We start from the raw sequence: 57,671 nt of genomic DNA on the forward strand, positions 1-57,671 counted from the left end.
CCGCCCCGGCGACGCGCGCCGCACGGTCGGGGCGGCGCTCCGCCCCCTCGCGCGGCACATCCGTTTTGCGCCCCAGGCGAGCCCCGCGCGCGGCAGGGCTCGCCTTCGGTCGGCCGCCAGGTCGGCCTCGCCGAACAGGACGGTGCAGCCGGAGGGCAGTTGGCTGATGATCCGGTTGAGCTCTCCGCCGGAGACAGTGCCGACGCGAGGGTCGTCAGATCGGCGCCGGCGTCCCACGGGGCGGTGCGCGGACGGCCTCCGGTGCGTTCGGCGACGCGGCGCCAGAACTCTTCGATACCGAAGCGCTCCGCCGGCCGTTCCTTGCTGCCGACAAGCGGTTCCCGCAGCCGCTGCGGGAGTTGCGCGGCAGGTCGGCCGCCTCGCCGGCGGTCAGTCGGGGTGGGTAGGACGTCCAGGACGCCGCGGCCAGGCCCGATCGTGGTCGCCGCGGACGCGGTCAAGGCGGGTCGGTCCCCAAGTGGTCACCGGAACTGGTCCCGAAAACGATCCAGGGGCCGTTTCAGATCGCTCTGAAACGGCCCCTGGATCTACGACTCTCTCGAGTCGGGACGACAGGATTTGAACCTGCGACCCCTTGACCCCCAGTCAAGTGCGCTACCAAGCTGCGCCACGTCCCGGTGCGCGGTTCCGCCGGATTCCCTGGCTGAGCGCGCAAGAGAACATTACCTCACTCTGCGGGGTCGTCGGACGCCCGGCCTGCGACGCGGTGGCATGTGGCCACACCGCCCGTCGCCGGTGGAGGCGTACGAGGGACAATTGCGGCATGGACAAGGCACGCAGAGACCGCGACGCCGAGGGCCGGGCGCGCAACGCCCGCCCCCGGGACGGGCTGGGGCGCCCCCTCCCCCATGGCGCGCCCGGCGTGGAACGCCAGCCGGAAGGTGTGCTGCGCACGCCCGCCGAGACGCTCTCCGAGGCGCAGCGGCTGCTCGACGCCGGGATGCCGTTCCATGCGCACGAGGTGTTCGAGGACGCCTGGAAGTCCGGCCCCGAGGACGAACGTGAGCTGTGGCGCGGCCTGGCCCAGCTCGCGGTGGGGCTCACCCACGCGGCGCGGGGCAACACCGCGGGCGGCGCCCGTCTGCTGCTGCGCGGCGCCGACCGGATCGCCGGCTTCCCCGCGCCGCATGCCATCGACGTGCCGGGGCTGACCGGCTGGGCCCGTGAGCTGGCGGGCCGGCTGACCGGTCCGGTGGACCCTGCCGCGGAGGCCCCTCGGCTACGCCTCTAGCAGGACCTTCTCGCCCTGCGATGCCGCAGCAGGCCGAGGCTGCCGGGAGTTTCACCTCGCCCGCCGAGTCGCTCCAGGAGCCGCACGGCCGGAATGCCCGGGGCGGGGAGCGACGCGTCGTCGAGGCCGGTGACCAAGGCCGCGGCACGCATGGCCCGAGGATGTGCCGGACACCCGCGGGCAGCTCCCGGGTGGGCACGTCGAAGCCGGCGATCGGGGCTCCTGCCCGTCCTTGGCCGGCCGGGACAGGGAGCGCCGACGGTTCGGCTCAGGCGCTTCGCACGGTCCGGGCGAGCCGGAGGCCGAGGTCGTCGATCGCGAACGTGGGGTGGCTGCGGCGTCGCACGGAGGCTCCGCAGCCGCGCGCCGACTCGGCCCAGCCGCCGCCTCGGAAGATGCGGTAGGAGCCGTAGACCTCCTCGTCGTAGAGGTCCCAGCACCACTCCCACACATTGCCCAGCATGTCGTGCAGGCCCCAGGGGTTGGGCTTCTTGCCGCCGACGTCGTGGGCCCGGCCGCCGGAGTTGTCCGCGTACCAGGCGATGTCGTCGATGTCGCCGTAGCGGTAACCGCTGGTGCCCGCCTTGCAGGCGTACTGCCACTCCGCCTCGGTCGGCAGTCGGTAGCCGTCCGACGCCCGGTCCCATGTCACCTCGCCGCTGCGCGCGTCGCGGGAGTAGGCCCGGCCGAACCCGGCCCGGGCCGACGCCTGGTTGCACAGTTCGATCGCGTCGAGCCAGCTGATGTTCGTCACGGGTGCCGCTCCGTTCGCGGCGGGGTCGGCGGTGAGGTGGGCGGCGGGATCCGGAGTGGGGTCGGCTCCTGTGACGGCACGGTGGAGGCCCGTGGTGACGGGATACGTGCCGAGCAGGAACGGGGCGAGCTCGGTGCGCCAGCTGGTGCCGCGCCGGTCGTCGCGGAGCTCCACGGCACCGCCGGGCACGGGAGTCATCCAGGGCGCCGCCGGATCGTCGGTGGGCAGGTGCACTCGGTGGGCCTTTCGTTCCGGGGCGGCTGCCGGACCGTCGCCGGAGCGCCACCGCGGTCCACGATACGGCTCCTGATCCAAGTTGCCGTCGGCTTCGGAGAGTTGAGCGGGTGTCAGAGCAGGCTCCGCAGCACGGCGGCGTGGCTGCGGTCCGGCTCCTTGGACGCTGTCAGCAGCGTGACCGGCCCTTCGGCGGCAAGAGTGCGCAGTTTCCGCAGCGCTTCCGCGGCGGCGGGTTCGGCGAGCTCGGCCTCGTAGCGTCGCCGGAACTCCTCGTACTCCCCGTCCGGTCCGTGGAACCAGCGCCGCAGCTCCGACGACGGTGTCAGCGCCTTGGGCCACTCGTCGACGTGCGCCGCGTCCTTGCTCAGACCGCGTGGCCACAGCCGGTCGACGAGGACCCGGAGGCCGTCGTCCGGACCGGGCTCTTCGTAGACCCTGCGGACCTTCGCACTGTCACTTCCTCGTCGCATGCCACCAGGGTCACAGGACCGGGCCGCCGGGGCGACCGATGGCATGCCGGGCCGGCGTCCCGGTCCGGCCGCGCCCGGGCCTCCGGTCCGGCCCTCGCCAGGGGCCGGAGTCACGATGCCGAGGAGCTTGGCGTGAAATCGATTGCAGAAAATGCTCGTGCAGCATACAAATATCCGTGAAGCCCCTGCTCCGCACGACATTGCCGGGCGCGAGGACACAGGGCGACGACAGAGGGGACCCCACGGAAACACCTGGGCTGACGATTTGCCTGGGGCCAGCAGAGAAATCCTTTTCAGGGGCGGGTAAAGTCAAGGAACCCACGGCGAACCGGCTGGTGCGGCACCACCCCGCGGCTACGCGCCGGCCCGGCGCGGCACGCCGGCAGCGGGATGCGTGGCGTGCGGCCGCGTGGCGGCTGCGCGGGTCTGCGCAGCGGACGAAAGGTGTGGACACGACAGTGGTGACGATTCAGGACGTGGCGCGTGCGGCCGGAGTGTCGCCGGCGACGGTGTCGCGGGTCTTCAACGGCGGCAACGTCACAGCCGCTCGTGCCGAGTCCGTACGGCAGGCCGCCGCCGAGCTCGGCTTCGCGCCCAACCGGCTCGCCCGGTCGCTGCGCAAACAGCAGTCGAGCGTGATCGGCCTCATCATCCCCGACATCGAGAACCCGTTCTTCACCTCGCTCGCCCGCGGCGTCGAGGACGCCGCGCAGCGCACCGGCATGTCGGTCGTCCTGTGCAACTCCGACGAGGACGTCGAGAAGGAACGCCGTTACATCGACATCGTCATGGGCGAACAGATGGCCGGAGTCATCGTCGCCGCCGCCTCACGCGACCGGACCGACCTCAGCCCGCTCATGGCCAGAGGAATGCCGGTGGTGGCCGTCGACCGCCGGCCCCACGACGCCGACGTCGACGCCGTCATGGTGGACAACCAGCACGGCGGCGAGGTCGCCACCCGCCACCTGCTCCGGGCCGGATACCAGCGGGTCGCCTGCATCACCGGCCCCGCGGGGGCCTCCACCTCCGAAGAGCGCCTCGCCGGCTACCGGTCCGCCCTCCGTGGCGAACTGGGCAACGACTCCGGCGACCCGGCGCGGGCCGCGTCCTACATCCGCCATGCCGACTTCCGCGTCGAGGGCGGCCGGGCAGCCATGCAGGAACTGCTCGCCCTCCCCGAGCCGCCGGACGCCGTCTTCGTGGCGAACAACCTGATGACCGTGGGCGCGCTCCAGGCCCTGCGCGAAGCGGGGCAGGCGCCGCCGGCGGTCGGCGTCCTGTCCTTCGGCGACGTGCCTTGGGCGTCACTGGTGCGGCCCTCGCTCACGACGGTCGAGCTGCCGTCCTACGACCTCGGGCGCACGGCGGCGGAACTGCTGCTCCAGCGGATGGCGGGCAGCGCGGCGCTCCTTCAGACGGTGGTGCTGCGTACGACGCTCAAGCCGCGCGAGAGCACGGCGGGGCCGAGCCAGGCGTGACGCGGGCCCGGCCGGGCGGCCGGCGGATCCGGGCGCCGGGCTGATCCGGTGGGTCCGGACGGCCGGACGGCCGGGCGGCCGGGCTGATCCGGTGGGTCCGGACGGCCGGGCGGGCCCGGGCGGCCGGCGGATCCGGGCGGCCGGGCGGGTCCGACGGGCGACGCTGTCGGCGTGGCCCGGTCTCGGCTGCATGTCGCCCCGGCGGGGCGTGGGCCGGCCGTGCCGCCGCTTCGGTGGGTGGCCCGCCGGCGTCGGGGTGCCCCGGGGGCGGACTTCTCGGGCGTGGCCCGGTGCGAGTGCGTGACGTCTCCGGGCCGGGCCCGGCCCGTGGGCGGGTGACCGGGGGACGGGGCCGCCCCGTACAGGCAGGGGGCCGCTCCATGCGGGACGGCGGTCCTGTCCTGGGGCGCGCGACAGCTCGGTCCGGCCGAGGCGTCCGGGCTGTGGCCGCTCCATGCGGCGGTCAGGCTTTTTCCCGCGTTTCCGCCGCCAAAAGGATTTCGCCCAGAGCACGAGTCCGATCATCGAAACGATGACAGCCCCGCCGACCACGGCAGCCCCCGCCCCCACGAGCGTCATCACCAGCAGAACCACGCCGAGCGACGGCTCTTCCCCCACGGTCCCCTCCCCCGGCGTCCGTTGAGGTTCAACAGCGTCGATCAGCCGACGTGGGCGGCGATCGCGCGCGCACACGCCAGGGATTCGGTGTGCGTCGTGTCGACCTCCACGTCGTAGGTCACCCCTTGGTGAACCGCGTCCGCCTGCGACGCGGCCATCCCCCGGGCACGGTCACCCCGTGCGATCTCGCGGCCCGCGGCGACCGCGCTCTCGCATCTGACGCCGACCCACAGCGCGGGCAGTCCGCCAAGTGCCTTCTGCCACCGCTGCTGTGACGCCGCGCCGCCGAGGAAGACGTCGTCGACGATGATTCGCGCGCCCGCACCGGCCATCGCCACGATGCCCTCGGTCCAGGCCGCCTCCAGTGCCCGGAAGTCCGCCCCGACGCTCACTCGGCCGTCCGGCGCGATCTCGAGCCCCGCGTCCGACGCCTGCATCTTCGCGGGCAGCGCGTCGACGAACGAGTCGACCCCGAACGCCAGCCAGGGATCCGGCAGTACGGCCTGGAGGCACCGCACGATCCCGGACTTCCCAGAGCTGGAACCACCGTTGAGAATGATCATCCGAGTTGTCACCGCGCCACAGTAGGGGCGTCTCCCCGGGACGCGAAACGGTTTTCTGCAGCGTCGGTCACGGCTGAGGACGGGGAGCGCCGGCGGCCTCGCGGTCCTGGGCGGCCATGACTTCGTCGCCGTGCTCGAATGCCCATGCGCCGAACGCCTCGATGGGGACCAGCAACGTCCGGCCCAGGGCGGTGAGCCGGTACTCGACCCGGGGCGGCGCCTCGGCAAACGCGTGGCGTTCCACCAGCCCGTTGAACTGAAGGCGCCGCAACGTCTCGGTGAGGACTTTGGAGCTGATGCCGCCTATTCGCTCGCGCAGTTCCCTCGGACGCCCGGGGCCGTCGCGCAGGGCCCAGAGCACCACGGCGCTCCAGGTGTTGGAGAGAAGATCGAAGGCGAGGCGGGCCCGGCAGTCGGCGAGGAAGGAGTCGGTCGTCACGTACCGAATGGTGCCTGACGGGCTCTCTAGCGTTGTCCCGAACGGTGCAGAGCAAGCACGGAGAGAGGGGCGTTCGATGCGGATCGGCGTGCTGGGAACGGGCAACATGGCGGACGCGCTCGCCACGCACTGGGTGCGGGCAGGGCATGAGGTGGCCGTCGGGGGAAGGGACGAGCCCGGAGCGCAGCGGCTCGCCGGGCGCCTGGGCGGCGGGACGCGGCACGGGAGTCTGCGCATGGCGGCCGAGTTCGGTGAAGCGGTGCTGGCCGCACTGCCTTACGGAGCGGGAGAGGACGTTGCGCGGGAGCTGCACGCGGCCCTGGACGGGAAGGTGCTGCTCGACTGCTCCAATCCGGTGGGGCCGGGTTTCCGTCTGCTGACGGACGGCGGCCCTTCGGCCGCGCGGCGGCTGGCCGCGGCGGCACCGGGCGCCCATGTGGTCAAGGCGTTCAACCTCTGCCACGAGGACGTGTGGCGGATGGATCCGCCCGCCTTCGACGGTCGGCCCTTGGCCGTTCCGGTCTGCGGGGACGACGGGGCGGCGCTCGCGCTCGTGAGCGAGTTGGTGCGGAATACGGGCTGTGAGCCTGTGGCCGGGGGCGGCCTGGAGCGGGCCGGGCTGCTGGAGGCGACCGCCGCGCTGTTCATCGGGTTGTGGGTCGGGGAGGGAGCGGACGCCCAGGCGATCGCACCGCCGCTCGCGTATGCCACCGGGCCTGGGAGGTGAATGCCTCTCCGGACATGCGCCGGCAACGGCACGCGCCCCGGCCGGGGGCCGGGGCGCGTGGCGTGACACGTGGAGCTACTTCATGCCGGACGTCTTGATCGATTCGACGATCTGCCGCTGGAAGGTGAAGAACAGCGCGAGCATCGGCAGTGCCGCGACCGTCGCCGCCGCCAGGATGTAGTTCCAGTTGGAGAGGTACTGCGTCTGGAACGAGGCGATCCCGAGCTGGACCACCGTCAGGCTCTGGTCGCTGGTGGCGACCTGCGGCCAGACGAACGCGTTCCAGTTGGCGAGGAAGAAGAACACCGCCAGTGCGGAGAGGATCGGCCGGGACATCGGCAGGACGATGTTCCAGTAGACGCGCCAGTGACCGCAGCCGTCGAGGACCGCCGCCTCCTCGAGTTCCTTGGGCAGCCCCAGGTAGAACTGGCGGAGCAGGAAGATGCCGAAGGCGTTGAAGATGGCCGGGATGATCAGTCCCGCGTAGCTGTCGAGCAGGCCCAGCTCCCGAGCGACGATGAAGAGCGGGATCAGCACCACGGGCGCGGTGACCAGGAGGGTCGAGAAGATCGCCATGAAGATCTTCTCCCGGCCGGGGAACCGCAGCCGTGCCAGCGCGTACGCGGCCATCGAGTGGAACAGCAGCGCGGCGATCGTGATGACGGCCGAGATGAAGAAGCTGTTCCAGAGGTAGCGGACGAACGGGACCTCGGTGAAGACGTAGACGAAGTTCTGGATCGTGAACTCCGTCGGGATCAGGTTCCCGTCGGTCACCGTCGAGCGGGTCTTGAAGGCCGCGGAGACCATCCACAACACCGGCAGGACGCTGATGACCGCCGCGAAGGCCGCCAGCGCGGTCAGTCCGACGCGTCCGGAGAACAGCCGCCGGCCGCCCACCGCATTCACTTCACTCGCCATCGTCGAACCTCCCGCCTCTCGTGAGCTTGAAGATCACCGCGGAGCAGACGACCATGATCAGCACCAGGAACGAGCCCATGGCCGACGCGTAGCCGTACTCCCCGAATCCGAACGCCTGCTGGTAGATGTAGAAGATCGCCAGCGAGGTGCCGTTGGCGGGGCCGCCGTTGGTGAGGACGAAGATCAGGTCGAGTCCGCCGGTGATGGCGGCGACCGTAGACATCAGCAGGACGAAGAAGCTGGTGGGGCGCAGCAGCGGCCAGGTGATGGTGCGGAACGTGGTCCACGGCCCGGCGCCGTCGATCTTCGCGGCCTCGTAGTACTCCTTGGGGATCTCCTGGAGCCCCGCAAGGAAGATGATCATGTAGTAGCCCATCATCACCCACACCATGACGGCGATGACGCAGCCCAGCGCGAGGGTGGGGTCGCCGAGCCAGGACTCCCCCTCGAGCCCGATCGCCCGCATGGCCCGGTTGACCGCGCCGACCTGCTCGTCGAGGAGGAACTTCCACAGCACGCCGACGACGACGAGGCTGACGACGTAGGGCAGGAAGAGCGCGGTGCGGTAGGCCCCCATGCCGGGGAGCTTCTGCTTGACGAGCAGCCCGAGGCCGAGGCTCACGCAGAACAGGACGGGGACGAGAATCACCACGTACAGGCCGGTGACCTTCATCGAGTCCCAGAACAGCGGGTCGTTCATCATGCGCTCGTAGTTGCCGAGCCCGATCCACTCGTAGCTGCCGAAGCCGCTGACCTGGAAGAAGCTCAGGAGGATCGAGAGCACCATCGGGATGGCGACGAAGAGCGTCAGGCCGATGGCGTCCGGCGCGAGGAAGAGACCGGCGGCGATCCACTCGCGCTGCTTGCGGCCGAGCCCGCGCCGGGGCGGTGGTGGCGCCGGGGCCGCGGGCGCGGCGGCGGGCCGGTGGTCCTGTGCGGCGACACTGCTCATATCAGGCTCGCCCCCTGGTAGCTCTTGGCGTAGGCCGCGATCGACTCGGCGGCTCTTTCTGTCTCACTCGCCACACTGCGGCCGGCGAGCATGGTGCCCTGGATGGCGTCGGAGATCGCCTTGTAGACGACCGGTGGGTAGCGCGGTTCCGCGCGGCCGCCGGGGAACACCTCGTCCTTGAACTTCTTCATCGCCTCGGAGTCGTAGCCGCCCTTGGCGGCGCCGCGTTCAAGGGCGGTGGCGCGGGGCGCCACGTCCGACTTGGCGCGGGTGCACCAGTCGACCATCCGGTCGATGGAGTCGTCGCTCATGGATCCGAGCGCCCAGGCGCAGAACTCGGCCGCGGCGTCCGGGTTGCGGCCCTGCGCGTTGGCGCAGAAGGACCAGCCGCCGAGTGCGGTGGTGTATTCGCCGCCCTCGGGCGCGGGGAGCTTGAAGACGCCGTACCGGTAGTCGGGGGCGTACGCCTTGAAGCTGGAGACCTGCCAGATGCCCTGCTGCCACATCGCGACGTTCCCGGCCTTGAAGCCGCTGATGACGTCTCCGGCGGCGGGCAGGGTCCGCGGCGTGATGCCGTGGCGTACGGAGTCCTGCCAGAACTGCAGGGCCTGGCGGGTGGCCGGCGAGTCGAAGGCGACGTTGCCCTGCTTGTCGAGGACGTCACCGCCGCCCTGCCACATCCACGGGTACCAGGTGAAGTTCTGGTAGTAGCCGGGGTTGGTCTCGAAGACGAGGCCGGCCCGGGTCTTCGTGCGCAGCTTGTCGCCGATGTCGAGCATCTGGTCCCACGTGGTGGGGATGTCGGCCTCGGACAGTCCGGCCTTCTCCCAGGCGTCGACGGCGTAGAACATCGACAGCGGTTCGACCTCCATGGGGAGGGCGTAGACCTTGCCGTCGACGGTGCGGCTGTCGAGCGCGGTGCCGAAGTCGGCGACGGCTTGCTTGTCCATGTGCGGGGTCAGGTCCGCGAGGACGCCGCCGTTGTAGTAGCGCAGGAAGTCGCCGGGGCTGAGCAGGAAGATGTCCGGGCCCTGGCCGGTGGCGAAGGCGGAGGGCAGCTTGAAACCGTTGAGGTAGGTCGGCTGCGGGAGGTAGACCAGTTCGATCTTGGTCTTGTGGGTGGCGTTCCACTTGTCGACCATGTCGACGAACCACTTGGACTGGGCGTTGACGGCCGGGTCGGGCGATCGTTGCGGTCCGTAGAAGTTCCAGAACTGCAGGGGGCCGTCCTTCGCCTGGGCCGTGCCGCAGCCGCTGAGCAGGCCGGACGCCGCGGTGGCGACGCCCGCGCCGGCAAGCGCGGTGAGGAAACGGCGGCGTGTCGGGGCCGGATGCCCGGCGTCGTTGCCGTGCTGGAGCATGCGCGCGCTCCTGTCGGAGGTGAGAGGGAGAGGGTGGGAGCGTGGGGGGGTCGTGTTCCTGGTGCGGGTCGTACGGGGGGTCGGGGGCGCGGTCGTCGGCCCCGGGGCTCACCGTGGCCGTCAGTCGACCTCGAGGGTGAGCAGATCAGGGGTCCGCGGCAGCGAGGCGCTGCTCGGCGCGTCCAGGTAGAACAGGGCGGTGCTGGCGATGTCGTCGCTCGTGTGGCGGTAGCGGTGCGGCAGGCCGTTGCCCTGACCGGGGCCGATGCCCAGGCTCTGCACCGTGATCCGCAGGTCCTCCGAGAAGTGGACGGGGTCGAGAATGTGCCAACGGTACATTCCGAACCGCTGCTGGCTGCTGTAGAGGCCGTCGGGGCGCAGGATCTGGTTCAGGCCGAGGTAGGGCGTGGTGTAGGCGGTGTAGCCCTGGCCGGGGACGTCGAAGTTCCAGGCGCCGCCGAAGTAGTCCTCGGTCCCGGTTCCGCAGATCGTGGGGAACTCCTCGTCACCGTCCATGAAGAACTTCAGCTCGCCCTCGCCCCACCAGCCGGGGCTGTTGACGCCCCAGGCGAGGTAGGTGCCGACGTAGCTGCCCGCGCCGGTGACGCCCTCGAGGAGGGTGTGCTCCTCGCCGAAGGGAACGGGGTGGCTGCGGCGCCACTGTGCGTGGAAGTACGTGGAGTCCTCGGGGACCTCGCCGAGCTCGTAGTCGACCTGGTAGTACAGCGTCACCGTCTCCGCGGACAGGTTCTCCAGGGTGATGCGGGCCGCGCGGCGGAACGGCATCGGCCAGTAGGCGTTGAACCCGCCGTTGGGGTTGGCCGCGACGGGGACCGACGACACCTGGCTGAACGTGTTCCAGCCGTTGCAGAAGAAGTCGCCGAGCGGCACCTCGACCGCCGGGGTCTCCTCGCCCTCCCAGTAGACGCGCAGCAGGGTGCTGCGCCAGGCGGCGTGCGGGGCGGTGGTGCACCACAGGTGGCGGATGGTGCCGGGGCCCTCGATGTCGGCGAGGGTCGCGGTCTCGCCGGCCGCGATGTCGATGCTGGGCGAGATCTTCCAGCCCGGTCCGAGCCGGGAGGCCGCGACCGCCCCCGTCCCCTCGGTGGCCCTGCCGCCGCCCGACTTGGCGCCGGTGAAGTTCTCGGCGCTGATGGAGCGGCTGACGGCACGCGCCTTACGGGAGAGGCCGTCGAGTCCAAAGGTCGTCATGGTTCTGTCTGCTCTCGCGGGGGTGAGGTTCTGGGATGTGCACCGCGCGCCACAACTGCCGGCGGGGAACGCGGGAAAGGACCGAGTACGTCGCTGCGACGCCTGAAATCCATTTCACGGCAAAGTAGGTACAGGCCCGGACCGTGTCAAGGCACCCAGGGCAAGATTCTTCGATTGTGCAGGGATCCGATACGGAGGGCTTGACGCTGAAATCGATTTCTGCCAGCGTGCACGCCATGCTTCGCAACGCAGTCATCGGTGTGGACATCGGCACGTCCAGCAGCAAGGGGGTCCTCGTCGGACTCGACGGCACGCTGCTGCGCTCCGCCGTCAGGGAGCACACCCCCGCACGCCCCGGTCCCGGGCGGTTCGAGATGGACGCCGCCGTCTGGTGGCGTGAGTTCACCGAGCTGACGCGGGAGCTGACCGCCCCTGCCGACGCCGCCGTGATCGCCGTGGGCGTCAGCGGCATGGGCCCGTGCGTCCTGCTCACCGACGAGCACGACGAGCCCCTGCGCCCGGCCGTGCTCTACGGGGTCGACACCCGCGCCGTCCGCCAGATCGAACGCCTCGACGAGCAACTGGGCCCCGACGAGATCCTCGCCCGCTGCGGCTCCGCCCTCACCACCCAGGCGGCCGGCCCGAAGATCGCGTGGATCGCCGAGGAGGAGCCCGAGCTGTACGCGCGGGCACGCCGCCTGTACATGCCGAGTTCCTGGCTGGTGCGCAAGCTCACCGGCGCCTACGTCCTCGACCACCACTCGGCCAGCCAGTGCACGCCGCTGTACGACACGACGGCCCAGGAGTGGTACACGCCCTGGGCACAGGCCGTGGCCCCCGGCATCGAACTGCCCGCCCTGGCCTGGTCCGGCGAGTCGGCCGGCGTGCTCACCGCAGAGGCGGCACGCGCGGCGAACCTGCCCGCCGGCATCCCCGTCACCACGGGCACCATCGACGCCTGGGCGGAAGCGCTGAGCGTCGGCGCCCAGCGGACCGGCGATCTGATGCTGATGTACGGCACGACGATGTTCCTGATCCACACGGTGCCGAAGCCGCTGACCAGCCCGTCCCTGTGGGGCACCGTGGGAGCGCTTCCCGGCACCCGCAACCTGGCCGGCGGCATGGCCACGTCCGGCGCCGTGACGAACTGGCTGCGCGACCTGGTGGGCGCCGCGGACCATCCCGAGCTGCTGAGCCTCGCGGAAGCGGCGGGCCCCGGCGCCAACGGCCTGCTGATGCTGCCGTACTTCTCCGGCGAACGGACCCCCGTCATGGACCCCGAGGCCCGCGGCGTCATCGCGGGGCTGACCCTGTCCCACACCCGCGGCGACCTCTACCGTGCCGCGCTCGAGGCCACCGGCTTCGGCGTCCGCCACAACATCGAGGTCCTCGAGGCCGCCGGCGGTGACATCCGCCGGGTGGTGGCCGTCGGCGGCGGCACCCAGGGCGCCCTGTGGACCCAGATCGTCTCCGACATCACCGGCAGACCGCAGGAGCTGCGTTCGACGTCCATCGGCGCGAGCTACGGCGGCGCGCTGCTCGCCGCGCAGCTGGTCACCGACGCGTCCGTCGACGAGTGGAACCCCGTCCGGCGGACCGTGACACCCAGGGCGGAGAACACCGCGCGGTACGACGAGCTGTACGCGCTCTACCGCCGGCTCTACCCGGACACCGCCGCTGTCGTCCACTCGCTCGCCGCACTTCAGGACCGCTGAACCCGGGAAACCCACCCGGCCCACCCCGTACCCCCGCAACACACTACGGAGACCGAGAGCGCATGACCTCCTACACCCTTCCCGAGCCGCACCGGGCACCCGCCGCGGAGCCGGGCACCGTCTACACCGTGGCCAGCGGCGACCTGCGCCCCAGCGCCAACACCACCTGCTGGCCGGCGCAGCAGAAGCTCGAGAGCGACCTGGCCGCGGCGCTCGCCGATCTCGGCCGGCAGGTCCGGCGCGGACACGAGGTCGACCCGGAGAAGGGCCACGGCTTCATCGACAGCCAGCGCGCCGGCATCGAGGTCTTCAAGAACATCCCCAGGGACGCCCCGCTGATCGTCGTCGAGGGCGTCTGGCAGTACAGCCACCACGTGATCGCCGGCCTGCGCAGCCACCGCGGGCCGATCCTGATCGTCGCCAACTGGAACGGCGAGTACCCGGGCCTGGTCGGCCTGCTGAACCTCGCGGGCAGCCTCACCAAGGCGGACATCGCCTACTCGGTCCTGTGGAGCGTCGACTTCACCGACGAGTGGGCGCGGCAGGGACTGCGCACCTGGCTGGAGACCGGCACCCTCGTCCACGACACCGGCCACGTCCGCGACCTGCCGGCCCTCCCCGAGGACCCGGAGACCGAGCTGGGTGTGGCGCTGGCCCGGCAGCTGCGCGAGGAGAAGGCGATCATCGGCGTCTTCGACGAGGGCTGCATGGGCATGTACAACGCCATCATCGACGACGAGCTGCTCAATCCCCTGGGCATCTACAAGGAGCGCCTGTCCCAGAGCGCCCTGGTGGCCGAGATGCGAAAGGTCTCCGACGAGGAGGCCCAGGCCGTGCGGGTGTGGCTCGACAAGGCGGGGATGACCTTCCACACCGGCACGGACGAGGCGACGGAGCTCACCGACGCCCAGCTGCTCAGCCAGTTCAAGATGTACATAGCCGCAATGCGGATCTCCGACGACTTCGGTCTCGACGCCGTCGGCATCCAGTACCAGCAGGGCCTCAAGGACATGGTCCCGGCGAGCGACCTGGCGGAGGGTCTGCTCAACAACGTCCAGCGGCCGCCGGTGCTCAGCCGCGACGGCGCGCGCGAGCTGTACGCGGGAGCGCCGCTGCCGCACTTCAACGAGGTCGACGAGGGCGTGGCCGTCGACTCCCTGGTCACCAACCGGATCTGGACGGCGATGGGTCTCGACCCCGCCACGACGCTGCACGACATCCGGTGGGGCGAGGAGTACGAGGGCCGGTTCGTATGGGTCTTCGAGATCTCGGGCTCCGTGCCCGCGTCCCACAACGGCGGATACGACAAGTCGTGGAGCATGCGCCAGCCGCCCATGTTCTTCCCGCTCGGCGGCGGCACGCTCAGCGGCGTCTCCAAGCCGGGTGAGGTCGTCTGGTCGCGGGTCTTCCTGATGGACGGAAAGCTCCACGTCGACATGGGCCGGGCGAGCGCGGTGGAACTGCCGGAGGAGGAGACGGAGCGCAGGCTCGAGGCGACGAACCGGCAGTGGCCGATCATGCACGCCGTACTGCACGGCGTCAGCCGCGACCAGTTCATGGCCCGCCACCGCGCAAACCACCTGAACGTGGCATACGCGCCGGACGCGGAGACCGCGGACAAGGCGCTGCGGGCCAAGGCCGCGCTCTTCGCCGAGCTCGGCCTCGAGGTTCACCTGTGCGGGGACGTCGCGCTCTAGCGACGGACCGCCGGGTGTTCACGCCAGGAGGGGGCTGTCCGGCGGCAGTCCCCTCCTCGGCGTTTCCCGGCCTCCGGCCCCCGCGACTCCCGGGCTCCACGGGGCCGAGGAGGCCCGCCCGGCGCATCATCTTCGTCCTCTGACTAGCTCCGACCCCGCGAACAACGGCAGCATGGGGAACAGCGCGGTACATGACCGCGTACGGAGGCGGTGCGCGTTGTCACGGGCGAGTTTTGCGTTCTGCGGGGCCGAGCTGGCCGCTGTCTACGTCCTCACCGAGGGTGGCGACGAGCTACGGCTGGCCGAGGTCGTGGGCGACCGCGGCGGGACGTACGGGTTGCCGGCCGTGCTCGGCCTCGGCAGCCGCTCCCCCGCCACGGACGCCTTCCGCGCCGCCCGGCCCCTGTGGCTGAGCCCCGCGGAGCTGTCCGCGTACACCTCCAGCGACCCGCGTGGAGTGACGCCCGTGGGCCCCGGGACGCTGCCGCCAAAGTTCTCGCTGGGCGCCCTGCCGCTGGGCCACGGGGCCGCCAAGCTGGGCTGTCTGGTGGTCGCGGGCGAGACGGCGGACGGGTTCGACGCCGACCGCCGGAGCCTGCTGGAGCTCTACGCCGATCAGGTGGCCGCCGGACTCGAGTCCGTGCCGGCCCGCGTCGTCGGACGGTCGGGGCCCAGGACGCATCCGGGGCCCACGCTGGTACCGCTCCACAGCGGCGCGTTCACCCTGACGCTGGACACCGGGCACATGGAGGCGGACGAGCGCGTGCTGGAGCTCCTCGGGATCGCCCCCGAGGACTTCGACTCGCGGGTGGAGACACTGCTGTCCTGCGCCGTCCCCGACGACATTCCGGCGCTGATGGCCGTGGTCGAGCCGGGCAGGCTGTCGTCGTCCGGGGAACAGCTGGCGTTCCGTATCCGCCGGCCGGGCGGTGAGCTGCGCTGGCTGGGTCTGCGCTGCCGGCTGAGGTTCGGCGCCGACGGCATGCCCGAACGGGTGCTCGGTGTGGTCGCGGACGCCGTCTATCTGCGTCCCACCGACGACGAGGTCGCCATCGTGCAGGGGCTGTCCGCCCGGCTGGCGGGGGCGAGCACCGTGCGGGACGTCAGCCGCATGGTCGTCGACGCACTGCGCCAGCCGCTGGACGCGAGCCGGATCGCCGTCGCGGAGCTGGACGCCGACCGGCTGCTGGTCACCATCCTCGACCCGCCGGAGCCGGACGCGTGGCCGGGCGTGTGGCAGACGGAGTGGCGGTCCGAGTGGCCGGACGCGTCGTGCCACTCGCTGCCCACGCTGCAGAACGCCCTGCGGGACGGCCATATGAGCCTGTGGCCGCCCGGCGCCGACCTGGAACCCGGTCTCCTCGGCATCGGCCCCGGCGGCCTGGCGGTCGTCCCGCTCCCGGCCGACGGACGCCTCATCGGCGTGTGCCTGGTGGGCTGGGACATCGAGCACGAGTTCGCCCCGGAGGAGCGGTCACTGCTGACGGCGGTCGCCGGACTGGTCGGCAACGCCCTCAGACGCGCCCACGCCCTCGACGCGGGGCACGAACTGGCGAGGATGCTCCAGCGCAGCCTGCTGCCCCGCAAGCTTCCGGTGCTGCCCGGCGGCGTGGCGGTCGCCCGCTATCTGCCCGCGACCGTGGGACTGGAGGTCGGCGGCGACTGGTACGACGTCATCCCGCTCTCCGACGGGCACGTGGCTCTCGTCATCGGCGACGTGCAGGGCCACAGCGCCGCGGCCGCCACCATCATGGGCCAGATGCGTACGGCGGTCCGCGCCTACGCGGTGGAGGGCCATCCCCCCGACGTGGTCGTCTCGCGCGCCAACCGGCTGCTCGTCGGCATGGAGACGGACCTCTTCGCCACCTGCCTGTACGTCGATCTGGACATGGAGGAGGGCATCGCCATCTTCGTCCGGGCGGGCCACCTGCCGCCGGTGCTGCGCCACCCGGACGGCAGGACCGAGGAGCTGGTGGTGGAGGGCGGGCCGCCGCTGGGCGTGCTCGCGGACGCCGAGTTCACCATGACCGAGGCGGGTCTGGTGCCCGGCACCCTGCTCATGCTGCTCACCGACGGCCTGGTGGAGTCGGCGCACCTCCCCCTGGAGGACGGCATGCGCCGCGTGGGCGAGGCCCTCGGTGCCGCGGACCCTTCCGACATCGGGAGGGTGGCCGACGAACTCCTCGGCACCGCCGACGGGCGCGACGACGACGTCGCGGTGCTGCTGTTGCGCTACGACGGGTCCAGAGTGCGTCCCCTGCGGACCCACTGGACGGTGTGGCGGCTGACGAACGCCGTGCTCCACGCCCGGCGTTTCGCCGCGCGCACGCTGCGCTCCTGGGGCGTGCGGGAGGAGGTGGACATCGCGCTGCTGGTGGTGTCCGAGCTCGTCACCAACGCCATCGCCCATACCCAGGGCGAAGTGGGACTGGACCTGACGCTGTCGTCGGACCGGCTGCGGATCGCCGTGAACGACACCTCCCCCCGCTCCCCGGTGATCCCGGCGGACCTCGACTGGGAGGCGACGGGCGGACGCGGTCTGCTCATCGTCGAGGCGACGACGGCGTCCTGGGGCTCGCTGCCGCTGAGCGGCGGCAAGCAGGTGTGGGCGGAGATCGAGGTGTCGGGCACCGGTACGTGACGCGGGTCGCACTACGCGCGGCGCCGCCCCTCACGTCCCCGACGGCCGCGGCTGCTCCGGCGGGACCGAGCTCTCGGCCACCGCCATCCACTGGTCCAGGTCGGCCTGGGTGAACTCCGTCCACGGTGGCATGTCGGGAAGCCGGCGGAGGTGGTCGTAGGCCTCGGGGATCTGCGGGCCGCGGAGGACCGGGGTATGGCAGCCGGCGACGACCTCGGCGTTCAGGTGCTGGAAGTCGGTGACGACCGACCCGAACTTCCGGGCGTCCGTCAGGGCGACCCAGGGGGAGACCAGCCGTCCGCCGAAGAGCTGGCCGTCGCGGAATTCGTCCGGGGACAGCGCCGCCGTCTCGGGCACGGGGGCCGGCACGTTCATGGCGAAGGTGTCGACGGCCCACAGGACGTCGGTCTTCGAATCGAAGAGCGCGCGGGTCGTGGGGTTGTCGTACAGCGGGGGCCGTTTGGCGACCAGGGTGCGGTCGCCCGCGTCGATCGTGTCGCCGTCGGTCATGAAGCGGCACCGGTTGATCGGGGTCTCCCACTCCTCGGCCATGCGGCCGATGGAGAACCATGTCGTCAGCAGGGTCGCGTTGGGGCACTGGGCGAGGACCGCCAGAAGGTTGCCGGCGTGGTCGCGGTCGTCGTGGGTGAGGAAGATCCACCGTACGTCGAGGGGATCCACGACGGACCAGGCTGCCTCCAGCCACTGGGAGCGCACCGCGGGCGCACCGGTGTCCACGATGACCGGTTCGGATCCCCGGATCACCATCGAGTTCATCGGGAAGTGGCCGACGGGCGGGGCCTCGAGGGCCCACGGGATGACGAACGTCTCCTCGGCGATCTTGTACGGCTGCAGAAGGTTGAACGTTTCCATGGTTGTCATCGCTGCTCTCCCTTGGCCGGAGTCGATGCAGCGTCGGTGATTCCAGTGCAGCCCCGGGCCGGGCCGTCGTCAAGCGCCGAAGCCGTGACGGCCGGCTGCGGTGAGCGACGACGGGTGCACGGCGGCAGGGCTCACCCCGGCCGGCGTACGGCGCAGGCGGCAGCGTGCCCGGCGGGGACCGGGACGTCGGTGAGTGACCAGCCGGGCACGGCCGCGGGGGCAGGGCCGGCTCCCACATACGTGACCGCCGGGTCCTCGCCGAGGCCGATGCCGACGCCTTTGAGGTACGCCTCCTTCCGGGTCCAGCAGCGGCCGACCGAGGCGGGGCGGGCCCGGTGCGGTACGGCGGCCACCTCGGCGCGCTCACGCGGGTGCAGCATGGCGCCGATCTCGGCCGCCGCCTCCAAGGACGGGTCGGCCTCCACGTCGATGCCGACGGGGGTGTCGGCGAAGGCGAGGAGGGCGAGGTCGCCGGAGTGCGCGAGGGAGAAGTGGAAGGGCGCGCCGGCCACGGCCGGGCGGCCGTGCGGCTCGCCGCAGCCGGGGCACGGTTCCCGCACGAGGCCGACGGCCGCCGGGTCCTCGTCCAGGTACGCGCCGAGCAGGCGCCGCAGCACCACGTGCGCGACGCGGTACCGGTCGCGGTCACGGTCCCGTACGAACGCCCGGACCCGGGCCCGTTCCTCGGCGTCGAGAAGCCACTCGTCCGCGGCGGCCCGTGCGGCGTACTCGCTCGCGCGCACGCGCCACAGGCGTGGCCCGGAACCGGCCTCCCAGCCTGCGGGCAGCCGTTCCGTGCCGGTGCCGATGAGGACCGGCACGCCGCTCCGCGGTGTGCCGCCGGCCGGGTCACGCGTGAGCACGCCGCGCACGGTCATTCCCCGGACGCCGCCGTGCGCCGCTCGCGGCCGTCGACGAACGTCGCCACGACCTCGATGTCACCGATGTGCGAGGTGCTGACGCGGCGCGGGTCGTCCCCGAGCACGACCAGGTCGGCGCGTTTGCCCGGGGCGAGGCTGCCCGCGCTGTCCTCCCAGTGGCAGGCGTAGGCGCCGTCGACGGTGTACGAGCGCAGCGCCTCTTCGACGGTGATGCCCTCGTCCGGGCCGATCAGCCGGCCGGACCGGGAGGCGCGCTCGACCATGAACTGGACGGCGCGCAGCGGTGATCCGTCGGTGACCGGGCGGTCGGAGCTGCCCACGAGGGTGATGCCGTGGTCGAGGAACGCCCTGCCGCGGTACAGCCACGGTGCCCTGCCCTCGCCCATGACCGTCGCGTAGTCGTCGCCGAAGTAGCGCAGGAAGTTGGGCTGGACGACGGCGCTCGCGCCGAGCCGTGCGAGGCGGGGAAGCTGGTCGGGCCGGATCAGGCCCGCGTGTTCGATGCGGTGACGGGCGCCGGGGCGCGGGCGGAGGCGCTGTGCCCGTTCCAGGGCGTCCAGCGCCAGGTCGGCGGCGCGGTCGCCGATCGCGTGGACGGCGAGCTGCCACCCGGCGAGATGACCGTCCACGATGGTGTCCGCGATGCGCTCCGGATCGTCCTGGAACTCCCCTGTGTGTTCCATGCCGTGGTACGGGGCGGTGAGCGCCGCGGTCCTGGCCATCATGCCGCCGTCGGTGTAGACCTTGAGGGCGCCCACGGACAGCCAGTCGTCGCCGAACCCGGTGCGCAGGCCTAGGTCGAGGGCGCGGGGTATGCCGTCCGAGCGGTGCGAGCCGACGGGGCGCAGCGTGTCCGCGGCCACCATGAGCTGGACGCGCAGGGGCAGTCGGCCCTGGTCCCGCAGGAGTTGGTACGCGCCGAGCTCGACAGGGCTGTGGCCGAGGAGGCCGCCCCCGATGCCGGCCTCCGCGCAGGCTGTGACGCCTTCGTCCAGGCAGGTGCGGGCGGCGCGCTCGATCGCGTCGGCGAGTTCCTCCTGCGCGTACGGCAGCCGCAGCCGCCGCGCCGCGGTCATGGCGCTTTCCGCGAGAAAGCCGTCCCGGTGCGGGACATCGGCCGGCAACAGGTCCAGGACGGCGCTGTTGACCACGCAGCCGTGTCCGGAGTCGTGCATGATGAACAGCTTGTGCCCGTCGCTGACCTGGTCCAGTTCGGCGGCGGTCAGATGGCGTCCCAGGGCGCGCTGGTCGTAGCCGCCGATGTCGACCCAGCCGCCGGACCCCTTGCGGGCGACGGCGTCCGCCACCACCGCGAGCACGTCGTCGACCCGCTCGCACGGGGCCACACTGGGTGTGCTCGCCTTCAGACCCGCCCAGGCGAGGTGCACATGGGCGTCGATGAATCCGGGGAGCACGGTGGCGCCTTGGAGGTCGATCACCTCGCGCGCGGGCAGTGCGGACACCGCGTCGTCCAGGCCGACGATCCGGCCGCGCCAGATGCCCAGTTCACGGGCGACGGGATGCCGCGGGTCCATGGTGACGATGTTCGCGTTCGTCAGCCTCGTGCAGAGCATGGGCGGTCCGTCCCTAGGATGTCCGGGCCATGGCACGGCGCTTGCGCGCAGTGGGCACCATGAGCGGGGTACCGGTCTCGGGGTCGTCGATGATCCGGCAGGGCAGGCCGAACACGTCCTCCACCAGCTCCGCGGTCATGATCGTCGCCGGGTCGCCCTCCGCGGCGATGACGCCGCCGGCTCTCATGACGACCAGGTGACTGGCGTAGCGGCACGCCTGGTTGAGGTCGTGCAGGACGGCGACGATCGTGTGACCCTTGCGTTCGTGCAGATCGGCGCAGAGGTCGAGGACCTCCACCTGGTGGGCGATGTCGAGGTAGGTGGTCGGTTCGTCGAGCAGCAGGACGGACGTCTCCTGGGCCAGCACCATGGAGAGCCAGACGCGTTGCCGCTGACCGCCGGAGAGGTCGTCGACGGGACGGTCGGCGAGTTCCAGCACCCCGGTCTGCCGCATGGCGGCGATCACGGCGTCCTCGTCCTGGGCCGTCCACTGCTTCAGCAGCCGCTGGTGCGGGTAGCGGCCCCGGGCCACGAGGTCCCCCACCGTGATGCCACCGGGCGCGGTCGACGACTGCGGCAGGAGGCCGAGCCTGCGGGCGACTTCACGGGAGCGGTACGACGAGATGGCGGCCCCGTCGAGGTACACCTGTCCTGCGGCCGGGCGCAGCATCCTGGCCAGCGCCTTGAGCAGGGTGGACTTGCCGCAGGCGTTCGGCCCGATGATCACGGTGAACGAGTGGTCGGGTATGACGATCCCGAGTGAGGTGGCCACGGTCCGCCGGTCGTAGGAGAGGGTGAGGTCCTCGGCCCGGAGCCGGGCCGTCGGGGCGGTCGTCGCTGTCATACGCGGCTCTTTCGTGACTCCGTGACCAGCAGCCAGATGAGATACAGCCCGCCGATGGTGCCGGTCGCCGTGCCCACCGGCAGGAGGGCGGGTGAGAAGAGGCGCTGGACCGCGAGATCGCTCCCGGCCAGCATCACGGCGCCCATCAGGGCGGCGGGGACCAGTCCGGGGCCGGGCGACCGGATCAGTTTCCTCGCCACTTGCGGGGCCGCCAGCGCGATGAACCAGATCGGTCCGGTCACGGCGGTGGCGAAGGCGGCGAGCGCGACGCTGACGAACAGCAGGGCGACCCGGCTGCGTGCCACGTCGACGCCGAGGGCCGTCGCCGTGTCGTCGCCCATCTCCACCATGGAGAGCCGGCCGGCGAGGACGAAGGCGAGGGGCAGCAGGACGGCGACGGCCACGCCGATCGCGACCGCGTGGTCCCAGCCGCGGTTGCCCAGGCTGCCGATCAGCCACGCCTGCGCCTCCAGCGCCTCCTGCCAGCTCGCCCGGGTGATCAGGTAGGAGTTGACGGCGAGCAGCAGGGCGCTCACCCCGATGCCCATGACGACGAGCCGGAAGCCCTGCGTCCCACCGCTGAACACCAGCAGGTAGACGACGGCGGCGGTGACCAGCCCGCCGATCAGCGCCCCGACGGCGATCTCGGTCATGCTGCCGTGGAACACGACGATGACGAGCAGCGCCCCGGTCGCCGAGCCGTTGGTGAAGCCGATGATGTCCGGGCTGCCGAGGGCGTTGCGGGTCAGGCTCTGCAGCACCGCACCGCTGACGGCCAGCGCCGCCCCGACGCACAGCGCGGTCACCAGCCGGGGCATGCGCAGGGTGTTGACGATGAAGTCCGCGCCGCCCGTTCCGTCGCCGGTGAGCGCCCGGAGCACCTCGCCGACGGACAGCTCGAAGTCCCCGGTGGTGAGGGAGACCCCCATGATCACCACAAGCGCGACGAGGAGCACCGACGTCACGGCCAGCGCACGGCCCTGGACGCGCAGGGAGACGCGTCCACCGCGGGTACGGACGACGCGTCCACTGATCACGCGGGGCTTCGACGTGCCGGCCCGCCCGCCGCTTCCGGTGGTTCCTGTCGCCGCGGTCCCGGCCTTCCTTACGGCGCTCACAGCATGGCCAACTTCCGTCGGCGGCACAGCGCGAGGAACAGCGGAGCACCGAGGAACGCGGTGACGATGCCGACCTGGACCTCGCCGGGAGCGCCGATCACCCGGCCCAGTGTGTCGGAGCCGACGACGAGGATCGGCGCGAGCAGCATCGAGTACGCCAGGAGCCACCGCTGGTCGGGGCCCACGAAGAAACGCGCCACGTGCGGCACCACGAGTCCGACGAACCCGATGGGGCCGGCGGCGGCGGTGGCGGCGCCGCACAGCAGCATCACCGCCAGCGCGCCGAGCATCCGGGTCCGGCCGACGTTCACCCCCAGGGCCCGTCCCAACTGGTCGCCCATGGCCAGCGCGTTCAGCGACGGGGCGAGCGCCAGGGCGATCACCACACCCACCACGACGAACGGCAGGACGACCTGCACGATGCCGAGGTCCCGGCCGGCGAGCGCGCCCACCGTCCAGAACCGGAATTTGTCGAACGCCCGTGGATCGAGCAGCAGCACCGCCGAGTTGAAGGCGTACAGCACGGCCGTCACCGCCGCTCCCGCGACGACGAGCCGGTCCGGGGTGGCCAGGGTACGGCCCGCGGAGCCGAGCAGATGGACGACGACGGAGGCGACCGCGGCGCCGACGAACGCGAACCACACGTACCCGAGGGCCGAGCCGACGCCCAGGAACGCGATGGCCACGACCACGCCGGTCGAGGCGCCGAGGCTCACGCCGAGCAGACCGGGATCAGCGAGCGGGTTGCGGGTCAGCGCCTGCATCAGCGCGCCCGACAGGCCCAGAGCCATGCCCACCAGCAGGCCGAGCAGGGTCCGTGGGATCCGGTAGTCGTGGATGATGACCGCCGCGTCCGACCCGTCGGGCTGCCACAGCACGCTCCACGTCGAGGTGAACGGGATGTCCCTGGTACCGATCCAGACGCTGAGCAAGGAGATCAGGACCAGCACCCCGAGCGCCACGAGGAGACCCAGACTCCGCAGCGCGGCCACCGCGGCCCGTCGGGTCGGGGGCGCGGCCGGTTCGTCGGCACCGCTTCCGGACGGCGCCTGCGCCTCGACCAACAAGCGATACCCCCTGGCGGCAAATCGCGTAGCACGCAGGCAATGTGACGACGTCACACGGTCACTTAGGTGAGGCTAACCGAACCGCGGCCGGAGGGTCAACGCCCCTGCGCTTTGCGCCATTTCACCCGACGGGGCCCGCCCTTGAGGCAACGGCCGGAACCGGCGCGTCCTGCGCGCGGGCCGAAGGAAACTCACGGCCGGGCCCGGCGAAGCGGGAGGCAAATCAGGGTAGCCTTACCTGACTTGCCTGCTTCTCCTCGGAGGTACCGCATGCTCGACGGAGGACCGACGGGGGGCCAGGTCCTCCGAAGGGCGATCGGCGGCCGGCGCCGCCACATCGCCGGGGCTTCGCTGCTCGGGATGACGCACCAGGCGTGCGAGGCGATGGTCCCCGTCGTCATCGGCGTCATCATCGACGAGGCGGTGGCGACCGGCTCCTCGGGCGCCCTCCTGGCCAGGCTCGGGCTGCTGGCCGCACTCTTCCTCGTCCTGTCCACGTGTTACCGGACCGCCGCCAGGATCACCGACGCGGCCGGCGAGCACGCCGCGCACCGGATACGGCTGGACCTCGGTGCCAAGGTGCTCGACCCGCGTGGCGGCGCCGACACGGGCCGGCTCCCCGGGGCGCTGACCGCCGTCGCCACCGGCGACGCGGAGCGGGTGGGCGCCGTCGCGGCGGCGCTCTCCTACGGCGTTTCGGCATTCGCCGGACTGGCCGTCAGCGCGGTGGTGCTGCTGCGGATCTCGGTACCCCTCGGTCTGCTGATCCTGCTCGGCGTCCCGCCCCTGCTGTGGATCGGCCACCGCATCAGCCGGCCGCTCGAGCGGCGCAGCGAGGTCGAGCAGGAGCGCGCCGCCCACGCCTCCGGCGTCGCCGCCGATCTGGTGGCGGGCCTGCGGGTGCTCAAGGGGATCGGGGCGGAGCAGGCCGCGGTGTCCCGGTACCGGCGCACCAGCCAGGACTCTTTGGCGGCGGCCCTGCGTGCGGCCCGCAGCCGGGCGTGGCACGACGGGGCGATCCTCGCCCTCACAGGGATCTTCATCGCCGTCATCGGGCTGGTCGGCGCGCACCTGGCGATGCGGGGCGCGATCAGCATCGGCGACCTGGTGGCGGCCGTGGGACTCGCCCAGTTCCTGCTCGGGCCGTTCCAGTTGCTCACCTACGTCAGCGGCGAGTTCGCGCAGGGGCGTGCCTCCGCGGAGCGCATCGCGGAGGTGCTGGCGTCGCCAGCCGCCGTGCCCGCCGGGACGGCCGCGCTGCCCGGCCCGGTCACCGGCGCACTGCGGCTGCGCGGCGTCACGTACGGGGCGCTGCGCGGGACCGACCTCGACATCGACGCCGGAACCCTCCTCGGCGTGGTCGTCAGGGACCCGGCCGCGGCGAGCGACCTCCTGCTGTGCCTCGGCCGTGAACTCGATCCCGCGGAGGGGACGGTGGAGCTCGACGGCGTGCCCCTGGCCTCGCTCGCACCGGCCGACGTGCGGGGCGCGATCCTGGTCGCCCACCACGACGCGGATCTGTTCGAGAGCAGTCTGCTGGACAACGTACTGGCCGGGCGGGACGGCGGCCCCGTGGACGTCGGACCCGCGCTGACGGCCTCGGCGGCGGACGACGTCGCACAGGCCCTGCCGCAGGGGGTGGACACGATGCTGACCGAGCGCGGCCGGTCGCTGTCCGGCGGGCAGCGTCAACGGGTCGCGCTGGCACGGGCGCTCGCCGCCGATCCGCCGGTGCTGGTGGTCCACGATCCGACCACGGCGGTCGACACCGTCACCGAGTCGCGGATCGCCGCGCGGCTGAGCGAACTCCGCCGGGGCCGCACGACGATCCTCGTCACCACAAGTCCCGCTCTGCTGGCCGTGACCGACCGTGTGGTGGTGATCGACGAGGGCGTCGTCACGATGGACAGCCGCCACCCTGATCTCGTCGCCACCGACGAGGCGTACCGCTCGGTGGTGCTGGCGTGACGGCCGCACGGGGCGGCGCCCCGCACGACGAGGCGGCCTCTCGGGACAAGGCGACCGCGCCCGGTGAAGGCGCCGCCGGACCCGGAGCCGCGGACGACGGAGGCCGGACGACCAGCGGGACCGGCACACCCGACCGTGAGCTGCTGCCGATCGCCACCGGCGCCCAGACCCTCGCCGCCGTCGGCACGTTGCTGCGCGGCCACCGGCTGCTGACCGTGACCGCGGTGTCCGTCCTCCTCCTCGGAACGGGCATCGGCATGCTGACCGCTCCCCTGCTGGGCCGCATCGTCGACCTGGTCGTCGCGCAACGCGGCCCCGGCTCGCTCACACTGCCGATGGTCCTCCTCCTCGTCGTGGCGACGGCCAGGGGCGTCGCCACCGCGGTCGGCAGCTCGCTCGTCGCCCGGCTCGGCGAGACCGTGCTCGCGGGTCTGCGTGAGCGGTTCGTCGAGCGGGCGCTGCGGCTGCCGCTGCAACGGGTGGAGCGGGCCGGTTCCGGCGATCTGACCTCCCGGGTGACCGGCGACGTGACGCTGGTGACGAAGGCCGTGCGCCAGGCACTGCCCGAGTTCAGCGGCGCCGTCCTCACCATCGTGCTCACCCTGGTCGGACTCGCCGTGCTGGACTGGCGTTTCCTCCTCGCCGTCCTGCCGGCCGTACCGGTCCACATCCTGACCGTTCGGTGGTACATCCCCCGCTCCACCCCGGTGTACGCGGCGCACCGGGTGGCGGCCGGCGCCCTCCAGCACCAGCTCCTCGACAGCGTCGGCGGTGTGCGGACCGTACGCGCGTTCCGGCTGAACGCCAGGCACGCGCGGCTGCTGGAGCAGCGGTCACGGGACGCGGTAGACCTCGCGCTGCGCGGCATCCGGCTCGTTTCCGGGTTCTTCTCGCGGCTCAACCTCGCCGAGTTCGTCGGCCTGGCGTCGGTCCTGGTCACCGGATTCCTGCTGGTCGGCGACGGTTCCGTCAGCATCGGCACGGCGACCGCCGCGGCGCTCTACTTCCACAGCCTGTTCAATCCCGTCAACGCCGCGCTCTTCCTCATCGACGAGGCGCAGTCGGCCGGCGCGGGCCTTGCCCGCCTGGTCGGCGTGTCGAGCCTGCCGGCAGAGCATGATCCGGCCGGCGCCCCCGTGCCGGTCGACGGGTCCGTCAAGGTGTACGGGCTCGGCCACGCGTACGTGCCCGGGCACCCGGTACTGCGCGAGGTCGACCTCGAGGTCCGTGACGGCGAGCGGGTGGCGCTGGTCGGTGCCAGCGGGGCAGGGAAGACGACCCTGGCGAAGCTGATCGCCGGTGTCCATCCGCCGTCCGGCGGCTCGTTCAGCCTCGGCGGCGTCGACGCGCGAGAGCTCGGACCGGCCGGCATCCGGCGTGCGGTGACGCTGATCAGCCAGGAGGTCCATGTGTTCGCCGGACCGCTGGCGGAGGACCTGCGGCTGGCCCGGCCCGAGGCCACCGACGACGAGCTGCGCGGCGCGCTCGCCCGGGTCGACGCCCTCGCTTGGGTGGAGGCGCTGCCTGACGGGCTCGGCACCGTCGTCGGAGAGGGCGGCCACCGCCTCACGGTGACCCAGGCCCAGCATCTGGCGCTGGCCCGCCTGGTCCTGGCCGATCCGCCGATAGCGATCCTCGACGAAGCCACGGCGGACGCGGGCAGTGCCGGGGCCCGCACCCTGGAGGCGGCCGCGCTCAAGGCACTTGAAGGCCGGACGGCGCTGGTGGTGGCCCATCGGCTCCCCCAGGCGGCGACCGCCGACCGTGTCGTCGTCCTCGACGGGGGCCGGGTCGTCGAGACGGGCACGCACGAGGAGTTGGTGGCGGCGGGCGGGCGCTACGGCGACCTTTGGTCGGCGTGGTCCGACAGCCGCCGGCGGCCGGGGGACGACGGGGCGTCGCGGACGGCCGCCAAGGCGTGACCCGGGCGGGACCGGGCACGGTGGCGCAGGCTCCGCGCCCCGACGCCGCCGACTCCCGTACTCCCGAGGGGCGTCGCAGGCCGGCCGTCAGGCCCTTGGCGCCACAACCGCCACCAGCTTCGCGCCTCGACGCCGCCGGCTTCCCCCGCTCCGCCGGGGCGTCGTGGACGGCCGTCAACCGATCCCGGCGCGTGGCGGGCGCGGTCACCGTCCCGCACGGCGGGCGCGGTCACCGTCCCGCGTGGGTGGCCGCGGTCACCGTCCCGCGTGGGTGGCCGCGGTCACCGTCCCGCGTGGGTGGCCGCGGACTCCCGGCCGGCGGGCCGACGGGCCGGCGGTTCAGGTGGCGGACGGCCGGCGGTTCAGGTGGCGGAGGCCCCGCCACCCCCGCCGGCCCGTCCCCGAGCGGGATTCAGCCCTGCCGCGCGATCAGGCTCGCCGGCCGCAGGTCCGTCCAGTTGGCCTCCACGTAGGCGAGGCAGGCGTCCCGGGTGTCCTGACCGAACACGGTGCGCCATCCCGCGGGCACCTCGGCGAACGAGGGCCACAGCGAATGCTGGTTCTCGTCGTTGACCAGGACCAGGAAGCGGCCCTGCGGGTCCTCGAACGGGTTGGTCGTCATAGCTCGTCACTCCTCATGGGTTCACGGTGAACAGTTCCGAGAGCGGCTGTTCCGGGTCGGCCGCCACGTTCCGCAGCAGCGTGCGCAGTTCGTCCGCGAGCCGCCGTGCCTTGGCCCGCCCGAGCAGTCCGGTGGCGTGGACCAGCTCGCAGTGCACCGGTCCGTCGCCGCGCGGCTCGTAGAAGCTGAGGGTCAGCTCCGCCCTGGCCGAGCCGGTCGGCACGGCGTGGAAGGAGCCCATGCCGCCCTCCAGCTCCGCCAGGTCCGCCTGCTCGTGGTGGATCACCATGACCTGCGGTCCCCCGGGCGGCAGGCCGGTCGCACGCGCCACCTCGTCGAAGGGCACGTCCCCCCGGTCCAGCGCGCCGAGCGTCGTCTCCCGCACCCGGGTGAGCAGCTCGGTGAAGGCCGGGTCACCGGCGGTGTCGGTGCGCAGCACCACGGTGTTGAAGAAGCAGCCGACCAGATCGGCCAGCCGGTCGTCGCCACGGCCGGCGACCATGGTGCCGATCGGCAGGTCCGTGCCGGCGCCATGGGCGGTGAGCAGGGCCGCCAGTGCCGAGTGCAGCACCATGAACATGCTGGTGCCGGTGGCCCGGGCGAGCCGGTCCACGTCGGCGTGGAGCCGTTCGTCGAGGACGAATCCGACGTGGTCGCAGGCGTGGACGGACCGGTCCGCCGCCTCGGTGCGCGGCCTGTCGGCCGGCAGCTCCAGGAAACGGGGCACGTCCCTCAGCGCCTGCCGCCAGTAGGCGAGTTGACTCCCGCCCGGACTGTCCGGGTCGGTGAGTTCGCCGAGCGTCTCGTGCGCCCAGTGGGTGTAGTCGCCGTACGTCACCGGGAGGGGCCGCCACCCGGGCTCGGCGCCCGCCGTCCGGGCCGCGTACGCGGTGGTGAGGTCGCGGAACAGCGGGACGACCGACCATTCGTCCGCGGCCAGGTAGTGCATGGTCAGCAGCAGCGCCTGCGTCCCGTCCGCACCGGTGAGCAGCCTGGCCCTCAGCGGGGACTCCCGCGTCAGGTCGGGTGCCTCGGCGGCGAGCTCGGAGAGCCGGGCGTCGAGATCGGCGCACTGCTCGGTCCCCAGCCGCGGCGGCGGGCCGGCCTGCTGGAGCACGGCCCCGTCCCGCTCGGTGAAGACGGTGCGCAGCGTTTCGTGGCGTGCCACCACATCCGCCAGCGCCGCGTCCAGCGCCTCGGTGTCCAGCCCGCCGGGCGAGCGCAGAACGAGGGCGTGGTCGAAGGCAGCGTGCCGTCGGTACGACGACCACTGCGAGCGCTGTACGGGAGCGACGGGCGCGGGGGCGCCGTCCGCGCGGTGCCCGACCGGCCGCAGCGGCGGGCGGGCTGCCGCCGCGCCCTCGATCTTGTCCGCTATACCGACGACGGTCAGCGCGTCGAACACGTCACGGATGCTCAGTTCGACGCCGAACTCGGCGCGGATCCGGCCGACGAGCCGCATGGAGGCCATCGAATGACCGCCCAGTGCGAAGAAGCTGTCGTGGACGCCCACGTCCTCCAGCTTCAGGATCTCTCCGAACAGTTCCGCCAGCCGGACCTGCGTCGGGGTGACCGGCCGGGCGTCACCGGTCATCCCCGACCAGTCGGGTACGGGCAGCGCCTTGCGGTCCAGCTTGCCGTTGGGGGTCAGCGGCAGCGGACCGTCCAGGGGTACGACGAGGGCGGGCACCATGTACTCGGGCAGCAGCGCGGCGACATGCGCACGCAGCGCCTGCGGGTCGAGGACTCCGGGTCGAGTATCGAGACGGCTCCCGGGGCCGGGGAGGCCGTCCGGGCCGCGCTCGGGACCGGGTCCGGTGTCGGATCCCGGTCCGGTGTCGGATCCCGGTCCGGGGCGAGGGCCCGGTCCGGTGTCCGGGACGTTCTCCGGGACGACGTAGCCGACCAGGCGCACGATGTCGCCCTCGCGGTCGGCCACCACGGCGGCCTGGGCGACCGCCGGATGACCGGCGAGCGCGGCCTCGATCTCGCCCAGTTCGATGCGGAAGCCGCGGATCTTCACCTGGGTGTCGACCCGGCCGAGGAAGTCGAGGTTGCCGTCCCTGCGCCAGCGGGCGCGGTCCCCGGTGCGGTACATCCGGCTGCCGGGCGGGCCGAACGGGTCGGCGACGAACCGCTCCGCGGTCAGCGCGGACTTGCCGAGATAGCCGCGGGCCAGGCCCCTCCCGGCCACGTACAGTTCGCCGGCCACTCCCGGCGGGACCGGGCACAGGCGGGCGTCCAGGACGTAGCAGACGGTGTTCGGGTCGGGCCTGCCGATCGGTACCCGTCCGGTGGGCCGTCCCCCGGCCTGCCGGGCGGGCCAGAGCGTGGAGTTCACCGTGGCCTCCGTCAGTCCGTAGGCCGCGATGAGGTCGGCGGTGGCGCCGAAGCGCTCGAAGAGGTCCGGCGGCACGGTCTCCGTCCCGACGAGGACCGTGGACCCTTCCGGCAGTTCGCAGCCGGCGGGCAGCGCCGACACCAGGGACGGCGGAAGGATCATGTGGGTGATCCGCTGCTCCGCCAGGAAATCGGTGAGCGCCGGCCCGGCGACCCGTGCCTCGTCGGGCATGAGCACGAGCCGTCCGCCGTGGCACAGCGCCATCGACAGTTCGAACACGAAGACGTCGAAGCCGATCGAGGCGAACTGGAGGACGCTGCTGTCCCGTTCCAGCCCCATCCGGTCGACCGCGGTCGCGACCAGGCTGGAGATGCCCTCGTGCGGGACGACCACGCCCTTGGGCCGGCCTGTCGAACCGGACGTGTAGATCACGTAGGCGGCCTGGTCGAGACTCACCGGCAGGCCGTTCACGGCGGAGCCCGGGACCCGGCCGAGTGCGGCCGTGATGTCCGGCGCGTCGAGGAGCACCACGGGGACACCCGCCACCTCGGGGATCTTCCCGGCCACCGGCTCGGTGCCGACGACGACGGTGGCCCCGGAGTCCTCGATCATGTAGGCGAGCCGGTCGGCCGGGTGGACCAGGTCCAGCGGCAGGAAGGCGGCGCCCAGTCTGAGGACGGCGAGCACCGTGGCGACCATGTCGATCGAGCGGGGCACGGCCACGCCGACCACGCTCTCGGCGCCCACTCCCCTCGCGGCCAGCAGGTGTGCGATCCGGTCGGCGCGGGCGTCCAGCTGTGCGTAGGTGAGCGACTCGGAGCGTTCCACGACGGCCACCGTGTCGGGCCGTTCGGCGACCTGCCGGGCGAACAGGGCGGGCAGCGAGGCCTCTTCGACCTCACGGCCGGTGGCGTTGAAGCGGTCGAGGACCGTCTCCCGCTCGCCGGCGGCGAGGATCTCCGCGCGGGAGACGGGCTGTTCCGGCGCGGCGGCCACTGCCGCGACCAGCCGCCGCAGACACTCGGCGAGCTGCTCGGCGCTCTCCTGGTCGAACAGTTCGGTGGCGTACTCCAGGCGGCAGCCGAGCGTGCCCTCCTCGCCGTCTGCCGCGGTCTGCTCGGTGAAGCTGAAGACCAGGTCGAACTTGGCGGACCTGATCCGGAACGGCACGTCCGCCACCCGCAGTCCGGGCAGCCGGAGTTCGCCGTCGGTCCGGTTGTGGTAGCCGACCATCACCTGGAACAGCGGATTGCGGGCGGGCGAGCGGGCCGGGTTCAGCCGCTCGACGACGGCCTCGAACGGCACGTCCGCGTGGGAGAAAGCGGCCAGGTCGGTGGCGCGGACCCTGGCCAGCAGCTCCGTGAACCCGGGGTCACCGCTCACGTCCGTCCGCAGTACCAGTGTGTTGACGAAGAAGCCGACCAGGTCGTCGAGTGCCTCGTCGCCGCGCCCCGCGATGGGCGAGCCGAGGGGGATGTCGGTGCCGGCGCCCATACGGTGGAGCAGGGCGGCGACGGCGGCGTGCACGACCATGAACATGCTGGCGCCGTTTTCCCTGGCCAGCCGCTTCAGTCCTTGGTGGACCTCCGCGTCGAACGCGATGTCCAGTTCCGCGCCGGTGAAGGCGGGCCGGGCGGGCCGGGGACGGTCGGCCGGCAGCTCGATCTCCTCGGGGGCGCCCTCCAGCGCCGCACGCCAGAACTCCAGTTGCCGTGCGATCACGCTCCGGGCGTCGGCCGGGTCGCCGAGGAGGCGCTGCTGCCACAGCGCGTAGTCGGCGTACTGCACGGGCAGCGGCTCCCATTCGGGCGCGGTGCCGCGTGTGCGGGCGGCGTAGGCGGTGGCCAGGTCGCGCAGGAAGGGCCGGTCGGACCACTCGTCCGTGGTGATGTGGTGCAGCAGCAGGACGACGACGTGGTCCTCGGGGGTCACTTCCACGACCGTTGCCCGCAGCGGCAGTTCGGCGGCGAGGTCGAACGGCCGGTTGACGGCGGCGTCGACGATGCCGGGAACCTCTGCCTCGTCGGCGCGCAGGCACTCCACCACCGGGTGCGCCCGCTCGACGGGCAGCACCCGCTGGAAGACCTGGCCGTCCCGCTCGGAGAAGACGGTCCGCAGCGCTTCGTGCCGTGCGGCCACGTCGGCCAGCGCGGCCCGCCACGCGGGCACGTCGAGCGTGCCGCGCATCCGCATCACCAGCGGGAAGTTGTACGCGGCGGAGGTGCACTCGATCTGCTGGACGACCCACAGTCGCTGCTGGGCGTGGGACAGCGGCAGTTCGGCGGGCCGCGCGCCGGCGGTGAGGGCCGGGCGGGCGGAGGCGGCCGGGCGGGTCGCCCGCTCCACGAGTTCGGCGACGGTCGGCGCCTCGAAGAGGTCCCGGATCGCCAGCTCCGCGGAGAGCGCGGTGCGCGCGCGGCTGATCAGCCTGGTGGCCAGCAGCGAATGACCGCCCAGGTCGAAGAAGTTGCTGTCGGTCCCGACGCTGCCCTCGGCGAGGCCGAGCACTTCGGCGAAGAGCGCGCAGAGGGTCCGTTCCTGCGGCGACCGGGGCGGCCGGACCGAGCCCGGTCCGGTGACGTCGGGGGCGGGCAGGGCCTTGACGTCGAGTTTTCCGTTGACGGTCAGCGGCAGCGTGTCCACCGCCACCAGCGCCGCCGGGACCATGTAGTCGGGCAGGGCGGCGCGCAGGTGGTCGCGCAGGCTGTGTACCATCACCGCCCCCTCCTCGGCGCCGCTCTCGAGCACGACGTAGCCGGCCAGGCGCTTCGCGCCGGCGCTGTCGGCCACGACGACGACGGCGGCGTGGGCGACGTGCGGGTGGGCGGTCAGGGCCGCGGAGATCTCGCCGAGTTCGATCCGGTGGCCGCGGATCTTGACCTGGTCGTCGGTACGGCCGAGGAAGTCGAGGAGCCCGTCCGGTCGTTGCCTGACGAGGTCGCCCGTGCGGTACATCCTCTCCCCCGGGTCGCCGAACGGATCGGCGACGAACCGCTCCGCCGTCAGGCCGGGCCGGTCGTGGTAGCCCCGGGCGAGGCCTGTGCCCGCGATGTACAGCTCCCCGGGGCAGCCGGGCGGGACCGGGCGCAGCATCCCGTCGAGCACGTGGGCCCGGGTGTTGCGGATGGGGACGCCGACCGTGGGGGTGGGGCTGTCGGAGGTGGATCCGCCGAGCGTGTTGATCGTGTACTCGGTGGGCCCGTAGAGGTTGTAGCCGTAGGTGTCCTCGGTGCGGCGCAGCCGGGTCCACACGGTGTCGGACACGGCCTCTCCGCCGAGCAGGACGAGTGCGGGCCGGTGCCTGCCGCCGTGCTCGCGGGACGTCGCGGCCAGGGTGCCCCCGGCGGCCTCGTCCGTCGTGTCCCGCGCGGGCCCGTCCCGGTCGAGCAGGCCCTCCTCGATCAGCAGTTGCGCGTAGGTGGGGGTCACGTTGACCACGTCGATCCGGTGCCGGTCGCAGTAGGCCACCAGGGCTTCCGCGTCGCGGCGCAGGTCCTCGTCGCAGACATGGACCTCGTGCCCCTCGACGAGCCAGAGCAGCTCCTCCCAGGACATGTCGAAGGCGAAGGAGACGGTGTGCGCGATGCGCAGGCGGCGTCCGCCTGCGGAGGCGATCGCCGGGTCGAAGATCTCCTTCTGGTGGTTGAGCTGCATGTTCGTCAGGCCTCGGTACGGCGTGACGACGCCCTTGGGGCGGCCTGTCGAACCGGAGGTGTAGATGACGTACGCGGGGTGCTCCAGCCTGCCGGGCACACCGTGCGCGAACGCGGGCCGCTCGGCGTCGGTGACCGGTCCCTCCGGGAGTCCCGCGAGCTCGGCGGTGACGGCCGGGTCGTCCAACGGGAGTTCCGGGGCGACGGGGCCGGAGGGTCCCCGGAGGGTGGGCGCGACCGCCGTCGTGGACAGCAGGCACAGGGGCCCGGTGTCCTCGACCATGAGGCGCAGCCGGTCGGCCGGGTGGTCGAGGTCGAGCGGCAGATAGGCGGCGCCGGTGCGGAGCACCGCGAACAGGGCCACGACCGTCTCGATCGACCGGGGCAGCGCGAGCGCGACGACCTTCTCCGGTCCCGCGCCGCGGGCGATCAGCAGCCGGGCGACCCGGTTGATCTGCGTGTCCAGCTCGAGGTAGGTGAGTGCGCGCTCGCCGAACACCAGCGCCACCGCGTCGGGGGTGCGGGTGACCTGCGCCGCGAGCATGTCGGCGACGGTCTCGTCCGGCACCGGCCCGAAGCCGGTCTCCCACTCGGCGAGCAGGGCGGCCCGCTCGTCGGGGAGAAGCAGGTCGAGGGTGCCGACGCAGGCGGACATGTCGCCGACGAGCCGCTCCACCAGGGTGCCGAAGCGTTCCAGCGCGGCCGCGGCCTGCTCGTCGTCGACCAGGTCGGGGCGGTACTCCAGCTTCACGCGTACGGCCCGGGCCGGGTCGACGACGAGGGTCATGGGGTAGTGGGTGGCGTCCACGCTTTCCACGGCGGTGATGCCGTGCCGTTCCCTGAGCTGCCGGAAGGCGTTCTCGTCGGCGAAGTTCTGCAGTACGTACAGGGTGTCGAAGAGGACGCCCCGGCCGCTTTCGCGCTGGAGCTCGGCCAGCCCCAGGTATTCGTGGTCCATCACGGCGGCACGCTCGGCCTGCACACGGCGCAGCAGGCCTGCGACCGGCTCGTCGGGCGCGAGCCTGATCCGCACGGGCACGGTGTTGAGGAACATGCCGATCGTCGACTCCACGCCGGGCACGTCAGCGGGCCGGCCGGCGACGGTGGTGCCGAAGACCACGTCGTGGCGGCCCACGGTCGCGGACAGCACGAGCGCCCACGCGGTGGACAGCACCGCGTTGATCGTCAGTCCGTGCTCACGGGCGGCCGTCCGCAGACGGTCGCTGAGCATGGGCGGCAGATCGAGGGTGCGCCGTCGTGGGATCACCGGCCGTTCTCCGCGGTCCCGTGCGACGAGGGTCGGTTCCTCGAGTCCGGCCAGGGCGCGGCGCCAGGTGTCGCGGGCCGCGTCGACGTCCCGCTCGGCGAGCCGGGCCAGGTGGTCGCGGTAGCTGCCGGGCTCCGGCAGGGCGGCGTCGTCGCCGCCCGTCTCGTACAGGGAGAGGAGTTCGTCGAGGAAGAGCGACTGCGACCAGCCGTCCCAGGCCACCAGGTGGTGGCTGAGCATCAGGCGGTCGGTCGTCGCGGTCAGCCGGATCAGTTCGAGCCGGAACAGCGGTGGGGCCGCGAGGTCGAACCGCCGCAGCCGGCCGGCGTCGGCGATCTCGGTGAGCCGTGTCCGCCGCTCGCGCTCTTCCAGATGGGTGAGGTCCACCTCCGTGACCGGCACCGGGAGTTCGGCCGCGGGGCAGACGAACTGCACCGGTCCGGGCAGCCCGTCGCTGGTGATGCCCGCGCACAGGCTGGGATGCCTGCGCAGCAGCGTCGCGCACGCCGCGCGCAGCCGGTCGATGTCGAGACGGTGGTCGAAGTCGAACGTGTCCTGGGCGGTGTAGACGTCCACCGCGGAGGAGTCGTAGCTGGCGTGGAAGTAGATGCCTTCCTGAAGCGGTGAGAGCGGCCAGATGTCGGCGACGGGGAACGGGCTGACGCTTGTGACCCGTTCTGTCTCGGACGGGGTCAGCCGGACCAGTGGCGCGTCGGCGGGTGCGAGGGAGGCGCCGGTGTCCTGCGAGGTCCTGGCGATGAGTTCGCGCAGCGCCTCCGCCCACGCGCGGCCGAGTGCCCGCACGTCCTGCTCGGTGAGCGCGCCGCCCTCGGGCCAGGTCCACGTGGCGCGCAGTTCGGGGCCGAGGGGCGTGTCCGCGCAGACGGCGTTGACCTGGAGCGGGTAGGGCATGGCGAGGCCCGGGTCCGGTTCCACGGACAGGGCGTCGCTCTCGACGGCGGGTGCCCAGTCGCGGGCCTGCTCAGCAGGCATCCGGCCGAAGTAGTTGAACAGCACCTGCGCCTGGGACAGTCGGGCGAAGGCGGGCGCGAGCTGCGGGTTGAGGTGACGCAGCATGCCGTATCCCGCGCCGGAGTCCGGTGCCGAACGCACGGACTCCTTGACCCGCTCCAGGGTGCCGAGGGCGTCACCGGCGGCGGCCAGGCGTACGGGATGCAGGCCGGTGAACCAGCCGACGGTGCGCGACAGGTCCAGCTCGGAAGCGTCCCGTCCGTGACGTTCGAGATCCACCAGCAGGTCGCCGTCCGGGTCACCGCGCCGGCGGGACACGGCGATGCGCAGCGCGGCGAGCAGCACCTCGGTGACGTCCGCGCCGGCAGCGGCGGGCACCGCCGTGAGCAGCGCCCGGGTCTCCTCGACGGACAGGGACTCGACGTGTTCGCGCGCGGATCCGGCGGTGCCGGTCCGGCCTGCGCCGGGGACCAGCTCGGCGCCGGGTGCCAGAACCTTCGCCCAGTAGGGCAGTTCGGCCTGCCGCCGGGGGGAGGTGGCCTGCTCGGCGATGTTCCGGGCGAAGCCGCGCAGCGACGTGGGGACCGGTTCCAGGACGGGCCGCTCGCCCTCCGAGACGGCCTCCCACGCGGCGGCGAGATCGTCCAGGAGCACCCGCCAGGAGACGCCGTCGACGGTCAGGTGGTGGACGACGAGGAGCAGCCGGCCCGGCCGGTCGCCGCCCGTGTCGAACCAGACGGCCTGGAGCATGACGCCGGCGTCGGGGTCCAGACGGGACGCGGCGCTGTCGGACTCGGCGGCGATCACGGTGCGGAGCCCGGCGTCGTCCAGGCCCCGTACGTCGACCCTCCTCAGCAGCGCGGCGGCGTCGACCGCGCCCACGTCGAGTGTCCGCGCCGACCACAGCGCGGGGATCGCCGGACCGAGGTCCATCCGGGAGAGCGTGAGCCGCAGCCCGTCGTGGTGGTCGAGGATCGACTGCAGGACCCGTGTCAGCCTGTCGGCGTCGGCTTCGGCGGGTGCCTGGAGCAGCATCGAGAGGTTGAAGCGGCCGATCGGCCCGCCGTCCTCGCGGAGCTGGTGGACGATCGGCAGCAGCGGGACGTCGCCGACGCCGTCGGCGACCGTCGTCGGGGAACCGGCGGTGCCCGCGTCGACCGCCGCGTCCTCGGTGGCTCCGGTGAGCCGAGCCGCCAGCGCGGCCGGCGTGCGGTGCTCGAAGACGTCCTTGGGGCTGACCGCCAGTCCGGCCCTGCGGGCACGGCCGGACACCGACATGGACAGGATGCTGTCCCCGCCGAGCATGAAGAAGTCCTCGTCCGCGTCGACCTCGTCGAGCCCGAGCACGGCGGCGAAGATCGCGCGGAGCTGCCCCTCGTGTCCCTCCCGGACCGTCGGTCCCTTGTGCTGCCGGATCCCGGGGACCGGCAAGGCCGCGTGGTCGACCTTTCCGCCCGGGGTGAGTGGCAGTGCGTCCAGCTCCACGAAGCGGCTCGGCACCATGGGCGCCGGAAGGGAGGCGCCGAGCGAGCCGCGTACGGCCTCGATGTCGAGGATCGCCCCGGCGGCGGGGGTCACGTAGGCCACCAGGTGCTTCACCCCCCGGTCGTCGTCCCGGGCCACGACGGCCACGTCGCCGACCGCCGGTACTTCACGCAACCGTGCTTCGATCTCGCCGAGTTCCACCCGGTTTCCCCTGATCTTGACCTGGTGGTCGGTGCGCCCCAGATAGGTGAGCACGCCGTCGCCACGGAACTGGACGATGTCTCCCGTGCGGTACATCCGGCCGCCCTGTCCGCCGTCGGAGAGGTACCCGGCGGGGCCGCAGAACGGATCCGCGACGAAACGCTCCGCGGTGAGCGCGGCGCGGCCGTGGTAGCCGCGGGCCAGCTGCGCGCCCGCGATGTAGAGCTCCCCGGGCTCGCCCTCGCCAACGGGGCGGAGGTACCGGTCGAGGACGTAGAGCCTGGTGTTCCACACCGGCCGCCCGATGGGCACGGTGCCCTCTCCGTCCGACTCGGCGCCCGCTTCCCGGCTGGTGACCTGGATGACGGCCTCGGTCGGCCCGTAGACGTTGAACAGCGGCACACCGGTGCGCTCCAGCCAGCGCCTGGCGAGCGGAGCCGGCAGCGCCTCGCCGCCGCTGAACGCCCTGCGCAGGCCGGTCCACCACGGCTCCCCCGGGGCGTCCTCGGCCAGCAGCGCGGAGTACAGCGACGGCACGAGGTCGAGGTTGGTGACCTGTTCGCGGCGGATGAGCTCCGTGAGATACGCCGGGTCGCGATGCCCGTCCGCCCTGGCGATCACGACCGTCCCGCCGGTCAGCAGCGGGGCGAAGATCTCCTGCACCGAGGGGTCGAAGCCGGTCGAGTACTGGTGCAGTACGCGCTCGCCCGGCCCGAAGCCGAACCGGCCGATCGCCCAGGACAGTTGGGCGACGACGGCTTGGTGGGTCACCACCACGCCCTTGGGCCGGCCGGTCGAGCCGGAGGTGTACATCACGTACGCGGCGCTGCCCGGTCGGACGTCGGCGGGGAGGGCGTCGGCAGGGAGGGAGTGCTCGCCGTCATGGCCGGCCGCGCCGTGCCGGCCGAGGAAGACCGGGGTGATGCCGTCCTGCTCCGGCAGCCGTGCCCATGACTCCTCGGTGACGACGACCGCTCCGGCCCCCGAGTCGGAGAGCATGTACCGGACGCGGTCGGCCGGGTGGTCCACGTCGACCGGCAGGTAGGCCGCACCCGCCTTGAGGACGCCGAGGAGGGCGACCAGCGCCTCGGCCGAGCGGGGCACGGCCACGGCCACGACGGTCTCGGGCCCCACGCCGTGCGCGACGAGCCTGCCCGCCAACACGTCGGCCCACGCGTCCAGTTCGGCGTAGGTCGTCCGCCCGCCGTCATGGATCAGGGCGGTGGCGTCCGGGGTACGGCGCACCTGTTCGGCGAAAGCTTCGTGCAGCGTGCCGGCGGGCGTCGCGTGGTCCTCTCCGGCGAGGCGGTCGAGCGTCTCGCGCCGCTCGTCGGCCGTCCGCGTGGCAAGCCGGCCGACCGGCAGTGCGGGGTCGGCGACGACCTGGGCGAGCAGTGCCCGCAGACGGGCGGCGAACCGTCCGGCGGCCGTGGTGCCGAGCCGGGCGGGGTCGTGTTCCAGAAGCAGTCGGAGCCGCTCGCCCGGATGCACGGTGAGCGCCAGCGGGTAGTGCACCGAGTCGCGGATGCGCGAGCCGACGACGCGCACGAGCCCCGACGGGTCGGCCGGCTCGCCGGCGTCCGGCAGGTTCTCCACGACGACGAGTGCGTCGAAGAGATCACCCAGGCCGACGGCCCGCTGGATCTCGGTGAGCCCGAGGTGCTGATGGTCCAGCAGTTCTGCCTGATCTGCCTGGAATCGCGCGAGTACCTGCGCGAGCGGCTGCTCGGGGCGCCACCGCAGTCGGGCCGGCACGGTGTTGATCAGCAGGCCGATCAGGGACTCGATCCCCTCGACGGGGGCCTGCCTGCCCGAGACGGTCGTTCCGAGGACGAGGTCGTGGGTGCCGACGACATCGCCGAGCACCAGGCCGAACCCGCCCTGCACGACGCTGCCGAGGGTCAGCCCGAGTTGCCGGGCGCGGGCGGTGAGTGCCGCCGTGTCCTGCGGGGACAGTTCGATGGTGATGCTGCCGGTCCGCCCCGGGGCGCTGCCACCCGCGCGCACGGGCAGCCGGGCCGGTACGTCGAGTCCCGCCATCGCCTCGCGCCAGGCGCCGCGCGCCTGTTCACGGTCGCGGCCGGCGAGCCACCCGGCGTACGCCCGGTAGGTCCCGCTCGGCTCGGGGCGTGGGACCGTGTCGGCGCCGGGACGGTAGCCGTCCAGCAGCTCCCGCGTCAGGAGCGGGAGCGACCAGCCGTCCACGATGATGTGATGCATGGTCAGGACCAGCAGCGAGCGTCGCTCACCGAGACGGACCAGCGCCGCGCGCAGCAGCGGCGGGGCGCCGAGGTCGAATCGCTCGGCCCGCTCCGCGGCCGCGATGTCGTCGACGGCCCTGGGCTGCTTCTCCGCGTCGAGTTCCGACAGGTCGACGAAGCGCCAGGGCAGTGCGACGCGTTCGCCGATCAGCTGCACGATCCGTCCGTCACGGCATTCGCGGAAGGCCGCGCGCAGCAGCGGATGACGGTCGAGCAGCCGCTGCGCTGCCGCCCGCAGGGTGTCCGCGTCGACGTCACCGGCGAGTTCGAGGGTGTCCTGGACGGAGTAGCCGTCCGCCCCGCTCTCGTCGACGGCGGCGTGGAAGTAGAAACCCTCCTGCAGCGGCGTGGCGGGTACGACGTCGAACAGGTCCGGAACGGCTGCGGTGAACTCGGCCCGCTCCTCCCCGGTCAGCCGGACCAGCGAGAACGGCGCGGGCACCGCCCCCGCCACGTCCGGAGGCCCGCCGTCGCCCGCGGCGCGTGAGAGCGCCGCCACCGTACGGTGCCGGAACACGTCCCTCGGGCTGATCCCTAAGCCCGCCGCGCGGGCGCGGCCCACCAGCTGGATCGCGACGATGCTGTCGCCGCCGAGTTCGAAGAAGCTGTCGTGGACACCGACCGACGGCAGGCGAAGGACTTCGGCGAACAGCACGGCGAGGGCCGTCTCCGCCGGTGTGGTGGGCGCGGCGTCGCCGGTCATCGCCGTCCACCGCGGCTCTGGCAGCGCGCGGGTGTCGAGCTTCCCGTTGGGCGTCAGGGGCAGCGGGCCGTCGAGGAGGACGACGGCCGAGGGCACCATGTACTCCGGCAGCGCCTGGGACACCTGCGCCCGCGCCGCCCCCACGTGCGCCTCGGCTTCCGTACCGCCGTCGCCGGCCACCAGATAGGCGACGAGGCGCTTCACTCCCCGGTGGTCGTTCCGCACCAGGACCGCGGCCTGGGCGATGCCGGGGCAGGCCATGAACGCGCTCTCGATCTCTCCCGGTTCGATGCGGTGGCCGCGTATCTTCAGCTGGCCGTCCGCGCGGCCGAGGAAGTCGAGGTTGCCGTCGGCCCGCCACCGGACGCGGTCGCCGGTGCGGTACATGCGCTCGCCGGGCGCGCCGTACGGGTCGGCGACGAACCGCTCCGCCGTCAGCGCCGCCCTGCCGAGATAGCCGCGGGCCAGGCCTCGCCCGCCGACGTACAGCTCGCCCTCGACGCCCACGGGGACGGGCCGCAGCGCCGAATCGAGTACGTAGGCCCGGGTGTTGGGGTCGGGGCGGCCGATGGGCGCCGGCCCCTCGGCGTCCGGTTCCGCGGTCCACAGCGTGGAGTTGACGGTCGCTTCGGTCAGACCGTAGGCGACGACCACCCGCAGGCGGCCGGACCAGCGGGCGATCAGCTCGCCGGGCACCGCCTCCGTGCCGACCACGAGCACCGCCCCTTCGGGCAGTTCGCAGTCCTGCGGCAGCGCGGAGACGAGCGACGGCGGGAGGATCATGTGGGTGGCGCGGTGCTCGCGGATGTAGTCCGTCAGGGCGGGGCCGGCGACCCTGCGCCCGGCGGGGACGACGATGATCCGGCCGCCGACGCACAGCGACATGATCAGGTCCCAGACCGTCACGTCGAAGCCGACGGACGCGAACTGCACGACGCGGCTGTCCGGGCCGATGCCGATCCTGTCCGTGGCGGTGGCGATCAGGCTGCCCACGCCGTCGTGCGGGACGACCACGCCCTTGGGGCGGCCGGTCGATCCCGACGTGTAGATGACGTACGCGGCCTGGTCCAGCGCGATCGGCAGGACCAGGGCCGAGGCGTCCAGGGCGGCGGTCCGGGCGACCACGGACGGGTCGTCGAGCAGTACCCGGGCGACGTCCGGCACGGCCGGCAGGTAACCGGCGGCCGCCCGCGTGGTGACGAGGGTCCGCGCGCCGGCGTCGGACAGCATGTAGGCGATCCGGTCCTGCGGGTGGTCGGCGTCCAGCGGCAGGTACGCCGCCCCGGTCTTCATCACCGCGAGCAGGGCGACGACCAGTTCGGGTGAGCGCGGGACGGCCACGGCGACGATGTCCTCGTGGCCCACGCCCCGTGCGACGAGCAGTCGGGCCAGCCGGTTGGCGGCGGCGTCGAGTTCCGCGTAGGACAGCTGCCTGTCCTCGCACACGAGGGCGACGGCGTCCGGGGAGCGGCGCACCTGCTGCTCGAACGCGGCGGGCCAGGTCAGTTCGGGTACCTCACGCGGCGCGACGGCGAACTCGCCGAGCAGCCGGGCCCGTTCCGCGCCGGAGGTCAGCTCGATGCGGCCGACGGGGAGGTCCATGTCCTCGGCCATGGCATCGAGGACCATGCGGAAGCGTCGCCCGTGGTCGTCCAGCGTCTGCTCGTCGCACACGGCCGCGTCGGCGTCGAGGTGGATCCGCAGGCCCGAGCCGTGCCCCGGCAGGCTGACGGTGACGGCCAGGTCGCTGACCGGGCCGAGCCACTCGGGGCGGAGGTCGGCGTCCAGGTCCCCGAACCGCAGACCCCGCACGCCCGGCAGGATGTTGACCGTGGGGCCGACGAGCTCCGCCACTCCGCCGACCAGGCCCAGATCCCTTGCCAGGTCCTCCGCGCGGTAGCGCCCGTGCTCGACCGTCTCCGCGATCCGGCGCCCGACCGTGTCGGTGAGCTCGGCCGCCGTCATGCCCCCGTGGACGGGGATGCGCAGCGGGAGGAGGTTCGACACCATGCCGGGGGGCTGGTCGGAGACGTCCCCCTGCCGGGTGGTCACGGGCAGTCCGAGGACGAGGTCCTGTTCGCCGCCGACCCGGTGCAGGTAGGCGGCCACGGCCGCAACGAGCAGGCGTGACAGGCGGACGCCCGCGGCCGCGGCGGCGGTACGCAGCACGGCGGTCGTGGCCGTCGGCAGTTCGACGGTGCGCCGGACCCGGCGTGTCATCGGAGCAGGCGCGCGCTCCACGAGGCGCACGGGCTCGGGCCGGCCGGCCAGCCGGTCCAGCCAGTAGGCGCGGTCGGCCCGGTACCGCTCCGACCCGCGATAGGCCCGTTCGCCGTCCAGCAGTCGGGACAGCTCCCGGCCGGTGCCGCCGTCCGTGAGCTGTCCCTGGTCGTGGGCGGTGTAGATCTCGCCGGCCCGGCGGGAGATGAGCACGATGCTCACGCCGTCGACGACGATGTGGTGGTAGCGCTGGTGCCACACCACACGGTCGTCGGCGAGCCGCAGCAGCGCGTGGCCGAACAGCGGCCCGTTCACAAGGTCGGCCGGGCGGTCGCGGTCGGCCTCCGCCCACGTGGCGGCGGCGCCTTCGGGGTCGGGTTCGCCGCGCAGGTCGACGACGGGCACGTCGAAGGGACGGCGTGCGAGCGTCTGACGGGGCCCGCCCTCCGCGGAACCGATGCGCACATGCAGGCACTCGGCCTCCTCGAGCGCCTGCCGCACGGCGGTGCGCAGGCGGTCGATGTCGACGTCACCGCGCAGGTCCAGGGCGAATGAGACGTTGTAGGCCGAGCTGTCGGGGTCGAGCTGCTGGGCGAGCCAGATCCCGGACTGCCCACCGGTGACGGGTGCTCCGGCGGCGGACGTCGGGTCCCACTCGGCGTCAGACATCGTGCGCATGGCCCTTTCCCTCATGGTGCGTCGATGGCGAGTCGTTGCGTGACCGTGCGTGCCGCGCCCGCCCGGCGGAGGACGGCCGACGGACGGGCGGCAGGCGGGGTGGCCGCGTCGCTGCGAGGACGCGGAGGCGCTGCTACTTGATCGCCTCGAGCATGGGTACGACCTGGTCGATGGCGTACGGGATCGACAGCACCGTGTTGAAGGAGAGCGCGGCGCCGATGTCCGGGCTGTCGTACGGCAGGAAGAGGTCCCGCTTCTCCTGGTGGACCTTGGTCTTCTTGTAGAGCGGGTCGGCCTTCATGGCCTTCTCCGTGTCGGGGGTGCCGAGCCACACGGTGCGGTCGGCCTCCATGACGTCGAGGCGCTCGGAGCTGAGGTCGGCGATGTTCTCCTTGCCGAGGGCGGCGCGGTACTTCTCCGAGGTGGTGAAGCCCATCTCGCTGAGGAAGATGACCTTGGGGTCCTTGGGCGAGAAGGCGGAGAACTTGCCCGGCTCGTAGGGCTCGCCGACGGTGACCGTCAGGCCCTTCCACCCGGGGTGTTCGTCACGGACGGCCTTGAAGCGCGCGTCGATGCCGGCGATGAGCTTCTTGGTCTCGCCCTCCTTGCCGAGGGCCTTGCCGATCTGCTCGGTCATGACCTGCCACGGCGCCTGGTAGTCCTCGTGGCCCTTCGGCTGGGCGACCACCTTTGCGATCTTGGACAGGGTCTCGTACTGCTCCTTCTTCATGCCCGAGTACTGGGCCACGATCAGGTCGGGCTGGAGCGCCGCGATCTTCTCCATGTTGTACTCGTCGCGCTCACCGACGATCTGCGGCGGCGTGGAGCCCCAGAGGTCCTTGGTCCACGGCCACTTGCCGTACGGCTGCTCCTTGAACCAGTCCACGGAACCGACCGGCTTGACGCCGAGGGCCAGTACCGCGTCCTGGTCGGACAGGCCGAGGGTGACGACCTTCTTCGGCTCGGACTCGATGGTCGTGCTGCCGTACTTGTGCTCGACCGTGACCGGGAAGGCCGCCGAACGCGCCCCGGTCTCCCCGGACGGCTTGGACGCGTCCTCGTCCGTGCCGCCGCCGCAGGCGCTGAGCACCAGCGCGGCGACCGCGGCCGCCACCAGGCGGGGGATGTGGCTGACGATCCTCGTCGGACCGGGGCGTGTACCAACGGACACGGGGCAGTTCCTTTCACGGGTTTTCACGGTGCGCGTACATACGCCCGGTCCGACGCGTCGTGCGGGCGGCGGACCTGGGGTGTGGGAAGGTCCGGATCAGAGGGACGAACCGATCTCGTCGGCGGCGGCCTGCGGCGCGGCGGCCGGCCCCTCTCCCCGGTCGAGGATCGACTGAAGGATCTCGCCGACCCTGACCGCGGTGTTGGAGAGCAGCGACGACGTGATGCCGTGCGTGTGCTCGGTGCCCCCCTGCAAGTAGATGCCGCACCGCAGTTGAGGATCCGTCGCGACGCGGTAGTCACGCTCGACGCGGACGCGTCCCTCGTCGTCACGGTGGCAGAACTGCCGCACCTCGCCGAGGAGTCCGAGGGTGTCGGCGGTCCGGTACCCGGTGGCGTAGACGACGACGTCGGCGTCCAGCGGCGTCCGTTCCCCGGTGACCAGCGACTCGACGGTGGTGCGCACCTTGTCCGGCGTCTCCACGACGTCGGTGAGCCGGGACACCTTGAGGAACCTCAGGCGTTCGGTGCCGAGGACCTTCTCCTGGTACTCCTGGCGGTAGAGGTCGTCGATCAGATCGATGTCCACCACGGAGTAGTTGGTGTTGCCGTGGTAGCCGATCAGTTTGCGCTTGATCTCCTCCGGGGCGGTGAAGAATTCGTCGACCGCCTCGGGGTCGAAGATGCGGTTGGCGAAGCTGCTGTCGTCGGCGGGGCTGTAGCCGTAGCGGGAGAAGACGGCGCAGACCTCGGCCTTGGGGAAGCGCCGGTGCAGGAAGGCCACGTTCTCCGCGGCGCTCTGCCCCGCGCCGACCACGATGAAGCGGGTCGGATCCGCATCCTCCAGTCCGTCGACACGGGCCAGCAGGTCGGAGTTGTGCCAGATCCGGTCCGAGCGCTCGACGCCTTCCGGCATCTGCGGCCGCAGACCGGTGCCGATCACGAGGTTGCGGGCCCGGTGGACGACCAGTTCGGTTCCGGACCGGGCCGTCACATCCACGTACTGCACCACTCCGTCGACCACGACGGGACGCACGGCGACGACCTCGTGTCCGTAGGACACCATGTCGTCGACCTTGGCGGCGGCCCACTCGAAGTAGTCGTGGAACTCGACCCTTAACGGGAACAGGTTCTTGTGGTTGACGAAGTCGATCAGCCGGCCCTGGCTCTTCAGATAGCACAGGAAACTGAACTCGCTCGCCGGATTGCGCAGTGTCACCAGGTCCTTGAGGAAGGACACCTGCATGGTGGCGTCGTCGATCAGCATGCCGCGGTGCCAGCCGAAGCGAGGCTGCCGCTCGAAGAAGTGAGCGGTGACCGCCTCCTGCCTGCCGACGCCCGCGTTGTGCTCACTGAGCGCGATCGCCATGGCCACATTGGACGGCCCGAAGCCGATTCCTATGAGGTCGTGGATCAGTGGTGCGTCGCCAGGAAGAGCCTGTGACATGTCACTCCCATCATGCGGGACAGCCGCCAGTCGGTGCGTTGCGAAGAACGGGACCAGGCCACGCCGACGGAGCGGCGAGCGAGCGGAACTTAGGTAAAGCTAGCCTTATCTCCCCCGCCTGTCGATGGGGTGAAAGAGAAAAACCGGCCGACCGGTGGATCACGAACTCCGTTCCCCGCAGGGGCCGTTGCGCGCTTAGGTAAGCCTTGCTTAACTGACGTCGGTCCATCGCCGCTCTGAGGAGGAACCCCATGCGGGTCGTCATGTTCGGGTATCAGACCTGGGGGCACCGCACCCTGCAAGCGCTCCTGGATTCCGAACACGACGTGGTGATGGTCGTGACGCATCCCAAGAGCGAGCACGCGTACGAGAAGATCTGGAGCGACTCGGTCGCCGACCTCGCGGAGGAGCACGGCGTGCCGGTGCTGATCCGCAACAGGCCCGACGACGAAGAGCTGTTCATGCGGCTCAAGGAGGCCGATCCGGACATCATCGTCGCGAACAACTGGCGGACCTGGATCCCGCCGCGGATCTTCGGACTGCCCCGTCACGGCACCCTCAACGTCCATGACTCGCTGCTGCCGAAGTACGCCGGCTTCTCCCCACTGATCTGGGCGCTCATCAACGGCGAATCCGAAGTGGGCGTCACGGCGCACATGATGGACGACGAGCTCGACGCCGGGGACATCGTCGTCCAGCACGCCGTGCCGGTCGGGCCGACGGACACCGCCACCGACCTGTTCCACCGGACCGTCGATCTCATCGCCCCGGTCACCACCGAGGCACTCGCCCTGATCGCCTCCGGGCGCACCGACTTCACCAAGCAGGACCGGTCGCAGGCGAGCTTCTTCCACAAGCGGTCCGCCGAGGACATCCGCATCGACTGGAACTGGCCCGCGGAGGACCTCGAGCGGCTGGTCCGCGCCCAGTCCGCGCCGTACCCGAGCGCCTTCACCTTCCACAAGGGCAAGCGCCTGGAGATCCTGGCCGCGGTCGTGTCGGAGGGCCGCTACGGCGGCACCCCCGGCCGCGTCTTCTACCGGGAGTCGGGCGGCGTGGTGATCGTCGCCGGGGCGGACGCCCGCACCGGCCGCAACCACGGTCTCGCGATCACCCGGGTACGGACGGAGGACGGCGACGAGATGGCCGCGACCGACTACTTCACCTCCATGGGCGGCTACCTCACGAGCCGCCCCTGACGCCCCGGCCGGGCGGCTGCCTGCGAGAGGCCGCCGCGGCAGGGCGCCCGCGCGCCGACACCGCACGAGGGGGCGAGCGTCCCACCGGTCCCGAACACGGTGGAGGCCGTGTCATCACGCTCGACACGGCCTCCGACCTGCGTTTCCGCACAGCGGGACGACAAGACGTGAGCCGTCGGGACCCTTGTGGTGGCACTGATGCACAGCGTGAACGCTGGGAGCGTGCCCGCGGGGAGGTGTTACAACTGGGATTGTGAGCCCGTCTCCTCTCCCGTGCCCGGCGTTCCGGTGCGGTGGAACCTAGGCAGAAGATTCGGAAGCGTCGCCGGACAGGTCTTCGTCCTTCAGGTGGCGATCGTGGTGCTGCTCGCGGCCGGTGCCCTGCTGTCCCTGGTGCTGCAGTCGCGGTACGACATCGACCGTGAAGCGCGCAACCGGTCGGTTTCCGTGGCGCAGACCTTCGCGAGATCCCTGGGCCTGCAGGAAGCGCTGAGGTCGCCGGACCCGTCCGCGGTCCTGCAGCCCCTCGCCGAGGAGACGCGCCGGGCGGCGGGGGTGGACTTCATCGTGGTGATGGACACCCGCGGCATCCGCTACAGCCACCCTCAGCCGGACCGCATCGGCGAGCGGTTCATCGGCACGATCGAGCCCTCACTCGCCGGCCGGGTGCACACCGAGAGTGTGGAGGGGCCGCTCGGCAAGGAGATCCAGGCGATCGTGCCGGTCACCTCGCCCGAGGGCGACGTCATCGCCCTGGTCTCGGCGGGTCTGACGGTGGAGAGCGTGACCGGCATCGCCGAGCGACAGCTTCCGGTCATCCTCCTGGCCATCACCGGCGGTCTGGCACTGGCCACCATCGGCACGGCGCTGATCACCCGAAGACTGCGTCGCCAGACCCACGGCCTCGGAACCCATGAGATGACCCGCATGTACGAGCACCACGACGCCGTGCTCCACGCCGTCCGCGAAGGGGTGCTGATCACCGACGGCGAAGGACGGCTGCTCCTGGCGAACGACGAGGCCGGACGGCTGCTCGGCCTGCCGGACGACGCCGAAGGACGCCCCGTCGACAAGGTCGGCATGGATCCTCGGATGGCTGAACTGCTGCTGTCCGGCCGGGTGGCCACCGACGAGGTGCTGGAGGCCGGTGACCGGCTGCTCGTGGTCAATCAGCGGCCCACCCGCCCCCAGGGCCGCCCGCAGGGCTCCGCGGTCACCATCCGCGACTCCACCGAGATGCAGCTGCTGAGCAGCCGGGCGGAGACGGCCCGCAGGCGGCTCAAGCTGCTCTACGACGCCGGGGGCGACGTCGGCACCACGCTCGACGTGGTCCGCACCGCGGAGGAACTGGCCGACGTCGCCGTTCCCCAGTTGGCGGACTTCGTCACGGTCGACCTGGCCGACCCGGTGCTGAAGGGCGACGAGCCCGGCCCGGGCGCCGACATGCGGCGCACAGCGGTCAGCGGCATCCGCTCCGATCACCCGCTGTACCCGCTCGGCAGTCTCATCGACTTCCTGCCGTCCACGCCGCAGGCCCGCGGATACGGCACGGGCGCAGCCGAACTCGTGCCCGATCTCCATGACGCGCCGGGCTGGCACGCCCAGGACCCGCCCCGGGCATCGGCGATCGTCGGCTACGGGATCCACTCGCTCATCGCGGCTCCGCTGAAGGCCAGGGGCGTCGTGCTCGGGGTGGTCAACTTCTGGCGGTCGCAGAAGCCGGAACCCTTCGACGAGGAGGACCTGTCCCTGGCCGAGGAGCTCGTCGGCCGCGCCGCGGTCGCCATGGACAACGCCCGCCGCTACACCCACGAGCACAATCTCGCCGTGACGCTCCAGCGCAGCCTGTTGCCGCAGGATCTGCCCGAGCAGAGTGCCGTGGACGTCGCGCACTTCTACCAGCCCGCGCAATCCGGAGTGGGCGGGGACTGGTTCGACGTGATCCCCCTGCCGGGCAGCCGCGTCGGGCTGGTCGTCGGAGACGTCGTCGGGCACGGCCTGCACGCCGCGGCCACCATGGGGCGACTGCGCACGGCCGTACACAACTTCTCGTCCTTGGACCTGCCGCCCGACGAACTCCTCGCCCGCCTCGACACCCTCGTCCAGCGTATGGACCAGGAAGGCGACAGCGCCGCCCCGAACGGCGGCATCCTGGGCGCGACCTGCCTGTACGCCGTCTACGACCCGATTTCCCAGAACTGCGCCATGGCCCGGGCAGGACACATGCCGCCGTTCGTGGTCGCCCCGGACGGCTCGACGACGATTTCGGAACTGCCGGCCGGACCCCCGCTGGGGCTGGGAGGCATGCCGTTCGAGACCATGGAACTGCGCCTGGCGGAAGGCAGTCAGCTCGTCCTGTACACCGACGGGCTGGTCGAGGAGCGGAGCCGGGACATAGCGGAGGGCATGGAAAAGCTGCGCACGGCGCTGAGCCACCCCGACCGGGACCCGCACGCCAGCCGCCGCGCCGTACTCGAGGCCCTGCTCCCCAGTTGCCCGTCCGACGACATCGCCCTGCTCATCGCCCGCACACGGACCCTGGGAGCCGGCCGGGTCGCACAGTGGGACGTGCCGTTCGACCCGAGCGCGGTCGGTGCCCTGCGCGGCCTCACGGCCGAGCGACTCGAGGAGTGGGGCCTGCAGGAACTCGCCTTCACCACGGAACTGATCCTCAGTGAGCTCATCACCAACGCCATCCGGTACGGCGCCGCGCCGGTCCGCGTCCGCCTGGTGCGCGATCGCACCCTGACCTGCGAGGTGTGGGACGCCAGCAGCACCGCCCCGCACCTGCGGTACGCCGCCACCACGGACGAGGGAGGCCGGGGACTGTTCCTGGTGGCACAGCTCAGCGAGGTCTGGGGCACCAGGTACACACCGGAAGGCAAGGTCATCTGGGCCGAGCAGGTCCTGCCCACCGCCGGCGGTGCCCTCGCCTAGCGGTCCCCGCGGGTGGCCCGAAAACGATCAAGGGGCCGGTTCAGATTGCTCTGAACCGGCCCCTGATCTGCGACTCTCTCGAGTCGGGACGACAGGATTTGAACCTGCGACCCCTTGACCCCCAGTCAAGTGCGCTACCAAGCTGCGCCACGTCCCGATGCCCGCCTGACCTGGGGTTTCCCGTGGCCGAACGCGCATGAGAACAATACCGCACTCGGGGCGCTGGTCACGAACCCGTATTCCCCGTCGGGCGCGCTTGACCTCAAGTGGACTTGAGATTGCACGGTGGGTGCCATGACGAACACGGCTCTCTCCTCCGTATCCGCCGACGTCCACTCCGACGAGTCAGGCGGCCTGCCCAGCGCCTCCCGGCCCGGCTCGTCGCCCGGCTTCCGTGACCTCGGCCGGCTGATGGCCCTGATGACCGGCGACGAGAAGCACGGCCCCGCCGCCACCTCCACGCTCGACGCACTCTGGGTGCTGTACGACCGTGTACTGCGCGTGACCCCGGCGACCGCCGACGCTCCGGAGCGTGACCGCTTCCTGCTGTCCAAGGGGCACGGGCCGATGGCGTACTACGCCGTTCTCGCCGCCAAGGGGTTCTTCCCCGAGGAGTGGCTGGCGGGCTTCGGCTCGTACGACTCCCCGCTCGGTCACCACCCCGACCGCGTGCTCGTACCCGGGGTCGAGATCGGCAGCGGATCCCTCGGCCACGGTCTGCCGCTCGCCGTGGGCACCGCCCTCGGGCTGCGGGCCCAGGGGCTGACCGACCCGCGGGTCTGGGTCCTGATCGGTGACGCCGAGCTGGACGAGGGCAGCAATCACGAGGCCATCGCCTACGCCGGTCCTGCCGGCCTCGAGCAATTGCACACGCTCGTCGTGGACAACGCCTCCGCGACCCACGGCTGGCCCGGCGGCATCGCCTCCCGGTTCGAGGCGGCCGGCTGGTCGGCGCAGACGGTCGACGGCAGGGACCACGAAGCGCTGTACGCCGCGTTCACGGCGCCGCACCCGGGCCGGCCGCGGGCTGTCGTCGCCCGCGTCGAGCCCAAGAACGCCTGAGTACGCCCGTTCACCCGCCCAGAGGGGACTTCTTCACCATGGACACGATGCGTGACCGTTTCATCGCCACCACCTCCCGCCTCCTGGACGAGGAGCCGCGAACGGCTCTCGTCCTCGCCGAGATCAGCGCCGCCGGCTTCGAGCAGGCACAGCGCCGCCACCCGGACCGGGTGATCAACGTGGGCATCCGCGAGCAGCTCCTGATCGGCGCCGGAGGGGGCATCGCCCTCAGCGGGATGCGGCCGATCATGCACACCTTCGCGAGCTTTCTCGTCGAGCGGCCCTTCGAACAGGTGAAGCTCGACTTCGGTCATCAGAACACCGGCGGGGTGCTGGTGAGCGCCGGTGCCTCGTACGACTGGCCGGCCGGGGGCTTCACCCACATGTCGCCGGGGGACGTCGCCCTGCTGGACACGCTCGACGGGTGGACGGTCCATGTGCCGGGTCACCCGGACGAGGCCGAGGCGCTGCTCCGTCACGCGGTCACCGGCGACGGCAGGGTGTACGTGCGCCTGTCGCAGCAGAGCAACGCCGAGGCCAGGCCGGTCACCGGCGACCGGTTCCTCACCCTGCGCGAGGGTGGCGGTCCCGCGGTGGTCGCGGTCGGCCCGATGCTGGACAACGTCCTCGCGGCGACCGAAGGGCTCGACGTGAGCGTGCTGTACGCGACGACCGTGCGCCCCTTCGACCGGGAAACGGTCCGGGCGGCCGCGGGCGGCCGGGGTGACGTGGTGATCGTCGAGCCGTATCTCGAGGGCACCTCGACCACGGCCGCGAACGACGCCCTGGCGGACGTGCCGCACCGGGTGCTGGGCCTCGGTGTGGCGCGGCGGGAGCTGCGCCGGTACGGCACGATCGACGAGCACCTCGCCGCGCACGGCCTGGACCCGGTGTCGCTGCGGGCCCGCATCTCGGCGTTCGCCGGGCAGGGGGCCCTGGACGCTCACCGCCGGAGCTGAGGAGCGGGCCCCATGACGATCACCGGCTGCTTGGCCGGGTCCAGCGCGAGCAGCAGCCGGCGCATGTGGTCCTCCTGGAACGAGATGCACGCCTGGGTCGGACCCTCGTGGTCCACGTGGATCCAGACGCCGCTGCCCTTCTCCAGACCGAGCGGCCGCTCCTTGTCCAGCGGACTCGTCCCCGGGACACGGTTGTAGTCGATGGCGATCACGTAGTCGAAGGAGCCTTCGAGAGGCTCACCGAGGAAGCCGGTCCCCGGGGCGACGAACTCCTCGTCGTGGTCGTACGGCAGCCGGGTGCCGGGGTCCGGGGAGCGTCCACCGGCGTCGCCGAGGCCGAAGACCCCGATCGGAGTGCGCAGATCGCCCGCGTGGTGGTCGTTCGTCCAGCCCCGCAGGGCGTTGTGCGCGGGCCACGGTCCGGCGAGGGGTCGCCAGGAGCCCCGGGCGTCGCGCTCGTAGAGCACGCCCTGCGACGTGCTCGTGTCGGCCGTCCGGCCGGTCACGACCAGTGCCTGGCGGGTACCGCCGGGGATCCGTGAGCGGAACTCGGGGCCGAGGCCGGGGATCTGACGGACCGGCAGCGCCTTGGGGTCGGGGGCGGCCTGAGCCGCGGAGCTCTTCGCACCGTCGGCCGGTGCGGGGGCTGCGTCGGTGCAGCCGGTGAGGAGCAGCGCTGCGCAGACCGTCGCGGCCAGCGCACTCCCGGCGCTCTTGATGGCGGGCATGGGGGGGTCCTCCCGGCGTCGTGGAACGGCGGGCGATCCCTACCCGATCGCCGGGGGGAAGCGGTTGCCCGGGGCGCCCGCTCACCCGACCGGGGCACCGGCCGCGCGTCCATCCGGCCCGCAACGCTCACCGCGCTCAGCGCCCACGCCCCGGGCAAGGGCCCCCGGTGACCCGTCGGCAAGCGTGCTCGCGGACAGCAGGCGGAACGCGGAGCGCGGCCAGGGCCGCGTGTCGAGCCTGCGTCGAGAAGGGGCCGCGGGGCACGTGGCCCCGGGAGAGGGGCCACGCCGTCGCTACGACCACGAGATCCGGAACCGCTTCTCAGCACTTCTGACGTCGACGACGTCGAACCCGCCGTGGTGGCGCACGATGTGCTGGATGTCCCCCGAGGCGGTGTCCCTGACGAAGCCGGCCCATCCCTCCGTGGTCGCGTGCCGAAGCAGCCATTCGACGACCTCCATGACCACCCCGAACTCGTCCTCGTGGACGCAGATCCGGACGGTCAGGGCCCACGGAACAGCGCCGTTCCGATCGGGCCGGTCCACAGCAGGCACCAACAGGGAGACGTCCGCCCCCTCGAACGCATGACTCGCCGAACCGGCGGCGAAGACCTGCCAGGGGTACCCCCAGGTCTTCCAGTCGGCGGAGCTCGGCGCCGACGGCATCTCAGCCTGCCCCAGGAGCCATCTGACCTCCTGGAGCGCAGGTTCGGACAGGTCCGGCGACAGGTCCACCGTCAGGAACAGGTCGTAGTAGTCACTCACGCCGTGAGCCTAGCCATGGGCCCCGGCACAGGACCGGTGGCACTGTTCAGGCTTGCGCAAGGCGCCGCGGGGGCAGGCGTCGGAGTCTGCGTCACGAACCCGGTGGCAGGGGCCTGGACCTGACGGTGAACGGGGCCTGGCGGCGATCCGGGCCGGCCCGACCACAGGGCCCCGCCGTCAGGGCGGCGGGGGCGCCAGCTCCGGATGCGCGTCGAGCAGTTTGCGCGGGGCCGCCTGGCGCCATGAGTCGAGCAGGATCGCGTACAGCTCCTCCTCGTCGTCCAGGGCATCGAGCCGCACCCGCAGCCAGGCGTAGTGGTCGTCGTGCCCCTCGCGCAGGAAGAACTTGGCGGGCTCCGCGGCGATCAGCTCGGCGCGGTCCTCCTTCGGGCACTTCACGCCCATGACCCGGTCGTCGTCGGCCAGCGACGCGAAGATCCGGCCGCGGGGCTCCAGCCGGAAGGTGGGCATGCCCCAGGCGAGCTTCTCGATCGCTCCCGGGAGGGCGAGCGCGATCCTGCGTACGTCGTCGGCTGTGGCCATGGCACCACCGTAAGCGCTGCCACCGACAGCGGCCCAACTGCCGCGCCACACTGCACGCTTCCGACCCATTGACCCCTCACGACGGCTGAACCTACGCTGTCCGGCGTACTCAGAAAGCGCTTTCTAACCCGCAGCCCTACCAGCACCGGGAGCGCCATGAGAAGTCTTCGACAAGAACCGCCCGGACACCCACAACGGCCGCCACGGCCGCGAGCGTCCGGACGGCCGGGAGCCCGTCGCACCGCCCTGTCAACCGTCCCCGTCATCACCGCACTGCTGGCGCTGCTTCTCGGACTCGGGGTGACCCTGTCGCCCCGCGCCGAGGCGGCGCCTTATCGCGTGCTCGTCTTCTCCAAGGTCACCAACTTCAGCCACGACTCGATCCCCGCGGGCATCGAGGCGATCAAGAAGCTCGGCAGCGAGAACGGCTTCGAGGTCGAAGCCACCGACGACGCCACCGCCTTCACCGACGAGAACCTCGCCCGCTTCCAGGCGATCGTCTTCAACAACACCAACTCCACACCGGAGAGCGGCGATCTGCTGGACGCGGCGCAGCGCGCCGCACTCCAGAAGTTCGTCCGAGGCGGCGGCGGATGGGTCGGTCTGCACGCCGCCTCCGCGAGCGAACGCGACTGGGGCTGGTACGAGGGTCTGGTCGGCGCCATCTTCGACAAGCATCCGGCCGTACAGACGGGCCGGATCAAGGTGCTGGACCCGTCACACCCCTCCACCGAAGGCCTTCCCGAGCTCTGGGAGCGCACGGAGGAGTGGTACAACTGGCGCACCAACCCGACCGGCAAGGTCCACACGCTCGCCCAGATCAAGGTGCGCGACGGGATCACCGGCCTCGACGAGGGCGTCGACCACCCGTGGTCGTGGTGCCAGAACTACGACGGCGGACGTTCCTGGTTCACCGCCGGCGGCCACGCCAAGTCGGCTTTCCAGGAGCCGGACTTCCTGAAGCACCTGCTCGGCGGAATCCAGTGGGCCGCGGGCAACAAGCCCGGGGACTGCACCGCGACGAAGACGGGCGCCTTCCAGCGGACACCGCTCGCCACCAGCGACCTCGCCGACCCGTTCGAGCTGGCGGTGGCTCCCGACCGCCGCGTCTTCTTCATCGAGCGCACCGGCAAGGTGAAGGTGATCGACCAGTCGACGCTCAAGGTCACCACCGTGCTCGACTTCGAATACACCCCCGAGATGACCAGCCAGTCCGACGGGCTGCTGGGACTCGCCCTCGACCCCGACTTCGCCGAGAACAACTGGCTCTACCTGCTGAACTCCGACAAGACCGAGAAGCGGCTGAATCTCTCCCGCTTCACCGTCACCGGCAACTCCATCGACCCGGCGTCCGAGAAGCGGCTGCTGACCGTCCCGACCCTGCGGGGCGAAGGACGGGCCAACTCCCACATGGCGGGGTCGATCGCGTTCGACAAGCACGGCGACCTCTACATCGCCACCGGCGACAACACCGACCCGTTCGCTTCCGACGGCTTCGCGCCGATCGACGAGCGTGAGGGCCGCCGCGCCTGGGACGCCCAGGGCACCTCCGGCAACACCAACGACCTGCGCGGCAAGATCCTGCGCATCACGCCCAAGGACGACGGCACGTACGCGGTGCCCGAGGGCAACCTGTTCGCCCCCGGCACGGAGAAGACGCGTGCCGAGATCTACGCGATGGGTATGCGCAACCCGTTCCGGATCACCACCGACCCGGACAGCGGCGCGCTGATGGTCGCGGACTACGGCCCGGACGCCCGCGCCGCCGACCCGGACCGCGGCCCCGAAGGCACCGTCGAATACACGCGCATCACCAAGGCGGGCAACTTCGGCTGGCCGTACTGCGTGGGCAACAACACCCCGTTCAACGACTACGACTTCGCGACCGGGACGTCCGGCCCGAAGTTCGACTGCGCCGACCTGGTCAACGACTCGCCGAACAACACCGGCCTCACCGACCTGCCGCCGGCCCAGCCGGCCACCGTCTGGTACGCGTACTCGGCCTCCCCTCAGTTCCCCGAGCTCGGCACCGGCGGCGGTGGCCCGATGAGCGGACCGGTCTACGACCACGACGAGGCCAACACCTACCAGGGCAAGTTCCCGGCGGCCTTCGACGGCAAGTGGTTCGCCTACGAACTGACCCGGAAATGGTTCAAGACCTTCTCCATCCAGCAGCAGGACCAGACCTTCACCGACCCGCGCTTCGCCCCGGTCAAGGCGGGGGACCTGCACTCGATCAACCCCGTCTTCGGCGACATGGCGTGGAACCAGCCCTTCGACGCCGACTTCGGCCCGGACGGCGCGCTGTACGTCATCGACTTCGGGCTCGGCAGCGGTACCGGACGCGGCGGCAGCAACGAGGGCTCCGGTATCTACCGCATCGACCACGTCGGCGACAACCGGCTGCCGGACGCCAGGGCCACAGCCACGCCGGACAGCGGTTCCGTGCCGCTGACGGTGGCGTTCTCCAGCGAGGGCTCCGGGCTGCCCGACGACGAACCGGTCAGCTACGCCTGGGACTTCGACGGGAACGGCACGACCGACTCGACAGAGGCGAACCCGACCCACGTCTACCAGGACAAGGGCCGCTTCACCGCCCGGCTCACCGTCACCGGCCCCGGAGGACTCACCGGGCTGGCCGTCCAGGACATCACCGTGGGCAACACCCGGCCACAGGTCACCATCCAGCAGCCGCCGGACGGCGGGATGTTCGGCTTCGGCGACACCATCCCCTTCACCGTGAAGGTCAAGGACAAGGAGGACGGACAGGGGATCGACTGCTCGCGGGTGGTCGTCCAGTCGCAGCTCGGCCACGACTCCCATCTCCACCCGCTGGACAACTACACGGGATGCGCCGGCGAGATCACGACCGACGCCGGTGACAGCCACGGTCCCGGCCAGAACCTCTACTACGGCATCACCGCGCAGTACGAGGACGAGGGAGCACCGGGCGTGCCCGCCCTCACCGGGTCCGCCTCGCTGACCCTGCGCACGGCGTTCCGCGAGGCCGAGCACATGACGTCGACCGGTGGGGCGAACCAAGGAGCCGTCGTGGGCAGCCGCGGCGACGCTTCCGGCGGGAAGCGGCTCACCGAGATCGAGCACGGCGACTGGATCAGCTTCGACCCCGTCAGCCTCAAGGGCATCGACTCGGTGACCGTGGGTGCG

Annotated in this window: 35 protein-coding genes and 2 tRNA genes (1 of these 37 running past the window's edge); 13 read left to right on the forward strand and 24 right to left on the reverse strand. The window is 72.0% G+C overall.

Annotated features, from left to right (window positions below; all coding sequences use genetic code 11):
* Together AB0K36_RS23070 and AB0K36_RS23075 are read right to left on the reverse strand one after the other, a co-directional pair.
* On the reverse strand, positions 1–461 hold a 461-nt coding region (locus tag AB0K36_RS23070; protein ID WP_364597472.1), incomplete at its 3' end, for a DUF2267 domain-containing protein.
* Positions 462–564: 103 nt separating this feature from the next.
* Positions 565–638: transfer RNA gene (locus tag AB0K36_RS23075), tRNA-Pro, on the reverse strand.
* A 146-nt stretch (positions 639–784) separates the two neighbouring features.
* Here AB0K36_RS23075 and AB0K36_RS23080 point away from each other — a divergent pair.
* Positions 785–1,252, forward strand: coding sequence for a DUF309 domain-containing protein (locus tag AB0K36_RS23080; RefSeq protein WP_189465120.1), 468 nt, complete (start codon positions 785–787; stop codon positions 1,250–1,252).
* A gap of 268 nt (positions 1,253–1,520) precedes the next feature.
* Here AB0K36_RS23080 and AB0K36_RS23085 read toward each other — a convergent pair whose 3' ends face one another.
* Positions 1,521–2,204 carry a formylglycine-generating enzyme family protein gene (locus tag AB0K36_RS23085; RefSeq protein WP_364597586.1) on the reverse strand — a complete coding sequence of 228 codons (684 nt, stop codon included), beginning with the start codon at positions 2,202–2,204 and terminating at the stop codon, positions 1,521–1,523.
* Between the two features lie 149 nt (positions 2,205–2,353).
* Entirely contained in the window at positions 2,354–2,713 is a 360-nt protein-coding gene (locus AB0K36_RS23090; RefSeq protein ID WP_364597475.1) for a DUF488 domain-containing protein, read from the reverse strand.
* A 458-nt stretch (positions 2,714–3,171) separates the two neighbouring features.
* Between AB0K36_RS23090 and AB0K36_RS23095 the strand changes: the two genes are divergently transcribed.
* Positions 3,172–4,191 (forward strand): LacI family DNA-binding transcriptional regulator, encoded by a 1,020-nt coding sequence (locus tag AB0K36_RS23095; RefSeq protein ID WP_364597478.1) that lies wholly within the window; start codon positions 3,172–3,174, stop codon positions 4,189–4,191.
* A 659-nt stretch (positions 4,192–4,850) separates the two neighbouring features.
* Here AB0K36_RS23095 and cpt read toward each other — a convergent pair.
* Entirely contained in the window at positions 4,851–5,384 is a 534-nt protein-coding gene (gene cpt, locus AB0K36_RS23100; RefSeq protein WP_364597481.1) for a chloramphenicol phosphotransferase CPT, read from the reverse strand.
* 55 nt (positions 5,385–5,439) lie between these two features.
* Positions 5,440–5,811: a winged helix-turn-helix transcriptional regulator gene (locus AB0K36_RS23105; RefSeq protein WP_364597484.1), complete on the reverse strand. Its 372-nt coding sequence runs from the start codon at positions 5,809–5,811 to the stop codon at positions 5,440–5,442.
* Positions 5,812–5,887: 76 nt separating this feature from the next.
* Here AB0K36_RS23105 and AB0K36_RS23110 point away from each other — a divergent pair, with 76 nt between their 5' ends.
* Positions 5,888–6,538, forward strand: coding sequence for an NADPH-dependent F420 reductase (locus tag AB0K36_RS23110; RefSeq protein WP_364597487.1), 651 nt, complete (start codon positions 5,888–5,890; stop codon positions 6,536–6,538).
* Between the two features lie 75 nt (positions 6,539–6,613).
* Here the strand turns inward: AB0K36_RS23110 and AB0K36_RS23115 are convergent, their stop codons facing one another.
* From AB0K36_RS23115 to AB0K36_RS23130, 4 genes are all read right to left on the reverse strand, one after another.
* On the reverse strand, positions 6,614–7,456 hold the full coding sequence (locus AB0K36_RS23115; protein ID WP_364597490.1) for a carbohydrate ABC transporter permease: 843 nt from the start codon (positions 7,454–7,456) through the stop codon (positions 6,614–6,616).
* Positions 7,446–8,408: a carbohydrate ABC transporter permease gene (locus tag AB0K36_RS23120; RefSeq protein ID WP_364597493.1), complete on the reverse strand. Its 963-nt coding sequence runs from the start codon at positions 8,406–8,408 to the stop codon at positions 7,446–7,448. The genes AB0K36_RS23115 and AB0K36_RS23120 overlap by 11 nt, the downstream gene beginning before the upstream one ends.
* The gene (locus AB0K36_RS23125; RefSeq protein WP_364597495.1) at positions 8,405–9,769 is read right to left on the reverse strand and encodes an ABC transporter substrate-binding protein; all 1,365 of its coding nucleotides are present in this window, start codon (positions 9,767–9,769) and stop codon (positions 8,405–8,407) included. Before AB0K36_RS23125 ends, AB0K36_RS23120 begins: the two co-directional genes overlap by 4 nt.
* 120 nt (positions 9,770–9,889) lie before the next feature.
* Positions 9,890–10,981: a glycoside hydrolase family 172 protein gene (locus AB0K36_RS23130; protein ID WP_364597497.1), complete on the reverse strand. Its 1,092-nt coding sequence runs from the start codon at positions 10,979–10,981 to the stop codon at positions 9,890–9,892.
* 236 nt (positions 10,982–11,217) lie between these two features.
* Here AB0K36_RS23130 and AB0K36_RS23135 point away from each other — a divergent pair, with 236 nt between their 5' ends.
* The 3 genes from AB0K36_RS23135 (at position 11,218) to AB0K36_RS23145 (ending at position 17,034) form a co-directional block, all read left to right on the forward strand.
* On the forward strand, positions 11,218–12,696 hold the full coding sequence (locus tag AB0K36_RS23135; protein ID WP_364597499.1) for an FGGY-family carbohydrate kinase: 1,479 nt from the start codon (positions 11,218–11,220) through the stop codon (positions 12,694–12,696).
* 62 nt (positions 12,697–12,758) lie between these two features.
* Positions 12,759–14,393 carry a fucose isomerase gene (locus tag AB0K36_RS23140; RefSeq protein ID WP_364597502.1) on the forward strand — a complete coding sequence of 545 codons (1,635 nt, stop codon included), beginning with the start codon at positions 12,759–12,761 and terminating at the stop codon, positions 14,391–14,393.
* 217 nt (positions 14,394–14,610) lie between these two features.
* Positions 14,611–17,034 (forward strand): SpoIIE family protein phosphatase, encoded by a 2,424-nt coding sequence (locus AB0K36_RS23145; RefSeq protein ID WP_364597505.1) that lies wholly within the window; start codon positions 14,611–14,613, stop codon positions 17,032–17,034.
* Positions 17,035–17,064: 30 nt separating this feature from the next.
* Here the strand turns inward: AB0K36_RS23145 and AB0K36_RS23150 are convergent, their stop codons facing one another.
* The 6 genes from AB0K36_RS23150 to AB0K36_RS23175 form a co-directional block, all read right to left on the reverse strand.
* Complete coding sequence (locus AB0K36_RS23150) at positions 17,065–17,916, reverse strand: MBL fold metallo-hydrolase (protein WP_364597508.1); 852 nt, start codon at positions 17,914–17,916, stop codon at positions 17,065–17,067.
* Positions 17,917–18,047: 131 nt separating this feature from the next.
* Positions 18,048–18,668, reverse strand: coding sequence for a 4'-phosphopantetheinyl transferase family protein (locus AB0K36_RS23155; RefSeq protein WP_435877919.1), 621 nt, complete (start codon positions 18,666–18,668; stop codon positions 18,048–18,050).
* 122 nt (positions 18,669–18,790) lie between these two features.
* Positions 18,791–20,371: an amidohydrolase gene (locus AB0K36_RS23160; RefSeq protein ID WP_364597514.1), complete on the reverse strand. Its 1,581-nt coding sequence runs from the start codon at positions 20,369–20,371 to the stop codon at positions 18,791–18,793.
* A 13-nt stretch (positions 20,372–20,384) separates the two neighbouring features.
* Positions 20,385–21,215 (reverse strand): ABC transporter ATP-binding protein, encoded by an 831-nt coding sequence (locus AB0K36_RS23165; RefSeq protein ID WP_364597517.1) that lies wholly within the window; start codon positions 21,213–21,215, stop codon positions 20,385–20,387.
* Positions 21,212–22,333 (reverse strand): FecCD family ABC transporter permease, encoded by a 1,122-nt coding sequence (locus tag AB0K36_RS23170; RefSeq protein ID WP_435877914.1) that lies wholly within the window; start codon positions 22,331–22,333, stop codon positions 21,212–21,214. Before AB0K36_RS23170 ends, AB0K36_RS23165 begins: the two co-directional genes overlap by 4 nt.
* Positions 22,330–23,400 (reverse strand): FecCD family ABC transporter permease, encoded by a 1,071-nt coding sequence (locus AB0K36_RS23175; protein ID WP_364597523.1) that lies wholly within the window; start codon positions 23,398–23,400, stop codon positions 22,330–22,332. Before AB0K36_RS23175 ends, AB0K36_RS23170 begins: the two co-directional genes overlap by 4 nt.
* Before the next feature lie 270 nt (positions 23,401–23,670).
* Here AB0K36_RS23175 and AB0K36_RS23180 point away from each other — a divergent pair, with 270 nt between their 5' ends.
* Together AB0K36_RS23180 and AB0K36_RS23185 are read left to right on the forward strand one after the other, a co-directional pair.
* Positions 23,671–25,368, forward strand: a complete 1,698-nt coding sequence (locus AB0K36_RS23180; RefSeq protein WP_364597526.1) for an ABC transporter ATP-binding protein — start codon at positions 23,671–23,673, stop codon at positions 25,366–25,368.
* Entirely contained in the window at positions 25,365–27,290 is a 1,926-nt protein-coding gene (locus AB0K36_RS23185; RefSeq protein WP_435877915.1) for an ABC transporter ATP-binding protein, read from the forward strand. Before AB0K36_RS23180 ends, AB0K36_RS23185 begins: the two co-directional genes overlap by 4 nt.
* A gap of 412 nt (positions 27,291–27,702) precedes the next feature.
* Here AB0K36_RS23185 and AB0K36_RS23190 read toward each other — a convergent pair whose 3' ends face one another.
* From AB0K36_RS23190 to AB0K36_RS23205, 4 genes are all read right to left on the reverse strand, one after another.
* On the reverse strand, positions 27,703–27,912 hold the full coding sequence (locus tag AB0K36_RS23190; protein ID WP_364597529.1) for an MbtH family protein: 210 nt from the start codon (positions 27,910–27,912) through the stop codon (positions 27,703–27,705).
* Positions 27,913–27,925: 13 nt separating this feature from the next.
* On the reverse strand, positions 27,926–43,684 hold the full coding sequence (locus tag AB0K36_RS23195) for a non-ribosomal peptide synthetase (RefSeq protein WP_435877920.1): 15,759 nt from the start codon (positions 43,682–43,684) through the stop codon (positions 27,926–27,928).
* Between the two features lie 142 nt (positions 43,685–43,826).
* Positions 43,827–44,864 carry an iron-siderophore ABC transporter substrate-binding protein gene (locus AB0K36_RS23200; RefSeq protein ID WP_364597535.1) on the reverse strand — a complete coding sequence of 346 codons (1,038 nt, stop codon included), beginning with the start codon at positions 44,862–44,864 and terminating at the stop codon, positions 43,827–43,829.
* 96 nt (positions 44,865–44,960) lie between these two features.
* Positions 44,961–46,310 (reverse strand): lysine N(6)-hydroxylase/L-ornithine N(5)-oxygenase family protein, encoded by a 1,350-nt coding sequence (locus AB0K36_RS23205; protein WP_364597538.1) that lies wholly within the window; start codon positions 46,308–46,310, stop codon positions 44,961–44,963.
* 251 nt (positions 46,311–46,561) lie between these two features.
* Between AB0K36_RS23205 and AB0K36_RS23210 the strand changes: the two genes are divergently transcribed.
* Positions 46,562–47,509 (forward strand): methionyl-tRNA formyltransferase, encoded by a 948-nt coding sequence (locus AB0K36_RS23210; protein ID WP_364597541.1) that lies wholly within the window; start codon positions 46,562–46,564, stop codon positions 47,507–47,509.
* A 348-nt stretch (positions 47,510–47,857) separates the two neighbouring features.
* On the forward strand, positions 47,858–50,446 hold the full coding sequence (locus tag AB0K36_RS23215; protein WP_364597544.1) for a SpoIIE family protein phosphatase: 2,589 nt from the start codon (positions 47,858–47,860) through the stop codon (positions 50,444–50,446).
* Positions 50,447–50,529: 83 nt separating this feature from the next.
* On the opposite strand, the gene AB0K36_RS23220 is transcribed toward AB0K36_RS23215, so the two are convergent.
* A tRNA-Pro gene (locus tag AB0K36_RS23220) sits at positions 50,530–50,603 on the reverse strand.
* A gap of 254 nt (positions 50,604–50,857) precedes the next feature.
* On the opposite strand from AB0K36_RS23220, the gene AB0K36_RS23225 reads away from it, so the two are divergent.
* Positions 50,858–51,508, forward strand: a complete 651-nt coding sequence (locus tag AB0K36_RS23225) for a thiamine pyrophosphate-binding protein (protein ID WP_435877921.1) — start codon at positions 50,858–50,860, stop codon at positions 51,506–51,508.
* Positions 51,509–51,546: 38 nt separating this feature from the next.
* Positions 51,547–52,467 (forward strand): transketolase family protein, encoded by a 921-nt coding sequence (locus AB0K36_RS23230; protein WP_364597550.1) that lies wholly within the window; start codon positions 51,547–51,549, stop codon positions 52,465–52,467.
* Here the strand turns inward: AB0K36_RS23230 and AB0K36_RS23235 are convergent.
* From AB0K36_RS23235 to AB0K36_RS23245, 3 genes are all read right to left on the reverse strand, one after another.
* Positions 52,452–53,195: a hypothetical protein gene (locus AB0K36_RS23235; protein WP_364597553.1), complete on the reverse strand. Its 744-nt coding sequence runs from the start codon at positions 53,193–53,195 to the stop codon at positions 52,452–52,454. The two genes, AB0K36_RS23230 and AB0K36_RS23235, sit on opposite strands and share 16 nt — an antisense overlap.
* Positions 53,196–53,489: 294 nt before the next feature.
* Positions 53,490–53,960 (reverse strand): hypothetical protein, encoded by a 471-nt coding sequence (locus AB0K36_RS23240; protein ID WP_364597556.1) that lies wholly within the window; start codon positions 53,958–53,960, stop codon positions 53,490–53,492.
* 177 nt (positions 53,961–54,137) lie between these two features.
* Positions 54,138–54,503 carry an MmcQ/YjbR family DNA-binding protein gene (locus tag AB0K36_RS23245; protein ID WP_364597559.1) on the reverse strand — a complete coding sequence of 122 codons (366 nt, stop codon included), beginning with the start codon at positions 54,501–54,503 and terminating at the stop codon, positions 54,138–54,140.
* Between the two features lie 156 nt (positions 54,504–54,659).
* On the opposite strand from AB0K36_RS23245, the gene AB0K36_RS23250 reads away from it, so the two are divergent.
* Positions 54,660–57,671, forward strand: the 5' portion of a protein-coding gene (locus AB0K36_RS23250) for a ThuA domain-containing protein (protein WP_435877916.1). It continues 516 nt past the right edge of the window; only the first 3,012 of its 3,528 coding nucleotides appear in the window; it begins with the start codon at positions 54,660–54,662; its stop codon lies off the right edge, out of view.

It is taken from the genome of Streptomyces kurssanovii, from assembly GCF_040677245.1.
GTDB classification, from domain to species: domain Bacteria; phylum Actinomycetota; class Actinomycetes; order Streptomycetales; family Streptomycetaceae; genus Streptomyces; species Streptomyces kurssanovii.

Coding starts and splice junctions, on each gene's coding strand:
- AB0K36_RS23080 (WP_189465120.1), top strand. CDS start 785: ATGGACAAGGCACGCAGAGACCGCGACGCCGAGGGCCGGGCGCGCAAC.
- AB0K36_RS23085 (WP_364597586.1), bottom strand. CDS start 2,204: ATGACTCCCGTGCCCGGCGGTGCCGTGGAGCTCCGCGACGACCGGCGC.
- AB0K36_RS23090 (WP_364597475.1), bottom strand. CDS start 2,713: ATGCGACGAGGAAGTGACAGTGCGAAGGTCCGCAGGGTCTACGAAGAG.
- AB0K36_RS23110 (WP_364597487.1), top strand. CDS start 5,888: ATGCGGATCGGCGTGCTGGGAACGGGCAACATGGCGGACGCGCTCGCC.
- AB0K36_RS23115 (WP_364597490.1), bottom strand. CDS start 7,456: ATGGCGAGTGAAGTGAATGCGGTGGGCGGCCGGCGGCTGTTCTCCGGA.
- AB0K36_RS23120 (WP_364597493.1), bottom strand. CDS start 8,408: ATGAGCAGTGTCGCCGCACAGGACCACCGGCCCGCCGCCGCGCCCGCG.
- AB0K36_RS23125 (WP_364597495.1), bottom strand. CDS start 9,769: ATGCTCCAGCACGGCAACGACGCCGGGCATCCGGCCCCGACACGCCGC.
- AB0K36_RS23130 (WP_364597497.1), bottom strand. CDS start 10,981: ATGACGACCTTTGGACTCGACGGCCTCTCCCGTAAGGCGCGTGCCGTC.
- AB0K36_RS23135 (WP_364597499.1), top strand. CDS start 11,218: ATGCTTCGCAACGCAGTCATCGGTGTGGACATCGGCACGTCCAGCAGC.
- AB0K36_RS23140 (WP_364597502.1), top strand. CDS start 12,759: ATGACCTCCTACACCCTTCCCGAGCCGCACCGGGCACCCGCCGCGGAG.
- AB0K36_RS23150 (WP_364597508.1), bottom strand. CDS start 17,916: ATGACAACCATGGAAACGTTCAACCTTCTGCAGCCGTACAAGATCGCC.
- AB0K36_RS23160 (WP_364597514.1), bottom strand. CDS start 20,371: ATGCTCTGCACGAGGCTGACGAACGCGAACATCGTCACCATGGACCCG.
- AB0K36_RS23165 (WP_364597517.1), bottom strand. CDS start 21,215: ATGACAGCGACGACCGCCCCGACGGCCCGGCTCCGGGCCGAGGACCTC.
- AB0K36_RS23180 (WP_364597526.1), top strand. CDS start 23,671: ATGCTCGACGGAGGACCGACGGGGGGCCAGGTCCTCCGAAGGGCGATC.
- AB0K36_RS23190 (WP_364597529.1), bottom strand. CDS start 27,912: ATGACGACCAACCCGTTCGAGGACCCGCAGGGCCGCTTCCTGGTCCTG.
- AB0K36_RS23195 (WP_435877920.1), bottom strand. CDS start 43,684: ATGTCTGACGCCGAGTGGGACCCGACGTCCGCCGCCGGAGCACCCGTC.
- AB0K36_RS23205 (WP_364597538.1), bottom strand. CDS start 46,310: ATGTCACAGGCTCTTCCTGGCGACGCACCACTGATCCACGACCTCATA.
- AB0K36_RS23210 (WP_364597541.1), top strand. CDS start 46,562: ATGCGGGTCGTCATGTTCGGGTATCAGACCTGGGGGCACCGCACCCTG.
- AB0K36_RS23225 (WP_435877921.1), top strand. CDS start 50,858: ATGGCCCTGATGACCGGCGACGAGAAGCACGGCCCCGCCGCCACCTCC.
- AB0K36_RS23230 (WP_364597550.1), top strand. CDS start 51,547: ATGGACACGATGCGTGACCGTTTCATCGCCACCACCTCCCGCCTCCTG.
- AB0K36_RS23235 (WP_364597553.1), bottom strand. CDS start 53,195: ATGCCCGCCATCAAGAGCGCCGGGAGTGCGCTGGCCGCGACGGTCTGC.
- AB0K36_RS23245 (WP_364597559.1), bottom strand. CDS start 54,503: ATGGCCACAGCCGACGACGTACGCAGGATCGCGCTCGCCCTCCCGGGA.